This is a genomic window from Actinomadura parmotrematis, assembly GCF_019458805.1.
In the GTDB taxonomy this organism is placed as follows: Bacteria; Actinomycetota; Actinomycetes; order Streptosporangiales; family Streptosporangiaceae; genus Spirillospora; species Spirillospora parmotrematis.
On the sequence record NZ_JAIBOA010000003.1, the window covers coordinates 333,928 to 389,457 of the forward strand.

The following is a 55,530-nucleotide window of genomic DNA, read 5'->3' on the forward strand; positions in this document are numbered from 1 at the left end:
CTGATCGGCGGCGTCCTGTCGGCGTGGGTCCTGCGGCGCCGGCGCGAGCGCGAGCCGGCCGCGCCCGCCCCCGTCCTCTAGCTCGGCCGGACGGAGACGTCGGCGACGACCGCGTCGCGCGGCGTCTCCAGCGCCCCTACCAGCACCCGCGCGACGGTCGCCGGGTCGGCGAAGTCGGCCGGGTCGTAGGACGCGCCCTCCTGCGCGCGCACACGGCGCTGCATCTCGGTCGCGGTGCGGCCGGGGTAGACGGTCGTGACGCGCACGGACGGCTCCTCGGCGCGCAGCGAGTCGGCGAGCGCCCGCAGCCCGAACTTGCTCGCCGCGTACGCCGCCCAGTCGGGGTTGGCGCGGAGGCCCGCCGTCGAGTTGACGAACACCACGTGGCCCTCGGCGGCGCGCAGCGCGGGCAGCAGCAGGCGGGTCAGCTCGGCCGCCGACACCAGGTTCACCGACAGGTGCGCGATCCACTCGTCGGCCTCGGTCTCGGCGACCCGGCCGAGATGGACGACGCCGGCGGCGTGCACCACGCCGTCCAGCCGGTCCGGCAGGCCCGCCTCGGCGAGCATCGCCTCCAGCCGGCGCGGCTCGTTCAGGTCGAGCACGATGCCGCGGACGGGCCGCCGCGGCGGCGCGGCCGACGAGGGCGCCGCCGCCGGCGCCGCGCCGTTCTGCACCTGCTGGAACATCTGCGTGCGCGCGTGCGCCCCCGTCCGCAGGCTCTCCTGGACGTCCACCAGCCGGTCCGCGGAGCGGCCGGTGAGGATCAGGTCGTGGCCGCGGTCGCGGAGCAGCTCGGCGACGGCCCGGCCGATGCCGCCGGTCGCCCCGGTGATGAGATACGTGCCCATGGCGCCCCATTCTTCCCGATCGGCGGATCCCCCGATGCGTTAGATCGCGGTCGCGGCCCGGTCAGTTCGGCCGGAGCACCCGCGCCGTTCCGGCGATGAGCGCGGTGGCGAGGACCCAGCCCGTCGCGACGAGCGCGTAGGCGAGCCAGCGCGACCAGCCGGCCGGGTCGAACGCCTCCTGCTGCCCGAAGGTGTCGATCGGGATGAGCAGGTCGAGGGTGTAGACGAGGGCGTGGAAGTGCGGCCGCTCGTCGGGCTCCTTGATGACGTGCGGGTGGTGGGCGGAGAACACCGCCGTGCCGACGGCGAGCAGCACCCCGAACCAGGCGAACGCGAGCCAGGGCCGGTAGCCGTAGCCGACGGTCCAGTCCAGCAGGTGGTTCCAGGCGCGCGCGACCGGGTTCAGGCGGCGCCGCCGGGTCCGCAGCTTGGCGAGCTGGATCTTGCGGGCGAGGTCGTCGTGGCCGATGCCGTGGTACCAGGACGCGAGCTGCTCGTAGGGCTGGAGGTGGAACTGCTGGTCGCGCTCGACCCAGTGCCGCCGGTCGCGGAACTCCGCGCCCTCCAGCGTCTCGTAGGTGAGGCCGTTCAGGTACAGCTCGTCCGGCCACATCTGCGGCAGGTCGCGGATGAGCGCGATCCGCGAGTACGACAGCGACACCCGCCCCTTGATCTTCTCGCTGGGGATGAGGAGCAGCTCGTCGCAGGTCATGTGGCTGGCGTGCAGCGCCATCCGCCGCGGGTCGGCCGAGTCCAGGACGGCGCGCGAGAACGACAGCACGCCGTCGAAGCGGGCGCTGCGCAGCCGGACGGTGCCGATCGCGGTGAACCCGGCGCTCAGCTCGGCGCTGTCCTGCACCACCATGTTCTGGGCCTCCAGCGCGATCCGGCCGGGGTTGGCCAGCGTCGCGCCCTCCATGAACAGGCCGCCGTTCATCCGCGCGCCGGTGAACCGCACCCCGCCGGTGATCCGCGCCTTGCGGGCGAAGCAGCCGCCGTCCACGACCATGCCGCCGGTGAACACCGCCCAGTTCGCCGGGTCGTTCTCGGTGACGGTGGCGTTGTTCAGCCGCAGCCCGCCGGTGAGGTGGGCGCGCGGCATCCGCACCGACCCGTCGACGATCGACCCCGACAGGCTGAGGTAGCCGTCGACGTGCAGGCCGCCGCCGTCGAAGCCGGGCATCCAGCAGTCGTTCAGCCGGAGCTGCCGGGTGCGGGCGTTGGCGAACACCGGCCGCTCGGCGAGCCGGCACCGGTCGAGCTGCAGCTCGGGCTCGACGCGCCCGCCGGACACGTCGAGCGCCCCCGTCACGTAGGCGCCGCGCAGCCGGACCGCCGGGACGCACCCCGGCTCGGTCTCGCGCGCCCCGAGCAGCAGCCGCGCGATGATCTCGGCGCGCACGGTGCGCTCGGGTTCGGGCCCGAGCGGCACGCCCTCGTCCAGCTCGACCCACGCGCCGGTGGGGAAGGCGTGCCAGAGGCGCCGCTCGATCTCGCTCATCACGGGGGGTTCGGCCACGGTCCATTCCTAGGGGTCCGGGCGAACACGATCAAGTCGGGCGGCCGGGCCGGCGGTCCGGCGGGCGGTCTAGAAGAAGCCGCGGCGGCGGCCCGCCTGCTGCAGGAACCCGTCGAGCTGGTGCTCCCAGTCGGTGTGGTCGACCGAGCCGTAGTCGACGGTGAAGCGGCTGAACGCGTCGTGGCCCTCGGTGAACAGGCCGCCGCGCTTGTCCAGCTCCAGCACGACCTCCATCGAGTGCGGGCCGGCGACGAACGTCACCTCCAGCTGGTTGATGCCGCGCGCGTAGTGGGACGGCGGGTGGAACTCGATCTCCTGGTAGAACGGCAGCTCCTGGTGGACGCCCCAGATGCGGCCCTTCTCGCAGTCGGCGTTGCGGAAGTGGAAGCCGAGGTTGGAGAACGCGGCGAGGATGCGCTCCTGCGCGGGCAGCGGGTGCACCGCGATCGGGTCGAGGTCGGTGGCGTCGATCGCGCGCGCCACCTCCAGCTCGGTCGCGACGCCGACGGTGGTGCCGTGCAGCGGGTGCCCGTACATGTGGGTGAGCGGCGCCTCCCACGGGATGTGCAGCTGGAACGGGATGGCGTGGCGGGCGCCCTCGTGGAGCTGGAAGCGGCCCGCGACCGGCACCTTCGCGTACACCATGTCCGACTTGTACTCCTCGTCGCCGGACTCGATCTCCACCCGCGTCTTCAGCGCCAGGTTCACGCCGAGGATCTCCGACTCGTGCGAGCCGCCCCGCACGGTGATCTCGCCGGTGACGACGCCGCCCGGCGTCGCGTTGGGGTTGTGCAGGATCGTCTCGACCTCGGGGCCGCCGACGCCGACCGCCTGCATGAGCTTCCTGAAGACCACGTTCGCTCCCTGTCTCTGGACGGGTGCGCGCGCACCCCTGTCCCGTAGACGTCGATTGTGGGCCTGGTGTTCCGCTTGACCTGCCGGGTCACCGACTTGACCCCGCGCGGTGGCCGCGGGCGGCCGTCAGTGGCCGCCCGCGAGGTTCAGCCCGACGACGCCCGCGAGGATCAGCAGCAGCGCCCCGATCTTCAGCGGGGACACGCCGTCGTGCAGGGCGACCATGCCGAGGACGGCGGTCCCGACGGCGCCGATGCCGACCCACACGGCGTAGGCGACGCCGACGTCCAGGGTCTTCAGGGCGAGGCTCAGCAGGCCGAAGCCGGCCACCGCGAAGACGGCGAACGCGACGGTGGGCAGCGGCTTGGAGAAGCCCTCGCTGAGCTTCAGCGACGTGGCCATCGCGACCTCGAAGAGGCCCGCGACGATGACGAGGAACCAGGCCATGGTGTGCTCCCGGAAGGATCGGCGACGGATCGCATCGCGTCGTCTTCGCCCACCGGGTACGGCGCACCTCGTCCGGGACGGCGCGGGAACCGGCCGTCACCTCCTCCAACGGCGCCGCGCCGCCGGATGTTCCCGCCGGTCAGGAGCGGCCGAGCGCCCGGTACTCCCAGCCCGCGGCGCGCCAGTGGGCGGCGTCCAGGACGTGCCGGCCGTCCACGATCCGCCGGTGCGCGACGACGCCGGCGAGCGCGTCGGGGTCGATCTCGCGGAACTCGGCCCACTCGGTGAGCAGGACGACCACGTCGGCGTCGCGGGCCACGTCCAGGGCGCTGTCGCCGTAGCGGAGCTCGGGGAAGGCGCGCTTGGCGTTCTCCAGCGCCGCCGGGTCGTAGATCCGCACGTGCGCGCCGAGGCCGTGCATGGTGCGCGCCACGTCGAGCGCGGGCGCGTCGCGGATGTCGTCGGAGTTCGGCTTGAACGCCGCGCCCCAGGCGGCGACGCGGACGCCCGACAGGTCGCCGCCGAGCATCCCGCGCACCAGGTCGACGGTGCGGGCGCGGCGGCGGCGGTTGATCGCGTCCACCTCGCGCAGGAACGACACCGCCTGGCCCACGCCGATCTCCTCGGCGCGGTGCGCGAACGCGCGGATGTCCTTGGGCAGGCAGCCGCCGCCGAACCCGAGGCCGGGCTTGAGGAAGCGGCCGCCGATCCGGTCGTCCAGGGCGAGGGAGTCGGCGAGGTCCTTGACGTCGGCGCCGACGGCCTCGCAGACCTCGGCCATCGCGTTGATGTAGGAGATCTTGGTGGCGAGGAAGCTGTTCGCGGCGACCTTGACGAGCTCGGCGGTGGCGAGGTCGGTGCGGACGACCGGCGTCCCCTGCTCCAGGATCGGCGCGAACGCGGCGCGCAGCCGCTCGTCCGCCCAGTCCGAGGCGACGCCGAAGACGAGCCGGTCGGGGTAGAGCGTGTCGTTGACGGCGAAGCCCTCGCGCAGGAACTCGGGGTTCCAGGCCAGCTCCACGTCCGTCCCGGCGGGCGCGAGGTCCTGGACGAGGGCGGTGAGGCGCGCGGCCGTCCCGACCGGCACAGTCGACTTGCCGACGACCAGGCAGCGCCGGTCCAGGTGCGGGGCGAGGGCGGTGACGGCGGCGTCGACGTAGGTCAGGTCGCAGGCGTCCGAACCGGGCATCTGCGGGGTGCCGACGCAGACGAAGTGCACGTCGGCGGGCGCGGCCTCGGCGATATCGGTGGTGAAACGCAGCCGCCCGGATTCCAGCGCTTTGGCGAGCTGCTCGGGCAGCCCCGGCTCGAAGAACGGCACCTCGCCGGCGGCCAGTTTCTCGATTTTCGCCGGGTCCACGTCCACGGCCACGACCTCGTAGCCGAGCACGGCCATGCAGATGGCGTGGGTGGCGCCCAGATAACCGGTGCCGATGACGCTGAGTCGCGGAGCGCTCATATTCTGTTGTCCTTTTCTCGAAGCCGGCGATTCGTGCGGGGGGCCGCCCGCTGCGGCCGGACGCGCCGGTCCGGCGGCCCGGACGCCGGGCGGGACGGCGCACCGTGAGGCCGCTGGATTTATCGCATCCGGCCATGAATGCAACAGAAATCTCTGTGCTATCGGTCGGAGGGCGCACGCGTCAAGGGAACGCGGGTCGCGAAACGGTGAAGTTCGTGATCCGGCCGATCACTTCGCCGCCGGGTAGTTAAGTGGACTAACGGCCGTTTCCGGTATCACCCGGCGAGCCGGTCCGGCGACCTGCTGTGATGTGGGCCACCTTTTCCGCCGTGGTCCGCGCGGGCGTTCCCGGTGTTCCGGCGAATCGGAGGGCTCGTCGGGTTGTCATGGGTTACCAGCGGGTAGCATGATGTTGAGTTACTGACCAGTACGTAATCGCGGGGCCCATGAGCCGCCGCCGGATCAACGGAGTGTTCCATGGGGCACTACAAGAGCAACCTCCGGGACCTGGAGTTCAACCTCTTCGAGGTGTTCGACCGCCAGGCCCTCCTCGGCAGCGGCCCGTACGCGGAGCTGGACGAGGAGACCGTCCGCAGCATCCTGGACGAGGTCAACCGCCTCGCCGAGGGCGCGATCGCCGACTCCTTCGAGGACGCCGACCGCAACCCGCCGAAGTTCGACCCCGCCGCCGGCACCGTCACGATGCCGGAGAGCTTCAAGAAGTCGTTCAAGGCGTGGATGGACGCCGAGTGGTACCGCGTCGACCTCGCCCCCGAGTTCGGCGGCACCGGCGCGCCCCGCTCCCTCACCTGGGCGCTCGCCGAGCAGGTGCTCGGCGCCAACCCGGCCATCTACATGTTCTCCTCCGGCCCCGGCTTCGCCCAGATCCTGTGGCAGATCGGCACCCCCGAGCAGAAGCGGTTCGCCGAGCTGGCCCTGGAGCGCCAGTGGGGCGCCACGATGGTGCTGACCGAGCCCGACGCCGGCTCCGACGTCGGCGCGGGCCGCGCCAAGGCCGTCCAGCAGGCCGACGGCACCTGGCACATCGAGGGCGTGAAGCGCTTCATCACCTCGGCCGAGCACGACATGGCCGAGAACATCTTCCACCTGGTGCTGGCCCGCCCCGAGGGCGCCGGCCCCGGCACCAAGGGCCTGTCGATGTTCCTCGTGCCGAAGTTCCTGGTCGACACCGAGACCGGCGAGCTCGGCGAGCGCAACGGCGCCTACGTCACCAACGTCGAGAAGAAGATGGGCCTCAAGGTCTCCACGACCTGCGAGCTCACCTTCGGCGAGAAGCACCCGGCCGTCGGCTACCTCGTGGGCGACGTGCACGAGGGCATCAAGCAGATGTTCATGGTCATCGAGTACGCCCGCATGATGGTCGGCACCAAGGCCATCGCGACGCTGTCGACCGGCTACCTGAACGCGCTGGAGTACGCCAAGGAGCGCGTGCAGGGCGCCGACCTCGCGCAGATGACCGACAAGTCCGCGCCGCGCGTCACCATCACCCACCACCCGGACGTGCGCCGCAGCCTGCTCACGCAGAAGGCCTACGCCGAGGGCATGCGCGCCCTGGTGCTGCTCACCGCCTCCTACCAGGACGCGGTGCAGATCGCCGAGCACGAGGGCCGCAAGGACGTCCTCGCCGAGAAGCTCAACGACCTGCTGCTGCCGATCGTCAAGGGCTTCGGCTCCGAGCGCGCCTACGCGCTGCTCGGCGCGGAGTCGCTGCAGACCCTCGGCGGGTCGGGCTTCCTGCAGGACTACCCGATCGAGCAGTACATCCGCGACTCCAAGATCGACACCCTGTACGAGGGCACCACCGCCATCCAGGGCCAGGACCTGTTCTTCCGCAAGATCCTGCGGGACAACGGCGAGGCGCTGAAGGTGCTGGCCGGCGAGATCAAGGCGTTCGCCGAGAGCGAGGCCGGCAACGGCCGCCTCAAGAACGAGCGGGCGCTCCTCGGCCAGGCCCTCGACGACGTGCAGGGCATCCTCAACCCGATGATCGGGTGGGCGCTCGGCTCGATGGAGGACGCCAAGGAGATCTACAAGGTCGGCCTGAACACCAGCCGCTTCCTGCTCGCCCTCGGCGACCTGATCGTCGGCTGGCTGCTGCTCCGCCAGGCCGAGGTCGCCCTCGGCAAGCTGGGCGGCGGCGACGTCTCGGGCGCCGACCAGTCCTTCTACACCGGCAAGGTCGCGGCCGCGCAGTTCTTCGCGCAGACCGTCCTGCCGAAGATCGCCGCCGAGCGCGCCATCACCGAGGCCACCACCCTCGACGTGATGGAGCTGCCGGAGGAGGCGTTCTGAGCACTCCCCTGAAACCGCCTCCCGCGGTTCGGTAGGAGGGCGGCCCCCGCCGCGCACGCGCGGCGGGGGCCGTCGCACGTCCGGGGGCGCTCCGCCGGCGGGCAGGCTCAGGCGACCGGCAGGAACAGGCCGCTGACGGTCGCGACGACGCGGCCGTTCGCGAACGTCGCGCCGCCCGCGCGCAGCCGCCGCCCCGTCTTGGTGGGGGACACGACGATCTCCACCCAGTCGCCCTCGCGGGCCGAGCCGACCAGGTCGCAGGCCAGGTTGACGGTGACGAGCGGCACCGGCGGGTCGGTGAGGGTGGCGAGCACCCGGCCGATCACCACGTCGCCGAGCGTGGCGATGACGCCGCCGTGCAGCAGGCCGCGCCGGTTCAGCTTCGGGCCGGTGACGGCGAAGCCGAAGCGCAGCGGGTCGTCGCGGTGCCGCAGGAAGCCGCCGAGGGCGTCCAGGACGGGGCTGCCGCGCTCGGCGGGGACGAAGCCGCCGGGGACGGCGGGGGAGAGGTCGGTCACGAGGACCGATCATCCAGCGTCGCGATCAGGAGCGCCAGCGCCAGGCAGCAGGCGGTGCCGGCGGCGAGCGCGACCGGCACCGCCTGGTACCCCCAGCGGCCGACCGCGCCGCCGACGACGCTCGTCAGCAGGCCGCCCGCCAGCGCGACCGCGACGACCGGCGCGGTGCCGCCCGGCGCCTTGCGGGCCAGCCAGACGAGCCCGGTCGGGAACAGCGGCCCGACGCCGAGGCCGATGACGACGTACCCGAGCGGCGCGGCGTCCCCGGCGAAGGCCAGCAGCGACCCGCAGCCCATCAGCGCGAGCCCGCCGAACACGATCTGCGGGACGGTGAGGTGGCGGGCGAGCGGGCCGAGCGCGAACCGCGACGCCGTCATGGCGAGCCAGAACCCCGACGACAGCATCGCCGCCGTCCCCGGATCGCGGCCGAGGCCGGTGAGGTGCGTCGTCTCCCAGCCGCCCGCGCTGGACTCGACGCCGACGTGCAGGATGAAGAACGCCATGAACAGCGCGAGCGGCCACCACAGCAGGACGCGCGCGCCGCGTCCCCGGGCCGGGCGGCCGGCCGCCCCCGCCATCAGGGGGATCGCGGCGAGCGCCAGCAGCGCCCACACCGCGAACGCCCACCCGTACAGCCGGACCGGGAGGGCGCCGATGACGAGCGGGGCGACGACGGCGCCGACGCCGAAGGTCCCGTGGAGCAGGTTGAGCATGCCGGTCGCGGTCGTCCCGTAGTGCTCGATGAACACCTCGTTGCCGCCGACGTTCAGCAGGCCGAAGCCGAGGCCGCCGACGAAGGCGCCGGCGAGGGCGGGCGGCCAGGCGGGCGCGACCGCGAACCCGGCGGCGCCGGCGGCGAGGACGCCGAGCGAGGCCACCAGGAACGGCCGGTTGCCGAGGCGGCGGCGGAGCGGCGGGGCGAGCACGTCGCCGATGAGCGCGCCGACGAAGTGCACCGTGAGCGCCAGCCCGGCCGTCGCGGGGGAGAGCCCGAACCGGGCGGCGAGCGCGGGCACCGCCGGGCCGTAGGCGGCCTGGACGGCGCCGAGCGTGACGAAGGCCAGGCAGATGCCGAGGGCCGCGGTCCGGGTCAGCGAGGTCCCCGGTGTCCGCACATCTGTGATGTTCATTCGAACGATTATCGTGTGCGATACCCCCGGTTGAAAAGGGGCAAAAAGGATGGAGGGCGCCCCGGCGTGGGGCGCCCTCCGCTCGCGGGTCAGTTCCAGGCGAGCATCCTGATCGGATCCTCCAGCATCGCGCCGACGTCGCGCAGCACGGCCGAGCCCTCCGCGCCGTCCATGACGCGGTGGTCGAACGACAGCGCGAGCGTGGTCACCCTGCGGACCGCAAGCTCCCCTTCGTGCACCCACGGCATGTCCCTGACCTGGCCGAACGCCAGGATCGCGGCCTCGCCGGGGGTGAGGATCGGGGTGCCGGCGTCCACCCCGAACACGCCCACGTTCGTGATCGTGATCGTGCCGCCGGTGAGGTCGGCCGGCGACGCCCGCCCCGACCGCGCCGTCTCCGCCAGCCGGTGCAGCGCGGCGGCGAGCTCGGGCAGGGACAGCGCGTGCGCGTCCTTGACGTTCGGCACGACGAGCCCGCGCTCGGTCGCGGCGGCGATCCCGAGGTTCACCCGGTGCCGGACGACGATCGCGTCGCCGTCCCACGCCGCGTTCGCCGCCGGCGTCCGCGCCACCGCCGTCAGCAGCGCCTTCGCGACGAGCAGCAGGGGGGAGACCTTGACCTCCGCGAACTCCGGCAGCTCGCGGAGGCGCCGCACGGTCTCCATCGTGCGCGTCACGTCCACCTGGAGGAACTCGGTGACGTGCGGGGCGGTGAAGGCGGACGCGACCATCGCGGCCGCCGTCGCCTTCCGGACGCCCTTCACCGGGATCCGCTCCTCGTCCGCCTGCGCTGCGGGCGCCTGCGCCGGCGTTGCCGCCGGGCGCTGGGCGGCGCGGACGTCGTCGCGGGTGATGGAGCCCTCCGGCCCCGTCCCGGTGATCGCCGACAGGTCGACGCCGAGGTCCTTCGCCATCTTGCGGACGGGCGGCTTGGCGAGCGGCCGCCCCCCGTCCGCGGGCTGCGGACGGGGCGGCGGCGCCGCCTTGCGCGCGCGCCGCTTCGTCGCGCCCGGCTTCACGCCGTAACCGACGAGGACGGGCTGCCGCTTCGGCTCCTCGGGGGCCGTCATCCCGGGCTCCTCGGGCACCGGGACGAGGTCCTCCTTCAGCGCCTCGGCGTTCTCCGCCGCCGTGCCGCCCGGCTCGCCGCCCGCCTCGCCGCCGCCGACGTCCACCGCGATGATGGGGACGCCGACGTCGACGGTCGCGCCCTCCTCCACCAGCAGCTCGGCGACCGTCCCCTCGAACGGGCAGGGCAGCTCCACGACCGCCTTCGCCGTCTCGATCTCCACGATCGTCTGGTTGATCTCGACGGCGTCGCCCGCCGCCACGTGCCACTTGACGATCTCGGCCTCGGTGAGGCCCTCGCCCACGTCGGGCAGCTTGAACCGCTTCAGCTCGCTCATTCCGGCCTACCAGGCGAAGGTGCGGTCGACGGCGTCCAGGACGCGGTCGAGATCGGGCAGGTAGTGGTCCTCCAGCCGGGACGGCGGGTAGGGCGTCGCGAACCCGCCGACGCGCAGCACCGGCGCCTCCAGCCGGTAGAAGCACCGCTCGGTGATCCGCGCGGCCAGCTCGGCGCCGAACCCGGTGAACACCGGGGCCTCGTGCACGACGACGCAGCGGCCCGTCCGCTCCACCGACGCGGTGACCGCGCCGATGTCGAGCGGGTTCAGCGACCGCAGGTCGATCACCTCGATCGACCGGTCGTCGGCCTCGGCCGCCTCCAGGCACGTCTTCACGGCCGGCCCGTAGGCGAGCAGCGTCACGTCCTCGCCCGCGCGGACGACGCGCGCCTCGTGCAGCGGCGGGAACGCCTCCCGGGGCGCCTCGACGTCCACCGGCGCCTTGTCCCAGTACCGGCGCTTCGGCTCGAAGAAGATCACCGGGTCGGGCGAGGCGACCGCCTGCTGGATCATCGTGTAGGCGTCCGCCGGGTTGGAGCAGGCCACCACCCGCAGCCCGGCGGTGTGGGTGAAGTACGCCTCCGGCGACTCGCTGTGGTGCTCGACCGCGCCGATGCCGCCGCCGCACGGGATGCGGATCACCACCGGCAGCGTCACCGCCCCGAGCGAGCGCAGGTGCATCTTGGCGAGCTGGGTGATGATCTGGTCGGCGGCCGGGAACACGAACCCGTCGAACTGGATCTCCACGACGGGGCGGTAGCCGCGCAGCGCGAGCCCGATCGCGGTCCCGACGATGCCGGACTCGGCGAGCGGGGTGTCGATCACCCGCTCCTCCCCGAAGTCCTTCTGCAGCCCGTCGGTCACCCGGAACACCCCGCCGAGCCGCCCGACGTCCTCGCCCATGACGAGCACCTTCGGGTCGTCCTCCATGGCCCGCCGGAGGCCCGCGTTCAGGCCCTTGGCCAGCGTCAGCGTCTCACTCACCGGTCGCCCCCTCGAACGAGGCCAGGTAGGCCGCGAACCGCTCCCGCTCCTCGCCGACCAGCGGGTGCGGATCGGCGTAGACGTGCTGGAACAGCGCCTCGGGACCGGGGTCGGGCAGCTCCAGGCACGCCTTCCGCAGGTCCGCGGCGACGCGCTTGGCCTCGTCCTCCACCTCGTCCAGGAACGCCGTGTCGGCGATCTCACCGCGGACCAGGTAGGCCTTCAGCCGCTCGATCGGGTCCTTCAGCTTCCAGGACTCCTCCTCGGCCTTCAGCCGGTACCGCGTCGGGTCGTCGGTCGTGGTGTGCGCGCCCATCCGGTAGGTGAACGCCTCGATCAGCGTCGGGCCCTGCCCGTCGCGCGCCTCGCGGAGGGCCTTCCGCGTCACCGCGAGGCAGGCGAGGACGTCGTTGCCGTCCACCCGCACGCCCGGGAACCCGTAGCCCTGCGCCCGCTTGTACAGCGGGATGCGGGTCTGCTTCTCCAGCGGCTCGGAGATCGCCCACTGGTTGTTCTGGCAGAAGAACACCACCGGCGCGTTGAACACGCTCGCGAACACGAACGCCTCGTTCACGTCGCCCTGCGACGTGGCGCCGTCCCCGAAGTAGGCGATCGCGGCGCCCGCCCGGTCGGTGCCGAGGACGCCGTCGCGCTGGATCCCCATCGCGTACCCGGCGGCGTGCAGCGTCTGGCTGCCGATCACGATGGTGTACAGGTGGAAGCCGTGCTCGGCCGGGTCCCAGCCGCCGTGGTCGACGCCCCGGAACAGCCCCAGCAGCTTGATCGGCTCGACGTCGCGGCACCAGGCCACGCCGTGCTCGCGGTAGGTCGGGAACACCATGTCGTGCGGGCCGAGCGCCCGCCCGGACCCGATCTGCGCGGCCTCCTGGCCGAGCAGCGAGGCCCACAGCCCGAGCTCGCCCTGGCGCGTCAGCGCCACGGCCTCCCGGTCGACGCGCCGGACGATCACCAGGTCGCGGTACAGGCCGCGCAGCTCGTCACCGGTGAGGTCCAGCGGATAGTCGGGATGGGCGACGCGCTCCCCCTCGGGGGTGAGCAGCTGCACGAGCTCGGGTTCGAGCCCGCTGCCGGTCGCGCCGCGCACGGAGTCGATCGTCATCGATGACACTCCTCGTTCGGGGCCGGGCCACGGGATCGCCGCGCGCACCGGCCGTCCTCGGCGCCCCGCGCCCCCCGGTAAAGGGACGAAGGCCACCAAAGCCCATCGTGGCAGACATCACACCTGCCGGCGCAACCCCCCGCCCCCACCCCCTACCCAAGATCCCTCCCCACCTCACCGCCCCGGCCGGTCACCCGTGCCGCCCGGGGCGCCGCCACAGCGTGTACAGGCCCACCGCCACGCCCGTCACGGAGGTGAAGGTCTGCGGGCCGGTGAGGAGGAAGACGCCCGCGCAGATCGCGAGCAGGGAGAGCAGCGCCGCCAGCTCGATCAGGCGCTCGCCGGTCGTTGGAGGACGGTTCCGGTCCGTTCGTTTCGCCATGGAAGCAGTCCAACGCCGCCAGCGGGGGAACGGGGTGCGGCCCGGAGGAACCCGGACGAACTCGTCGAACGCCGCAAGGCGGCGGCAGCGCACGAAGCCTCGTGAATGTTCGACGGATTTCGCTGGGTTTCGCGGCGGCCGCCGTGATATCCCGGCGTCAGGGACCCGGCGGGAGGACTGATGGAGCAGGAGGAGCGGGGGGCGTCGCACCGGTACACCGCTGAGCTGGCCGCCTTCGCCCGGGATCTGGGCGCCCTGCGGATCGAGCAGGGCAAGCCGTCCCTCCAGGAGATCGAGCGGAGCGCGCCGCCGGGCCGCCCGCTGTCGAAATCGGGTGTCAGCGAGACGCTCGGGGGCAAGCGCCTGCCCGGCCTCGACTTCCTGATCGCTCTGGTCCGGGCCCTGCTGCAGCTCGGCGACCCGGAGCGGCGCCCGGTCTCCCGCACCGATCCGCGGCTGGACGAATGGCGTTCGCGCTGGCGGAGCCTGCAGATGCTCCAAGCCGACGAGCGCCGGTCGCAGGCCCCCGAGGCGCCGGTCGCGGCGGCCGCGCCCGAGGAACCGTCCGCCGAGGACCGGCGGACGGTGCGGATCTTCGTCGCGATGCCCGGAACGTCGATGGGCGACGGGGCCGCTTGGCCCGACGTCCCCTCGATCCGCCGCAGGCTGCTCGCGCCGGTCGCGGCCCGCCTGGAAGAACTGCTCGGACGTCCCGCCGAACTCGTGCTGGAGAAGGAGAAGACGGTGCCGGGGCTGGTCCACCGCTCGATGTTCCCCGAGGCGCTGAACGCCGATGTCTACATCGCCGACCTCACGGGCGCCAACCCCAACGTCTACCTCGAGCTGGGCGTCCGGTGGGCGATGCGGGACGGCGTGACGGTCCTGATCTGCCAGGACCTCGACGACGTGCGCTACAACGCGGTCATCAACCGGGTGATCGAGTACGGGCCGATGCCCGACATGCTGGACGAGGCGATCCAGCGGATCGCGGCCGCGGCTGCGGCGGGACTCCGCGAGCCGTCCCGCGTCGACAGCCCGGTCCGCGACGGCGCACAGCTTGTTCTCGTCCCGCGCAGGGCTTACGACGCGCTCGCCGCCGAGGTCGGCGAGCTTCGCCAGCGGCAGGCCGACGACCTTCTGAAGGCCGCGCGGCGATCGGCCGATCTCGACGCCCGCATCGGACTGTTACGCGAGGCCGTCAAACGGAATCCGGCCGGCTGGCGGGGCTTCCAGGAGCTCGGCTCCGCCCTACGGCGCCAGGGCCGCCTCGAAGAGGCCGAGACCGCACTGCGGCGCGCCGCGGAGCTGGACGACGGGCAGGCGCCCGTCTGGCGGGAACTCGGACTCGTCCTCGGCAGGATCGGTCGTGCGTACGGAGAGGCCATCGAGTCCTTCGACCGCGCTCTCGCCCTAGACGGCGAGGACGCCGAGACGTGGTCCATCCAGGGCGGGATGCTGCGCCGCCAAGCCCGGCAGGAGACGGCCGGCCTGAACGCCGCCCTGCTGGAACGCGCCCGGGAGTCCTACCGGCAGGCGGCCCGGCTGGAACCGAACACCCTCTACCCGCTGATGAACGCGGCGCGCATCGACCTGCTGCTGGCCGGCCTCCGAGGGACGGACACGTCCGCCGCGGCGGACGCCTTCCGCGACCTCGAGCACCTGGCCCGCTACACCGTCTCGGCGGAGCCCTCCGGCAACCCGTGGTCCCGGTTCGACCTGGCGGACGCGCTGCTCCTCAGCGGACGGACCGAGGAGGGGCTGGCGGAGATCCGCCGGGCGGCCACCGCCTGCCCTCCGCAGGAACGCGCCCAGATCCTCGCCACCGTCGCCGCCCCGATGCGCGACTACCTCATCCTCACCGAACACCTTCCGCCCGCCATCGCCACCTCAGTCCACGAGGCGGTGCATCTCTTGGAAGAACTGGCGGCCATCCACGAGACCTGAGCCGGCCGCTGCTGCGGCGCCGTCAAGGAGAGCCCGTCCCTTTCGGCGGGCTTGACCGGAGGACTGCCGACGATGACCGATCGATGTCATCATCGGCACCGTGACGCGCCCCCGCAGGATCACCGCCACCGCCCTAGCCGCCTGCGCCCTGCTATCCGCCGCCTGCACCCACACCGCACCCCGCGCCTCCTTCGACCCCACCCCGACCCCCACCCGCCCCGGCCAAGTCGTCACCATCGCCGGCGCGCCTGACATCAACACCACCCCGCGCGACGGTGAGTACGCCCTGCGGTCCAGCGCGTTCAGCGATGCGGGGGGCCTCGCCGTGACAGACGCGGGGATCCCGTACTTCGAGGTGATCTACCAGCAGAAGGGGGCGATCGCTTACATCGACCGAACCGGCAGGATCGGTCTCCTTCGCCTCGGCTCGCTCCCCGACCAGCTCTCCGCCCAGGGCAACGATCTGTGGTTGATGAGCTCTGGCTACGGCATCAACCTGGTCCGAGCCTCGCCGACGACCTTGAATCAGGTCACCTACTTCTCCTGGCGTACTCCGTTGCCGAACCGGTTGACGGTGAAGGACGCGGCCGGACGCGTCCTTTCCGGCGAGGACCGGCGCACGGCCGACGAGTATTGGCGGGGTTCCAGGTTCGCGGTGCGCGGTGATGGAGTCCCGATCGTGGTGTCCCGCAGAGGCGACCTCTACGAGGCTCGGGGTGGCGGCGAACTGGTCGAGTGGCGAGTACCGGGCTACGAAAAGGCGCGCACGGAGGCCAGCGCTCACGGCGGGTTCGTCCTCGGCCCCGTCGCAAGCGACGGCCGCGGGGGACTGGTCGTCGTGACGAAGAGCGGAGCCGTCAGGGTCCCGCAGCGGGGTTCGGCCAGTGCGTCACGTTTTCCGGCCACGGCCCGAGCGCTGCCGCTCTGGGATGCGGCCTTGGTGCTGAAGGACGGGTCCGTGCTGCTGTTGGGCGGAGCCAAGCCGACCGAACCGATCGCGATGTCGAGCCTGCTGAGAACGGATGGCACGCTCATCCGCCTCGACTGGGGACCGGTGAAGAACTGCCGTCAGTTCGACGGCTCGCTCGCCGATCTCGGTGGGATCAAAGCGGGCGGCGCGGCCATGCGGAAGGACGGCACCATCATCGTGTCCGATCGATACTGCGGCCGCATCCTGGCGTTCCGGCTTCCTGAAGAGATGACGGGCGAGGCTTACCGGTGACGGCCGCTCACTGTGTCGGGGCCTGGTTGTAACCGGCGGCGTCCTCGGCATCGCGCAAAAGGGAGGGTCCGGTCTCGTTGGGCGTGGCGCTTCCCTTGCCGGACAACTTGAGAAGGTGGATCCAGTTGATGATCCTTCCCTGTTCGTCCGCGCTGAGGGTGGTCCGCCGGGCCAGCAGCCGGTCGACCGCCGCGTCGCCCGTACGGCCATGGTGCGCCAGGAAGTAGCCGTAGGCGAGATCCAGGGCGAGCTGATCGCTGTAGGTGGAGTCCTTCGCCCGGATCGCCGCCATCCGCTTCTCGAAGTCGTCGTAGGAGATCTTGTCCAGCAGCTTGTCGGTGCCGGACGTCACGGCGGCGGAGACGCCGGGGACCTCGGCGGCCGGATGCCCACCGGCGATCTCCATGACGAGGTCGCGGAGATGGCTGAGTTCCGTCTTCGCGTCCTCGTACTCCTTCTGAGTGATCTTCTCGTGCTCGCTGCGCTCCTTGACGTAGGCGGTGATGAGGCTGCCTTCCAAGTATCCGGCCTTGCCCATCGCGTCCCTGATGGGGCCGGTGCGCAGGCCCCAGGCGAACAGTGACCGGCGGTACTGCTGGGCGGCCGCCGCCAGCTGGGCCCACGACTTGTCGTCCGAGGCCAGGACGCGCAGGAACGCCTGGACGTCCGCGCCGCCCATGCTGACGTACAGGCGTCCGGTCGCGGGATCGGTGCGCGGGAGGCCGGTTCCGGCGGAGGTCCGGCTGGCGTCGGCGAGGGCGGCGATGTTGCTGCAGGCCACGTGGAGCAGCGCGTTGCGCAGCTCGGGCGGGAGCTCGGCCTTGTAGCTCTTGCTCGTGGGGAACCAGGACGGCTGGCTGCCGCTGTGGCCCATGCCGGGGAGGATCCAGCGGATGAGGACGGGCGGGTCGCGGTCGAGGAGCTTGTCGACCTTCGGGCGGCCGTTCTCGACCCACCAGCCCGCGGCCTTCATGAGGGCGGCGGCGTTCGCGGCGGCCTCGGCCTCGTGGCCCTTCTCCGGCGCGGTGGCCAGCTTGATCACGGCCCCGGCGGCCTTGCCGCCGTCCCGCCAGTCCGGGGCGATCAGGAGGGCGGCGTAGGTCTCGCCCAGGCTACGGGTGAGCCACGTCTGCGCCTTGGCGTCGGGCGGGTTCTGGACCGTCAGGGACTTGTCCAGCGGCGTGGCGGCGAGGGCGCGGGCGGCGGCCGAGTCGCCCTGGGCGGCGATGCGGGCGAGGATCGTGACGGCGGGGTCGTAGTCGCGGACGGCCTTGTCGTCGGTGACGCCGAGGGCACTGGTGAGGCCCCAGTCGTGCCACCAGGGGCGGCCGGGCTGGTTGATCACCGAGCTGTGGGACTCGCCCGCCAGCGTCCCCGACGACTGGGTGATCTCGTAGGACGGGTGGCGCTGGCGCCAGCGGAGGGCGGCCTGGGCCAGGTCCAGCAGGACGGCCGAGCTCCACCTGACGTTCGGCGCGCTCAGCTTCACCAGCAGGGTGTGGCCGGGCAGGTCGGCGTCGGCGGGGCCGAGGGCGCGGGTGACGGCCGGGCCGGAGCCCTGGCGGCGGGACAGGCCGGCCAGTGCGGTGCCCACGTTGCCGATCAGCGTCTTGTCGGACTTCGTCAGGGGCGTGCCCTCGTGGCGCAGGTAGAGGTCGTGGGCGAGGCCGCCGATCGAGCCGGCCGGGACGCCGCCGAAGAACGCCTGCAGGTAGGCGGTGTCCTTGGCGTTCTCCTGCAGGGAGCGGGCGATGTCGTCGAGCATCGCGTACGCGGCCGGGGTGCGCTCGCGGAGCTGCTTGGCGTAGGCGGTGGCCTGGTAGCGGCCGAGGTCGGTCATCTCCTTGGCGCCGAAGAGGTTCTTGTCCGGCACCGGGATCAGCGCGGGGTCGCCGAGCCGGACGGCGGGACCGGCGGCGAGGCCGGGGGCGGCCTGGTCTTCGGCTCGGGCGTAGCGGATGCGGGTGCGCATCCGGCCGGCCTGCTCGCGGCACCAGGCGGCGGTGCGGCGGCATTCGGCGGTGGGGGCGGCCGGGAGCAGGGCGCGGATGCGGCTCGCGTGGTTCGGCAGGTCCCAGGAGGCGCGGTTCAGGGCGGTCTCCAGGCGTTCCAGCCCGGACGGGGAGACCGCCGCGACGAGGCCGCCCGCCGGGACGGACGCGACGCGCGGCATCGGCGCCGGGGACGGGAACACCAGCGGCATCGGGGTCGCGCGGTCGGCGGCGGCCATGACGTCGTGGGCCATGCGGTCCAGGGCGCGGCTGTGTCCTTGCAGGTCGGCGGCGAACGCGCCCGCCGAGCCGCCCTGCCACACCTGCGGGCCGAACTGGCGGGCGATCTCCGTCATCAGCGCGGCGACCGCGTCGAGTTCGGCGTGCAGGGCCGCGACCTCGGCCCCCGTGACGGTCGTCATGCGCGGCACCCTCTCTGTCCCCTCAGGGAACAGTAAAGGCGCCCGCCGCCCGAATCAACGGAACCTTTTCGGATGGGTGAGGAAAGCGGTCAGCTCATTCGCGGGACAAGGCGCGGGTGGCGCCCGCGGCGACGGTCAGGCCGAGGAGCAGACCGGCCACGACGAGCAGATTCGCGATCCATTGATAAACACCTTGTGGCGCATATTCGACTTCCTGCCCCAAAGTGCCGATGGGGAGGAGCAGGTCGAGCGTGTAGAGGAAGGCGTTGAAGTGGGGGTGGTGGCCGTCGTCCAGGACGGCGGGCTTGTGCAGGGAGAACACGATGGTGCCGAAGGCGAGCAGGCCGCCGAGCCAGGACGCGGCGCGGAAGGGCCGGTAGCCGTAGCCGACGAGGACGTCCTGCATCCAGCCGACGATCTTGCGGGGGAGGCCCTGGGACCGCCGCCGGTCGCGGGCCTTGGCGAGCAGGACGGAGCGTCCGTCGGCGTCCAGGCCGAGGGCGCGGTAGGTCTGGGCGAGGCGCTCGTAGGGCTGCGGCTGGTAGCCGTCGGTGTCGCGGCGCAGCCAGTCCAGGCGCTCGCGCGCCGTCAGGGCCGGTTCGAGGTTCTCGTACTGCAGGCCGTCGAGCTGGAGGCGGCGGGGCCAGGTGCCGGCGGAGTCGCGGAGCAGCCCGATGCGGGCGTAGGACAGGTCGACGGTGCCGTCGGGGATCTCCGCCGGGCGGAGCACGACCTCCTCGGCCTGGAGGTGCTGCAGGGACAGGGCGGTGCCGTTCTCGCAGCGCAGCCGGGACCTGTCGAGCTTGAGCTGGCCGGTGACGTTGGCGCCGGCGAAGCTGACGGTGCCCTCGGCGGTGAAGCCGTCCGAGCAGTACACGTCGGTCTCCACCGCGAGGTCGTCGGCCGACAGCGCGACCTTCCCCGGGTTGCTGATCTTCGCGCCGACGAACGAGAGGTAGCCGCCGACGCGGGCGCCGCGCAGCCGGACGGCGCCGGTGGCGACGAAGCCGCCGTCGCAGAACACGTTCGCGGCGACGTCGAGGCGGCTCGCGTACAGGGCCGAGCCGCCGGGGTTGTGCAGCCGGGCCTGCCGGATGATGAGCTGGCCGCCGACGCGGGCGCCGGGCAGCCGCACCTCGCCGTGCGCGCTGAAGCCCTGGTCGAGGTAGACGTTGGCGTCCACGGCGAGGCGGTCGGCGAGCAGCGCGTCGCCGCCGGGGCTGGACAGCTGGACGCCCGACATGTTGAGGATGCCGGAGATGTGCGCCCCGTCGAGGAAGAGGCCGCCGTCGAAGCGGCTGCCCTGCAACCAGAGGTGCCCGTCCACCCGGAGGCCGGACGCGACGAGGCCGGGCAGCCGGCAGTCCATCAGGTGGATGCTGCTCATCGTCGCCCAGTACAGGTAGGGGTTCGTGTCGAACACGCAGCCGCTGAGGGCGAGCGGCGCCGACACCTGGGCGTGCCCGAGGTTGAGCGAGCCGGTGATCCGCGCCCCGTTCAGCCGCAGCGCCGCGACCTGGCCGGGCTCGGACTCGACGGCGCCGGCGAGCAGCGCGACCAGCACCTCGGCGCGGATGAGGCGCTCGGGTCCCCAGGGACCGGACGGCCCGGCCGGGTCGTCGGCGCCCAGGTCGACCGTTTCGCCGCGGGGGAACGCCTCCCACAGGCGCCGCTCGGGGGCCGTCAGATCGTCCACGTTCATCGGGCGGCTCCGGGGGGACGGGGGGAGTGTGCCCTGTCATGGTGCCGTACCCTTCAAGCGTTATCGAAAAGCGCTGATCAACGAGGGGGCGGTCGTGGCGCGCGTCGTCGTCGACGTCATGCTGAAGCCGGAGATTCTCGATCCGCAGGGCCGGGCGATCGCCCAGAAGCTGCCCCAGCTCGGGTTCGACGGGGTCACCGCGGTCCGGCAGGGCAAGCGGTTCGAGGTGGAGATCGACGGGGAGGCGGACGAGGCCGCGCTGGACCGCGTCCGCAAGATCGCCGAGACCATGCTGGCCAATCCGGTGATCGAGACCTTCGACGTCCGGGTGCTCTGAACCGCGGCAAGATCCATTGTCGGCGGTGCGGGAATGGCGCCGGGAGCCGTCACCGTCCGTTCATGAAAAGAGCGGACGGTGTAGCGATTACGGCAGATTCGGCCGGGGAAGTGTTAGCTGCGTCGAATTCCTCGGGCGCCCGTCCTCCGGCGGCCCCCGAGCCCCCGAGCGACCGGGGTTCCGGCAGGGGCCCCGGAACGGACGCGAGGTGTCCCGGTGGATATGAAGTTCTCGCTGGCTCTGCCGCGCGAGGCGCTGAGCATCCCGGTGGTCCGCCGCGTGGTCGGTGATTCGCTGCGCGGGCTGGGGGTGGCCGACGACGTCGTGGACGACATCCTGCTGGCGCTCTCCGAGGCGTGCACCAACGTCGTCCAGCACGCCCGCACGTCCGGGGACTACGAGGTGACCGCGCGGATCGACGACGAGAGCTGCCGGATCGCGGTGATGGACTGGGGCCGGGGGCTCCGCCACGCCCGCCCCGAACCGGATGAATTGGCGGAATCCGGGCGCGGCATTAGGATCATGCGGGCACTCATGGACGAGCTGGACATCTCGGCCGGTACGGACAGCGGCACCGTCGTCCACCTGCGGAAGCGGCTGACCTGGCGGGACGAGGCCCTCATCCGGCGCCTCGAGCACCGCCTCATGCACAGCGCCGGGTAGATTAGGACGCGCGCGGGGGGATTGCGACGCGCGCGAGAGGGGTAGGGCGGGCCCGTTGATCGCCCGTCTTCCGGACGCCCTCACCATGCAGTGGCGCTCGCCTGCCCCGGCGGGCGAGGATCGCAGCGAAGGAACGGACGCGATGAATGCTGCCCGGATCGGGGTCATCACCTTCCCTGGTTCCCTGGACGACCGCGACGCCGCACGGGCCATCACCATGGCCGGCGCCGAGGCCGTCCCGCTCTGGCACGCCGACCACGACCTGCGGGACGTGGACGCGGTGGTGCTGCCGGGCGGGTTCTCCTACGGCGACTACCTGAGGGCGGGCGCCCTCGCGCGGTTCGCCCCGCTGATGACCGAGGTGATCGCCGCGGCCGGGAACGGCCTGCCCGTCCTCGGCATCTGCAACGGCTTCCAGGTGCTCTGCGAGTCGCACCTGCTGCCCGGCGCGCTGCTGCCCAACGCGGGCCTGCACTTCGTCTGCCGCGACCAGCGGCTCCGCATCGACGACGCCGGCACCGCCTGGACCGCCGACTACAGCACCGGCCAGGAGGTGGTGATCCCGGTCAAGAACGCCGACGGCCGCTACGCCGCCGACCGCGAGACGCTCGCCGAGCTGGAGGGCGAGGGCCGCGTCGTCGCCCGCTACCTGGACCTGAACCCGAACGGCTCCCTGAACGACATCGCCGGGATCCGCAACGAGGCCGGCAACGTCGTCGGCCTCATGCCGCACCCCGAGCACGCCGTGGAGTCCCTGACCGGCCCGTCCACCGACGGGCTCGGCTTCTTCACCTCGATCGTCAAGGGCCTGGTCGGCGCATGAGCGGCCGGTCCCGCAATGAGTGCACGGGGAGCACGCAATGAGTGAGCAGCGCCCGAAGGGCTCGGGGGCTCCCGAGGACGAGACCTCCATGGAGTGGATCCTCGACCTCAAGGACGACGCCGACGACCCCGAGCTGCACGCCGTCGACCCGTCGGTGACGCACGCCTTCGAGGCCATCCTCGACGAGGAGGGCGAGGCGCGCCCGGCCGAGGGCGGCCCGCAGCCCGCCGGCGGTCCGGGCAGCGGCCCGCAGCCGGCGGTCGGCGAGGACGGCCTCCCGCTCGGCGGCGCGACCGCCGCCCCTGGCCCGCAGCCGGCCGAGGGCTCCGGCCCGCAGCCCGCCGTGCCCGAGGACGACCAGCCCCTCGGCGGCGGCTTCGGCACCGGTCCGCAGCCCGCGGTGTCAGGCGAGCACGCCAGGGGCTTCGGCACGGGTCCGCAGCAGGTGCAGGGCTCGGGTCCGCAGCCCGTCGTGCCGCAGGACGACCACCCGCTGGGCGGCGGTTTCGGCACCGGCCCGCAGCCCGCCGTGTCGGGGGAGCACCCCGGGACCGGCGGCTTCGGCACGGGGCCGCAGCCCGCGGTCGCCTTCGGGACGGGTCCGCAGCCCGTCGTGCCCGAGGACGACCACCCGCTGGGCGGCGGTTTCGGCACCGGCCCGCAGCCGGCCGTCGGCCAGGGCACGGGCCCGCAGCCAGCCGTGTCGGGCGAGTACCCCGGAGCCGGTGGCTTCGGCACCGGCCCGCAGCCCGCCGTCGGCCAGGGCACCGGCCCGCAGCCCGCCGTGTACCCCGGCACCGGCCCGCAGCCGGTCGTCGACGCCGGCCCGCAGGTCGCCTCCGACGAGCACGCCCGCGACTTCATCAAGGCGCTCGCCGCCGAGGCCGGTCCCGGCGTCACCACGCCGGGCGAGGTCGCGCCGCCCGCCGACGGCCGCCACCACCGCGCCGTCGCCGAGCCGGGCACCGACACCGTCGAGGTCGCCGCGCGCACGCCCGACCGCCCGCAGCCCTACGCCGAGCTCGGCATGAAGGACGACGAGTACCGGCGGGTCCGCGACATCCTCGGCCGCCGCCCGACCGCCGCCGAGCTGGCGATCTACTCGGTCATGTGGAGCGAGCACTGCTCCTACAAGTCCTCCAAGGTGCACCTCCGCCAGTTCGGCGACAAGGCGCCCCGCACGGACGCGCTGCTCGTCGGCATGGGCGAGAACGCGGGCGTCGTCGACGTCGGGCAGGGCTGGGCGGTCACCTTCAAGGTCGAGTCGCACAACCACCCGTCCTACGTCGAGCCCTACCAGGGCGCGGCGACCGGCGTCGGCGGCATCGTCCGCGACATCATGTCGATGGGCGCCCGCCCGATCGCCGTCATGGACTCGCTGCGGTTCGGCCCCGCCGACGCGCCCGACACCCAGCGGGTGCTGCCGGGCGTCGTCGCGGGCGTCGGCGGCTACGGCAACTCCCTCGGCCTGCCCAACATCGGCGGCGAGACCGTCTTCGACGCCTGCTACGCGCAGAACCCGCTGGTCAACGCGCTCTGCGTGGGCGTGATGAAGCACGACGACATCCAGCGGGCGGTGGCGCCCGGTCCCGGCAACAAGGTGATCCTGTTCGGCGCCGGCACCGGCCCCGACGGCATCGGCGGCGCGTCGGTGCTGGCGAGCGCGACCTTCGACGACGAGTCGCAGGCCAAGCGGCCGAGCGTGCAGGTCGGCGACCCGTTCATGGAGAAGCTCCTCATCGAGTGCTGCCTGGAGCTGTTCCGCGCGGGCCTCGTCGTCGGCATCCAGGACCTCGGCGCCGCCGGCGTCTCCTGCGCGACGACGGAGCTGGCCGCGGCCGGCACCGGCGGCATGGACGTCGACCTCGACGCCGTCCCGCTGCGCGACGCGACGCTCCGCCCCGAGGAGATCCTCATGAGCGAGTCGCAGGAGCGCATGATGGCGGTCGTCGAGCCCGCCAAGGTCGACGACTTCCTGGCGATCTGCGCGAAGTGGGAGATCCCCGCGACCGTCATCGGCGAGGTCACCGACACCGGCCGTCTCGTCATGACCTGGCGCGGCGAGGTCATCGTCGACATCCCGCCGGTGACCGCCGCCGACGAGGGCCCGGTCTACGAGCGGCCGCTCGCGCCGCCCGCCGACCTCGGCGGCCTGCAGTCCGACACGCCCGGCCGGCTCACCCGCCCGTCCAACGGCGACGAGCTGCGCCGCACCGTCCTCTGGCTCGCGGGCTCGCCGAACCTGGCGTCCAAGACGTGGGTGACGTCCCAGTACGACCGGTACGTGCTCGGCAACACCGTGCAGGCCATGCCGGACGACGCGGGCATCGTCCGCATCGACGACGAGACGGGCCTCGGCATCGCGCTGTCGCTGGACGGCAACGGCCGCTACGCCCGCCTCGACCCGTACGCGGGCGCGCAGCTCGCGCTGTCGGAGGCGTACCGCAACGTCGCCGCGACGGGCGCCCGGCCGCTCGCCGTCACCAACTGCCTGAACTTCGGCTCGCCGGAGGACCCGGGCGTCATGTGGCAGTTCTCGCAGGCCGTCACCGGCCTCGCCGACGCCTGCCAGTACCTCGGCGTCCCGGTGACCGGCGGCAACGTGTCCTTCTACAACCAGACGGGCACCGCGCCGATCAACCCGACGCCGGTCATCGGCGTGCTCGGCGTCCACGACGACGTGCGCCGCCGCGTCGGCATGGCGTTCGTCACCGAGGGCGCGACGCTGGCGCTGCTCGGCGAGACCCGCGAGGAGTTCGGCGGCTCGGAGTGGGCGCACGTCGTCTACGACCACCTCGGCGGGCTGCCGCCGAAGGTGGACCTGGCGGCCGAGCGCGCCCTCGCCGGCGTGCTGATCACCGCGTCCCGCGAGGGCCTGCTGGTGGCCGCGCACGACCTGTCGGACGGCGGCCTGTCGCAGGCGCTCGTCGAGTCCTGCCTGCGCGGCAGCCTCGGCGCGAAGGTGACGGTGCCGGGCGACGGGTTCGTGGCGCTGTTCAGCGAGTCGGTGGCGCGCTGCCTCGTCGCGATCCGGCCCGGCAGCGAGGGCCGCGTCGCGGCGCTCTGCGAGCAGGCGGGCGTCCCGGTCAGCCAGCTCGGCGTCACCGGCGGCGACGCCCTGGAGATCTCCGGCCGGACCGCCGAGGGCGACCAGGAGCTGTTCTCGATCCCGCTGGCCGAGCTCCGCGAGGCCCACGAGCGGACGCTCCCGAGCTACGCCGGCTGAGCACCGCGCGAAGGGGCCGGGCCGTTCTCCGGCCCGGCCCCTTCGCGTCCCGCCCGAACGGACCGGCGGCGCCGCGCGTCCAACCCTGCATGGACACGGCAGCGGTGGAAGCGGTCGCGACGATCGTCGCGACGGGGGCGATCTCGGGGCTGGGCGAGCAGGCGGCCCTCGGCGTGGTGGCGCGCCTCCGCGACCGCGTCAAGGCGGCGTTCGGCTCCGACCGGCGCTCGGCCCAGGACCTGGAGCTGGCGATCGCCGAGCCGTCCGACGACCGCATCCGCGCGCTCGTCAGCGCGCTCGTCTGGCACGCCCGCGAGAACCGGGACTTCGCCCGCGAGCTCGCGGGCTGGGCGGCCGAGTACCGGCCCCCGCAGGCCCCGCTGACGCAGCACATCCACGCCGCCCGCGACGCCTACACGTCCGGCCGCGACATGACCGTCCACCAGCGCCCCGAGGAATGACCGGCACGGCGCTGGCACGGCTGTGCGCCCGCCGGGGACTGGACGCCCCGGCGTGCCTCTCCCCGGAGCGGCTCGCCGGCCCGCTCGGCCTGCACGTCCAGGACGTCCACGTGCTGGCGGGCCTGGCGGTCCCCGACGGGCTCGACCGCGTGGACGCCAAGCGGAGCGGCACGGTGGTCGGGCTCCTCCGCCACGCCCTGCGGCTGCCGCAGGAGCAGCGGCGGCAACTGCTGGAGGCCGCCCGCTCGCTGCCGGACCGCCCTCCCGTACGCCCCTCCCCGCACCGCTCTCTTACGAGCGCTACCCTCCGGGACGCGGCGCCCTGCTCATGGGCCTGCTCCGCAACCGCGACCTGGGCTGGAGCGGCACCGCCAAGGCGATGGCCGTCATGACCGACGGCCGGATCTACCTGTCGGCCGCCACCATCGGCGGAGCGGGCCGGGGAACGGTCACGCCGACGCCCGCCCTGCTGGCCGGTTTCGCGACCGTGCTGGGGTTCTCCGTAGGCGACCTGGCGGCCGTCCTGGACATGGACGCCCCGGACGGCGAGCCGTCCGCGCCCGAGGTCGCGGCCCTCCTCTGGGAGGCGCGCCGCCTCACCGCCGCCCAGGTCGAACGGCTGACATCCGCTCCGCGAGGGGAGATACGGACGTCCCCAAACAGTCGCTCCGGGTAGCCGGGGAACAGCGGACGCCGAAGATCCGTCGTACTGGTCGACCGAACGGGCTCCCCTGACCACGGAACGGAGCGGCCTGCCGGTGAAGAAGACGGTTCGACTCCTGCTGGGCCTCGCCTGCCTGCTCGTCCCCCTCTTCTACGGCAGCGTCAAGCCGCACTCGGAACGGATCGCCGACGCGGCGCTCGGCTGGACCGGCCAGCACCTGGACAGCCCCTACCCGCAGATCCTCCTCGGCGTCCTGGTGGCCGTCTGCGCCGTGGTGAACGAGCTGTTCCCCTGGCACGGCGGCGGTGGCCGCGGCCCGGGGCCGGCGATCCCCTGGGAGCTCGTCCTCAAGCGCGCCGGCGCGCTGGTGGTCGTCCTCGCCCTCCTCGCGGGCGGCGGCTGGGGCCTCGTGAGCCTGCGGGAGTAGCAGCGCCGCGCGGCGGCCGCCGACGCCCGCGCGAAGGCGGACGAGGAGCACCGCGCCGCCCTCCGCTCGGCCGCCGACCAGATGATCGTGGCGCGCCTCGCGGCGCCGGCCTCCACCACCGTCCGGGACGGCGTCACCGCCGAGGTCGAGAGCGCCGACCTGACGCGCGTCCAGACGGTCGTCCGGGTCGTGGTGGCCAACCGGTCGGCGGCCGTCGCCAACTTCCACATCAGCGCCGCGCTCGTCTTGCAGGACGCCCGCGGCGTCGAGATCTGGACCGCCATGGCCGCCACGTCGGGCAAGTGGACGCGCACGTTCGACGCCGTCGCCCCGGGCGCTGCGAAGCGGTTCACCTACGTCTTCCGCAAGCGCGCCTCAGCGCGCGCCGCCACCAGCGGGAAGATCACCCTGCAGCACTTCCAGGGCTGGACCCGCGACACCGCGAAGGTGGCGATCCCGTTCCGCCTGGCCCCCGTCCAGTACCAGAGGTAGCGGTACCGCTCCGGCCCGGCCGCGACACGCCGCGTCCGACATCCGCGTCACCGGGCCGTCCGTAATTCGGCGTGCGGACGGTGGCCCGTCCCGGGCAAGATGGTCCGGTGAACGAACTTGAGGAAGGCACCCGCCTCGCCCTGGACTTCGACAAGCTCACGGCCGTCGCCGAGACCGGCTCCCGGGTCGTGCCCGTCGTCCTCCAGGACGCCGACGACCGCGCGGTGCTGTTCATCGGCTACGCCAACGACGAGGCGTTGAAGGCGACGCTGGACGAGGGGATCGCCGTCCTCTGGTCCACCTCGCGCAACGAGCTGTGGCGCAAGGGCGCGACGTCGGGCGACGTGCTGAGGCTGGTGGAGGTCCGCGTCAACTGCGAGCAGAACTCCCTGCTCTACCTGGTCCGCCGCTCGACCGGCGGCGCCTGCCACACCCACCTGCCCTCCGGGGAGAGCCGCCCGACCTGCTACTACCGCACCCTCGCCGACGGCACCACCCTGCGCCCGGCCACCGACTGACGCTGCGCTTCCGTCGTACACATCCTCGACGATCCTTCCTCGTCCCCTCGCGTTCGAGCGCTTCTGGAGCGAGCGCGGCCGTCCCGGCGATGCCAGCGCCGCTGATCCACGAGCTGGCGCGTGCGCAGGACGCCGGCGGAGGCGAGGTGCCCAATTGGCGCAGGTGCGGAACCGGCCGCACACCGCCCTGCACCTTGCGGTCCCTTGCGGGCACGAGCCGGTCGTGGACGAGGCGACCCCGCCTCCACCCGACGCCGAAGCGTCCGGCCCGGCCGACAGATGGTGGCTCGACGGTGAGACTGCGGTGCACATGCGGCTACACGCATGGTGGGGCCGCGAGGACATCTGGACCGTCCGCTGCTTCGCCTCCCGGGCGTCGCGCCTGGCGGCCGTGTCCGAAGAGGTGCGGCACGCGATGACCGGCGACATCCGGCAAGGAGAGGAGTGGTGCACGCTGTGCGGCCACTTCGAGCGGCCGGGGCGCCCCTGCCTCCCCGGCCGGAGAAGCCCGCGCGCCTGATCACACGAGACCGGCCTCGCCCGCTCAGCTGGGGGTCGAAGCAGAGGAGTCCCAGTCGCGCCGCGACGTCGGCGAGGCGGGTTGGACCGGCACTCGGGCAGGGGGCATCGTCATCACGTCTGCCGCCTGCGGCGTAACACCCGGGATCGCTCTGTCGTACCCATTGGCAAGTCTGTCCGCTGCGAATCGAACGAAAGGGGGGGTACGTGGGAGCTGATAGCTGGGTCCACATCGTTCCGTATCAGGAGGACGCCACCGCTGCCCTCGCGGCACTTGTGCGCAAGGAAATGCAGGAGGTCGTCAACGTATGGCCCGCGGACGGGCCGTGCCCGACGACATCGCAGGAGTTCTGGCGATCCTGCGAGGAACTGGACTTCTGGCTCGACGGAATCCTCGGCCTCGGCGCCGAGTCGGTCGAGAAGGACGACCACGACGCCCGCTTCAAGGTCCGCTTGATCACGGATCACGAGGTGCTGTCCTTCTTCGGCACCGCCCACCCCGGCCGGGCCGATTTCGACCGGGCCGAAAAAGCGGCCTCCACGGCGGCTCATCTCAACGGCTCCTACGGATCGCCCGGCCCCTGCCCGCCCGGCTGCCCCCACGCCTTCGATCCGCCGGAACGCGACTCGGGCCGCGCCACGGTCCTCTACGACGACGAGCGGCGACCCCTGCACATCGCCTTCTGGGGCTCCACCACCTGCTGACCCGTTCTGGCGCGAAAGAAGATCGGCTCGCTGCCCCGCTCCCCGGCCCGCGGGCGTTCGGGGGCGGGGAGCGCGCTGGGCGCGGGGACTGGAGGACGGAGTTCTGGGCCGGCATGAGTCCCTCGGCGACGCTCAACGCCTCGTACATGATCGCGGCCCACGTGCCTGGGGTGCCTCCTTCCGCCTCGTCCGAAGCGCGGGGAAGATGGTTCGTCGTGATGAGGTCGGTGAGCCGTCCGGTCTTGGCGGTCAAGGCCGGCGGGCCGTGGCTGGTCTTGGTGGGCGGCACGTGGGCCGTGGACACCGAGAACGAGTCCGGCGTTCGACTCGGCCGGGGGCGCATGTGGTTGCTGCCGCTGCTGGAGCGTTCACGGGAGGAGGTCGAGTCCGAAGCGCGGGCCCGCCTCGGGGCTGGTGATCCCGACGTGGGGGAAGCGCTGAGGGCGGTGATCGGCATGGGCCTGGACGCCTGGTCGGACCACTGGCTGTCCAAAGCCGTGGCCTGGATGACGGACGAAGAGGTCGTGGTCTTCTCCGAACGTCTCCACGAGATCGCGCTGGAAAGCGTCGGACCCCGGTCCCAAGACACCAGGCACGCCGCGAAGCGACGGCTCGAGCGACTTGGGCTGTGGTCGCCTGATCGCGAGTGAGCTCCGCGGACGTCGGGCCGGCCGGGACGGGGCCGGCGGACGTGTCGCGCGGCCTGAGCGTCTGCCGCGGGCGCTAGAAGACCGAGTTCTGAATCCCGCAGAACCATGACCAGCGCCAAAGCCTTCGATCAAGCCTCTGACCTGCGCCCCCACCTCTTACGGACTCTCATCATCTCGTAGCGAATCCAGTCCCCATGTGCCCTCGATGTGCCCTGCGTGCGTCGAGGGCCTTGCCTGCCCAGAACCATCTACCGCACCAGCCGCACACCCGTCCGGAGTGCTCGTTCGCGCGAACGGTGAAACGCTGTGACAGACAGTGGCGCGCGAACGAGTGCTCCGGGGCGCGGGGGTCCAGGGGGCGGGGTAGCCCCCTGGTTCGATCTCGCCTAGCCGGCTTCCCCGATGACATTGCGAACTTGCTCGGCAGCCTCCGCGTGGAGCCGTGGCAAGCACTCGCTGAGGGCCGGAACGATGCTGTTGGGAACGGTGCCGTACTCGACCAGGTAGCCAAGAGAGTGTGCGATCTCTTCCTGCACCGTGGCATCGGTCTCTCGCGTGAGGCTGTCCACGAGCGGCAGCACCATGTCAACCGTCTCAAGGTCCGTTCTGCAGGCGTGGATGAGTCGGTCACCGAGGTAGGCGGCTGCCAGCTCGCGTGCCTGCGGTTCATCGTGGGCTAGCCAGGACACCAACTCAGCGGTCGAGGCGTCGATCATTCGGGAACCGAGTTCCTGGCGGATGGGTCGTGTCGCGTCTTCTTGAGCAGGGCGTCGGGTCATCTCCGCATTCTGACGGTGGCGGCGCGACCTGACGATGGCCGACAGACGGGCAGCGGCCTGCTGCTGCACGATGCGCGGTCCGGCGCCCGCCGGCCGGTGACCGGCGCCCACGCCGCACGCGCCGGGCGGCGCCGGCGCCGGGCCGCGCAGCGGCGCGAGCGCCGCCGCCCCTCGAACCGTGGACGGTCGAACGGGTCGCTGCGGTAGCTGAGACGATCACTGAGCGGTACGCGGCCATGGTGGCGGTCGGGGCTCGGCTCGGACTTCGGCAAGGTGAGGCGTTCGGCCTGGCCGTCGATGACGTGGACTTCCTGCGGGGCGTCGTGCACGTCCGGCGGCAGGTCAAGCTCTTCCGGGATCGGCGGATGGTGTTCGCGCTGCCCAAGGGCGGCAAGGAGCGGGACATCCCGCTACCGGAGTCGCTGCGGCTCCTGCTCGCCGAGCACATGCGGCCGGAGAAGTACCCGCCGGTCCAGGTGACGTTGCCATGGCGGGTGCCGGAAGGGGAACCGGTGCCGGCGCGGCTCGTGTTCACGACTCGGCAGAACACGCCGATCAACCGGACGGAGTGGAACCGCTTCGTCTGGAAGCCGGCGCTCGTGCGGGCCGATGTTCCGGCAACGCGGGAAAACGGGTTCCATGCCTTGCGGCATCACTTCGCGAGCGTGCTACTTGAGCGCGGGGTCGACGTCCGGGCGCTCGCCGAGTTCCTCGGGCACGCGGACCCCGGGTTCACGTTGCGGACGTACACGCACCTGATGCCGTCCAGCCGGGATCGGATGCGGCTGGCGATCGATGGGGCCTGGGGGCACGATGCCGGGGCGTGTGCCCTGGATGTGCCCTCAGAGCGGGTGTCGTGAGCTGCGGCGCAGGTCAGCGGCGCGGGGCGCTAGAAGACCGAGATGTGGACGTGGTCGTAGTGGTTGGCGGTGATGCCGCCGCGGTCCTCCATGGCGCGCCAGCCGGGGCTGCGGAGGTCGTAGATGCGCTGGCGCCAGATGATGTACTTGATGCCGAGGGCGCCGGCGTGGGCGATGGCGTAGGCGGCGACCTGGTTGCCGTTCTCGACGCGGGCGGCGGTCGGCATGGTGCCGCCGCTGCTCTCCATGAAGTCGCAGGCGTGGCCGGTGCCGTGGTCCTGGGGGTCGCCGGTCGAGCGGACGCAGCCGATGATCGGGAACGGTCCGAACTCGGTGTCGATGACGTTCTTGACCTTCAGCATGCGGGCGGTGACGCCGCCCATGCCCGACGTCGGGGACTGCGGCTTGTACTTCTTGACGAGCGACTTGATGCGGGTCCGCTGGGCGTCGAGGTCGGCGATCTCCTTCTGCAGGTCGGAGATCTTCGCCTGGGCCTGCGCCTTGGCCTTCTGCTGCTCGTCGATGAGCTTCTGGAGCTGCTGGACGCGGGTGGCCTGGTTCTGCGAGAGGTGCGTCGCGAGGCTCGCCGAGTTCAGCACCGCCGACGGGTCGCCGTCGGCCAGGACCTGGACGGAGGGGTCCGCGCCGCCCGTCATGTACTGGGTGGCGGCCATCTGGGCGACGCGGAGGCGCGCCTGCTCCAGGTCCCGGGTGAGCTTGCCGGAGTTCGACAGGGCCTTCCGGACGCCGTACTGGGCGTCCTTCAGCTTGGCGAGGTCGCCGCCGTACTCCTTGTCGAGCCGGGCGATCTGGGCGTTCAGCTTCTTCAGCTTGGACGTGTCGCCCGGGTCGGCGGCGGCGGGGGCGGGCGCGAGGGTGCCCGCGGTGAGCGGCAGCGCCGTCGCGGCCAGCGCCGTCAGGGCCAGCGCGGCGCGGCGCAGGCGCGCGGCGGCGCGCGGCCGGCCGGTGGAGCCGGGACTCTCCACGGTCGTCTCCTCTTCCTCGGGGCGCCTACCGGGTTAGCTGACGGGTTCGGACGCGAAGGCCGCCCTATCACGCGGGTGCGTGAACTCACCCCGGCCGGCCGCCCGGGACGGGCGGTGCGGCTGCGTGGTTCCCCGGTTCCCGGGCCGGCGGGGCCGCGGGATTCGGCTCGATCGACCCTACGGCCGCCCGGGGCGGGCGGTTCGCCGGTCGAAGGCTCATGAACTGTAAGGAACCGTCCGGTGCCTCGCCAAGATTAGACCCTGGCGGAGAGAGTGGTGGCCCGGCCCCCGGTGCGGGGGCCGGGCCATCCTAGCGGGACGATCTAGAGGTTGCTCTTGTAGAGCAGCTTGTTGGCGGTCCCCTTCGGCAGGCCGCCGATGCGGTTCTTGGTGGAGTTGTCGCTCAGCCACTTCTGCACCTGCGGGAAGGTGGCCTTGGGGTGGGTGGCGAGGTAGAGGGCCGCGGTGCCGCTGACGTACGGGGTGGCCATCGACGTGCCGCTCAGCGACTTGCGGTAGTGGCCGCTGGAGTCGGCCTTCGGCCAGGTCGAGGTGATGGCGTAGCCGGGGGCGTGGATGTCCACGCACTTGCCGTAGTTCGACCAGCTCGGGCGGTTGTCGTGCGAGGTGGTGGCGCCGACGGTCTCGACCCAGCCCGCGCTGGAGGGCGAGTAGTGGCAGGCGTTCTTGTCCGAGGTGGGCTTCTCGGCGTTGCCGGCCGCGACCGACACGAAGACGCCGGACTTGGAGAGGTTCATCACGGCGGTGTTCAGCGCCGCGGACTTCGGCCCGCCGACGGAGATGTTCGCGACGGCCGGCTTGGCGGCGTGGGTGCGGAGCCACTGCGCGGCGGAGACGATGCTGGACATGTAGCCCTCGCCCTTGCAGTCCAGCACGCGCAGGGCGCGGATCTTGACGCCCTTGGCGACGCCGTAGGTCTTGGACCCGAGGATGCCCGCGACGTGCGTGCCGTGCCCGTTGCAGTCGGCGCCGTTGCCGTTGAACTCCGAGGCGACCCAGGCGACGTCCGCGCGGCCGCCGAACTCGCCGAGGCCCTTGGCGATGCCGGTGTCGATGACGTAGGCGGTGACGTTGGCCGCCTTGGTCTTGTAGCCGTAGGACTTGCTGAGCGGCAGCCTGCGCTGGTCGACGCGGTCCAGGCCCCAGGGCAGCGGCGACTTCTGGGTGTCGGAGATCTTGACGATCTGGTCCTGCTCGATGGCGGCGACCTGGGGGTCCCTGCGCAGCCGCGCGAGCTGGTCGGCGTTCGCCTTGGCGACGAAGCCGTTCAGCACCGTGTCGAACTTCTGGACGGCCGTGGCGCGCGCCTGGTTCGCGGCGTTCTGCGCGGACGCGTCGCCCTTCATGGTGACGATGTAGCGGCCGGGGACCGGCGTGCCGGCCGTGGCGGCGACGGGGACGAGGTCGGCGCCGCGGTGCTGGGCGGCCAGCACGGGGACGGCGGCGGCGGTGCCGACCGCCGCGGTGACGGCGCCGACCAGCAGCGCCCGTCGGGAGGCAACCCGCAAGGCAGGACTCCTTCGTCAGCGCGCGGCGCCGGGGCGGCGCCCCGCGTCGGGGGTTCGGAGGATCGTCCGAGGCACCTTAGTGGATCTAAGCGGCCTATGCCCCCAACTTGGACATAGACCTATGAACCGGATTCAGCTGCGGCTCAGCCTGCCCTGGTAGCCGGGCTCGCCGGGCAGCGCCTTGGCCCACACGTACTGGAGCGAGCCGTCGGGCTGCCGGGTGATCTGCACCGCGCCGGCCGTGCAGGGCTTGGCGATCGCCAGCGCCATCTGGACGCTGGCGCCGGTGCCCTTGGTGAAGGTCAGCGTCCCGGTGCAGCCCTCCTTGGGGTAGACGGCCGTCGCCGTCCTCGCGCCCGCCTGGAGGGTCAGCTCGATCGGGAAGGAGATCCCGTTGCGGCTGTTGGTCGCGGTGCCCTTCCAGGTGCCGGCGAAGGTCTGCGGGATCGCGCTCACCGGCCCGGTGGCCGCGCCGCCCGACGAGGCGGGGGGCGCGTCGTCGTCGCTGTTCAGCTGCGGCAGCAGCACCAGCGCGATGATCGCGATGCCGACGAGCACGCCGATGGTCAGCGACAGCGCGACGCCGAGCACGTGGTTGCCGCGCTTCAGCCGCGGCAGCGACAGCACGGCCGTGCCGTCGCCCGCGCCGCCGGTCCGGGCGTCGCCCCGCGCGTCCTCGCCGGGCAGCCCGGGGATCAGCGCGGTCGCCTCGCCCGGGGCGGCCCCGGGGACCGGCTCCAGCAGCGACGTCGGGTGGTCGTCGGTGTCGCGGGCCGCGCGCCGCAGCGCGGCGGCGAGCGCGGGGGACGGGACGGCGGCCGGCATCGCCGCCATCGCCTGCGTCGGATGGTCCACGCCGGACGGCTCCGGCGCCGGCGCGGGACCGGTGCCGGGGACGGCGGCGAGGTCGGCGCTCGTCTCGTCGGCCGGGACGGCGGCGAGGTCGGCGCTCGTCTCCGCGGCGTCCGCGCGGGCCGGCGACCCGGACACCGGGACGACCTCCGGCTCCGGCTCGGCCTCGGCCTCCGGCGCGGCGGGCGCGGGGACGGCGTGCGGCGTCGCCGCGAGCGCCCGCCCCTCGGCCGCCAGCGAGGCGGGCATCCGCCCGGCGAGCGGGCCGTCCTCGGCCAGCAGCCGGCCGAGCAGCGCGCGCGCCTCGGGACGCTCGTCCGGCGCCTTGGCGAGCGCGTCCGCGACGATCTCCTGGAGCGACTCGGGCAGCGCCGACACGTCGGGGTCGTCGTAGACGATCCGCTGGGTGACCTCCGACGTCGAGTCGTCGCCGAACGGCGCCTTGCCCGTCGCGGCGTACAGCAGCGTGCCCGCCCAGGCGAACACGTCGGCGGCCGGGCCCGCGCCCGAGCCGCTGAGCTGCTCGGGGGCCAGATAGAACGGCTCGCCCGCGACGCCGCCGGGCGCGGCGCCGATCGCCTCCAGGCCCGCCGCCACGCCGAAGTCGGTGACCTGCGGGCCGTCCGGGCCGAGCAGCACGTTGGCGGGCTTCAGGTCGTGGTGGACGGCGCCGGCGCGGTGCAGGGCGGCGAGCGCGACGGCCGTGCCGACTGCGACGCGCTCCAGGACGCCCGAGCCGCGCGGGCCCTCCTCGACGACGAGCTGCTGGAGCGAGGGCCCGTGCACGTACTCGGCCACGATGTAGGCGCGGCCGTCCTCGACATCGGCGGCGACGATCGCCGCCGTGCAGAAGCCCGACACCGCGCGGGCGCGGCGGAACGCGCCGGTGAAGCGGGCGCGGGCCGCGGCATCGCCGCCGGGCCGGGCGTGCAGCAGCTTGACCGCGACCGACCGGCCGGCGGGACCGCCGCCCGACCGGCCGAGGAAGACCGCGCCCTGCTCGCCGACACCGAGCCGGCCCACGATCTCGTACCCGCCGAGCCGGCGCGGATCATCGGGCTGCAGGGGCAGCGCCTCGGCCATCGCAAGAACCTCCGTGTCCAGCCGCGGCCGCGTCCTGCGGCCTGCGGTCTTCCCCCCGAACCTGCCCGTCCCCGGAGCCGCGCGCCCCCGGCTGCCACGGCCTCGTCACTTCTGTCACATTTGTACCGGCAACCGGGGCGCCCCCGCGGCCGACCCACCGCGAATCCACCCGCTAGCGTGGGTTCCGATGCCGCGCTCACCCCTCACCCGCACCGTGCTGGACGAGCAGCGCGCCGCGCTCGGCCTGCCGCCCCACCGGGGCGGCGACGAGCCCGCCGAGCTGCGCCGTGCCGCGCTGGACACCGTGCTCGCCGCGCCCGGCCGGGAGGCCGGGGTGGCCCGCCCGGTGCTGAAGGGGGCGGTGCAGCACCTGCTCGGCCGGCTGGCCGAGCGCGCGCCCGGACGCTCGGTCGAGGTCCGGGTGCCCCCGCACGCGGCGGTGCAGTGCATCGACGGCCCGCACCATACCCGTGGAACCCCGCCGAATGTGGTGGAGATGGACGCCGTGACCTGGATCGATCTCGCCACCGGCCGCCTGGCCTGGGACGACGCGCTCGCGGCCGGGCGTGTCCGGGCGAGCGGCTCCCGCGCCGACCTTTCGGCCTATCTCCCGGTCGACCCCGCTTAGCAGCCATATTTCCCGTTCCGTCCCGGCCTGTCGGTCGTTGGGGCTTGTGCCGGCCCGGCCGGGCTGCCAGCGTGGTGGCCACGACCGGATCGGGGGACCGCGGAGGTGACCCTGATGCTCGTCGCGCACTGGACCTTCGACGTGCGGGACGTGGCCGGCCGCTCGGTCCGCGACGCCGCCGGCGGCCTGGTCGCGGCGCTGGACGAGCACGCCGGGATCGTCCCGGCGAGCGACGGCGCCGGCACCGGCGGCGAGCTGGTCCTGGACGGCCGCGGGCGCGCCGTCGTGCCGGCCGCGCCGCGGCTCGCGCTCAGCCAGGTCTTCGGCTTCACCGTGGCGCTCGCCGCCGCGCCGGACCCCGCCGCCGCGCCCACCGGCGAGTGGCGCGGGCTGTTCTACCAGCCGGTCGGCGAGGACGACGCGCGCGCCCTCGGCATCTGGCTCTACCCCGACTCGTTCCGGCTGCGCGTCCAGCTGTTCACCGTGCGCGGGCCCGAGTTCGTCGACAGCCGCCGCGCCCTCGCGCCCGGCGCCTGGACCCGGCTCGCCCTGGTCGTCGACCGGGACGGGATGTTCCTGTACGTGGACGGCAAGCTGGATGTGGCCGCGCCGCTAGAGCACCCGGTGGTCACCCCGGCGGGCCCGGTCCACCTCGGCGCCGAACCGGGCCGGGCGGGCTTCGGCGGCCGCCTGGCCGACGTGCGGATCTACGCCGCCGCCCTCGACGAGGACGCCGTGCGGGCCCTCGCGGAGGGCGGTTGAGCGGCCCGGCACCGGCCCAGTGATCTTCGTCTCAGCTACGGCGCCGACGTCTCGCGGGCGAAGGGGAACTCGCGCTCGATGCATCGCGCCCGCGCGTCCTGGTCGGGGTAGCGGGCCTGGTCGCCGCACTCGGCGGCCTTGCTGAGCAGCCAGAACAGCACCAGCGACCCGACCAGCAGGGCGAGCGCCGAGCAGCCGACGCCGATCAGCGCCTGGCGCCGCCCGGCCGGGCCGCGGGCGATCGCGACCAGCCCGAGCACCAGCCCCGCCGCCGCCGGGAGCATCCCGGCGAGGCAGAGCACCAGGCCCGCGAGCCCGGCGACGCCGAGCACCAGCGACGCCTTCGCGAGGCCCGACCGCGCGGGCGCCGACGGCGGCGCGTAGGTCTGGTAGCCCGGCATCGTCATGCGTCCCCCTCGCGTCGAACCCGCCCGTCCGCCGGTTGTCAAGACCCCAGCGTCGCGCGCCCCGGCCCCGCGGCGCGGAACCGCCGGGTAAAGGTCCCGTAAGGCACCGCGCCGATCGGAGCAGGTGAGGGCGGCAACTAGACTGGCGGGCGTGCCTCTCCGTGACGGACGTCTGAGCCACGACCTCGATCCCTCCGACCGCGCTCCGCAGGACGCCTGCGGGGTCTTCGGCGTGTGGGTGCCCCCGGCCGAAGCGGCCCGGGCCGAGGTCAGCAAGCTGACCTACTACGGGCTGTACGCGCTCCAGCACCGCGGCCAGGAATCGGCCGGCATCGCGGTGTCCGATGGATCGCGCATCGTCGTCTTCAAGGACATGGGCCTCGTCGCCCAGGTCTTCGACGAGTCGGTGCTGAACACGCTGCGCGGCCACCTGGCCGTCGGCCACTGCCGCTACTCCACGACCGGCTCGCCGACCTGGGAGAACGCCCAGCCGACGTTCCGGTCCAACGACCACGGCGGGCTCGCCCTCACGCACAACGGCAACCTGATCAACACCCCCGAGCTCGCCGCCCGGCTGAACGCCCGCGACCTCACCGCGACGAGCGACACCGAGGTGCTCACCGCGCTGCTGTCCTCGCACGGCGGCGGCCCGCTCGCGGCCGCCCGGGAGATCCTGCCGATCACCCGCGGCGCCTACTCGCTGGTCTTCATGGACGAGGGCGTGCTCTACGCCGCCCGCGACCCCGAGGGCATCCGCCCGCTGGTGCTCGGCCGGTGGGAGGACAGCGGCTGGGCGGTGGCCTCCGAGACCGCCGCCCTGGACATCGTCGGCGCCCGGTTCGTCCGCGAGATCGAGCCCGGCGAGCTCGTCGCGATCGACGGCGACGGGGTGCGCTCGGAGCGGTTCGCCGAGGCCCGCCCGAAGGGCTGCCTATTCGAGTACGTCTACCTCGCCCGCCCCGACACCACGATCGCCGGCACCGTCGTGCAGGCGTCCCGGGTGGAGGTCGGCCGCCGGCTCGCGCGCGAGCACCCGGTCGAGGCCGACATGGTCATCCCGACGCCCGAGTCGGGCACGCCCGCCGCGATCGGCTACGCCGAGGCGTCCGGGATCCCCTACGGGCAGGGCCTGGTCAAGAACTCCTACGTCGGCCGGACGTTCATCCAGCCGTCCCAGACGATCCGCCAGCTCGGCATCCGGCTGAAGCTGAACCCGCTGCGCGAGGCCATCGCCGGCAAGCGCCTGGTGGTGGTGGACGACTCGATCGTGCGCGGCAACACCCAGCGGCAGGTCGTCGCGCTGCTCCGCGACGCGGGCGCCGCCGAGGTGCACGTGCGGATCTCCAGCCCGCCGGTGTCCTGGCCGTGCTTCTACGGCATCGACTTCGCCACCCGCGCCGAGCTGATCGCCGGCCGGCTGGACGTCGAGGGCATCCGCGCCTCGATCGGCGCCGACTCGCTCGGCTTCGTCTCGCTGGACGAGCTGATCGACGCGACCCGCATCCCCAAGGAGCGGCTCTGCCGCGCCTGCTTCGACGGCGTCTACCCGATCCCGGTCGGCGAGGCGGCCCGCGGCAAGTACCTGCTGGAGCCCGTACGGTGAGCACCTCCCCCACCACCTCCTACGCGGCCGCCGGCGTCGACATCGCCGCGGGCGAGCGCGCCGTCGAGCTGATGAAGTCCCGCGTCGCGCGCTCCCGGCGCCCCGAGGTCGTCGACGACGCCTCGGGGTTCGCCGGGCTGTTCGACGCCTCGGCGCTCCTGCGCTACCGGCGGCCGCTGCTCGCGACGTCCACCGACGGCGTCGGCACGAAGGTCGACCTGGCCCGCCGCCTCGGCGTCTACGACACCGTCGGCCACGACCTGGTCGGCATGGTCCTGGACGACCTGGCGGTGTGCGGCGCCGAGCCGCTGTTCATGACCGACTACATCGCCTGCGGCAAGGTCGTGCCCGAGCGGATCGCCGACATCGTCGGCGGCATCGCCGACGCCTGCGCGCTCGCCGGCGCCGCCCTGGTCGGCGGCGAGACCGCCGAGCACCCCGGGCTGCTCGGGCCCGACGAGTTCGACCTCGCGGGCGCCGGCACCGGCGTCGTCGAGGCGGACGCCCTGCTCGGCCCCGAGCGGGTCCGGGCGGGCGACGCGGTGATCGCGATGGCGTCGTCGGGCATCCACTCCAACGGCTACTCCCTGGTCCGCCACATCCTGGCGAACAGCGACCTGGCGCTGGAGTCGTCCCCCGCCGAGCTCGGCGGCCGCACCCTCGGCGAGGAGCTGCTCACCCCGACCCGCATCTACGCCAAGGACTGCCTGGCGCTCGCCGCGACCGGCACCGTCCGGGCGTTCGCGCACATCACCGGCGGCGGCCTGGCGGCCAACCTGGCCCGCTCGCTGCCCGCCACCGCGGACGCGGTCCTGGAGCGCGGCTCCTGGACGGTCCCGCCGCTGTTCACCCTCCTCGGCGAGCACGGCGGCGTGCCGCGGGCCGAGCTGGACAAGACGTTCAACCTCGGCGTCGGCATGGCCGCGATCGTGGCGCCGGACGCCGCCGACGCGGCGCTGCGGCTGCTGGCGGAGCGCGGCGTCCCGTCCTGGGTCCTCGGCGAGATCGTCCCGGGCGCGGGGAACGCGAACCTGGCCTAGCGGTCCGGCGTCCAACCAGCATGATCCACATCCGGCCGCCCGCCCGGCTGCGCCGCTGGGCGGCGCCGCTCGGCGTGGCGGCCGCGCTGGCCCTGTACGCCGTCCTCGTCCCGCTCGGCTGGGCGTACGCCGACACCGGGCCCTACTGGCGCTCGGCGGCGGACGTCCCCGCGGCGCCCGTCGCGCTGGTGCTCGGCGCCGGCATCGTCAAGGGCGAGCCGTCCGGGCTCCTCGCCCGCCGCCTGGACCTGGCCGCCGACCTGTACCGGCGCGGCAAGGTGCGGGTGCTGCTCGTGTCGGGCGACAACCGCACGAAGGACTACGACGAGCCGACCGTCATGCGCGACTACCTGGTGGCGCACGGCATCCCCGCCGCGAAGATCGTCCGAGACTTCGCCGGGCTCGACACCTGGGACTCCTGCGCCCGCGCCCGCCGGATCTTCGGCGTGCGGGAGCTGACCGTCGTCACCCAGGACTTCCACCTGCCGCGCGCCGTCGCCCTCTGCCGCGCCGCCGGGATCACCGCCTGGGGCGTCGGCGACGACAGCCTGGACGGCCGCACCCAGCCGACCCTCGCCGGCTACGCCCGCGAGCCCCTGGCCATGCTGAAGGCGACGGGGAGCCTGGTGCTGCGCCCCGACCCGCGCGTCCTCGGCGCGCCCGAGACGTCCGTCCGGCGCGCCCTGGCCGCCCCCTGAGCGACGGAGGGGCCGGGAACACGACGACACCGCCCGGATCCTGCGAGACCGGGCGGTGTCGTCGTGTCCTGCTGCGAGCTAGCGGCCCGACGTGCCTTCCTTGCGGTCGTCGGTGCCGTAGTCGTCGGCGTAGTCGGCGTACTTCTCCGCGAGCTCGTCGTAGTCCTCGCCGGCGGGGGAGTCGCCGGCTCCCAGTTCGTTCCTCAGGCGGTCGAGATCTGTGCCGCCGCTGTTGTACTTGAGCTGGCGGGCAACCTTCACCTGCTTGGCCTTGGCTCGGCCGCGACCCATTGGCTCGACCCCCTCGATGGTCAGGGCTTTCGTGGGCCCATCAACGCGCGCGTGTACCACACGAACCGGTGCCTGATGAGCCATGCGTCAGTCACGGATACAACCGTACCCGTTTTGCGCCCGGCTCGGTACATCGTCAGTACGTGGCGGCACGCTCGTTGCGGAGATGCCCAGTGTATCCACTGATCGCGACTTCACCGACCGGCGCGACACGGAGCGGGGTGCGGGCCGCTCCGGCCCGCGCCCCGGCCCCGTGCCGGATGTGACGCACGTTACAGCAGGATGCCGCGCAGCCGTCCGATGTCGGTCATGCGGCGCTCGGCCAGGCGGTCGGCCGCCACGGCGGGCGGCACGCCCTCCTCGGCGGCCAGCGCGAAGATCCTCAGGGTGGTGTCGTAGATCCCGGCGGCGCGGGCGCGGGCCCGCTCGAAGTCGAAGCCGCCGATCTCGTCGGCGACCTGGATGACGCCGCCGGCGTTCACCACGTAGTCGGGGGCGTAGAGGACGCCGCGGTCGGCGAGGGCCTTCTCGATGCCGGGGTGGGCGAGCTGGTTGTTGGCGGCGCCGCAGACGATCGCCGCCGACAGGGCCGGGACGGTCGCGTCGTCGAGGGAGCCGCCGAGCGCGCAGGGTGCGTACACGTCCAGGCCGGACGCGATCAGCGCGGCGTTGTCGGCGACGACCTCGACGTCCGGGTGCCGGGACCGGACCCGCTCGATCGCGGCCTCGCTGACGTCGCAGAGCACGACCTCGGCGCCGTCCTCGACCAGGTGCTCGACCAGCCGGTGGCCGACCTTGCCGGCGCCCTCGACGCCGACGCGGCGCCCGCGCAGGGTGGGCGAGCCCCAGACGGTCTCGGCCGCCGCGCGCATGCCCTGGAACACGCCGAACGCGGTGAGGACCGACGAGTCGCCGGCGCCGCCGTGCGCGACGGTGCGGCCCGTCACGTACCGCGACTCGCGGGCGATGACGTCCATGTCCTCGCTGAAGGTGCCGACGTCGCAGGCGGTGTAGTAGCGGCCGCCGAGCGACTGCACGAACCGGCCGTAGGCGCGCAGCAGCGCCTCGGACTTGCCGGTCGCGGGATCGCCGATGATGACGGCCTTGCCGCCGCCGAGGTCCAGCCCGGCGATGGCGTTCTTGTAGGCCATCCCCTGGGACAGGTTCAGCACGTCGGCGAGCGCCTCGTCCTCCGACCCGTAGGGGTAGAAGCGGGTGCCGCCGAGGGCGGGGCCGAGGGCCGTGGAGTAGATCGCGATGATCGCGCGCAGGCCGCTGGCCTCGTCCTGGCAGAAGACGACCTGCTCGTGTCGGGTGCCGTTGCCCTTGTGGGGCGACCCGAAGACATTGGGCACGGTAGAGGTACCTTTCTCATCCTGACCTGCGGGTATGCAGGTCCTCCCGCCCCTGCGGGTATGCAGGTGCCCCCGCCCCTGGGGGTGTGGGGGCGGGAGCGGGTGTCCTGGTCATGCTACGACCAGGAGTGACGGCCATCACTACCGTGTGTACCAGGCGGTACTTCCATCGCTTGATCGCTCCTGTCGCGACCTGCCCGTCGATCCGAGCGAACTCCGCTCGGGCACGTGACCCATGCGTCGCCACCTTGCACCCGGTAGCTCACCCGCGAGGCGTCGAACCTCCGGGTCCCGGCGGGAGCGCGGGCAACACGCACTTCGGCGAGAACTGAACCGAGGATCGCTCGACGTCGGGGGCCGGGTTCCGATGCCCAGGCCTCAACGAGTTCCGGTGCTGCAAGGTCCGCTCCGGCCCAAGGAAGAGCGAGGGCGATCTCGTCTTCGACCTCCCCGAGCCGTTCTTGAGCCACCCTCAGGGCGAGCCGGGTCTCCTGTAGATCTCGTGCAAGTCCTTTGTCGTCGTTGTCGTACACCCCCAGCCGGGCGTTGCGCGTGACGCGGTCAAGGGTCTTTTGGGCCGCGTTCACGGCGTTGCGTGCGGCGGCGGACTCTTCTGCCTTGCCGGGACGCTCTCTTGCGCTCCATGCTTCCGCGATAGCCGCCAAAGTGGGCCGGTCATCGGGATTCCGGGGGTCCAGGCGAGTGACGATCTGAGCGGCGATTTCCCAAGCGAGCGACTCGATTCGGTGGCGGACGATGTTGGACGGCTGCGGGCAGGTTCCGCCTCGTGCGGTCTTGGCGCAGCGGTAGCGAAGACCGCCGCTCACCATCGGTCCAGCGCAACCAGGGCATTTCAGCAGGCCGCACAGGTCGGTGTTGGCGACCCCCTGCTTGGCCGCCCGCCTGCTTCCGTGGTGCGCGCGTCCGGTCAGCGCCGCTCGTGCCTCCCTGACGAGGGCGGGCGGCATCGGCGAGGCACCTGGCGCAAGGATGTTCACAGGGTTTCCCTCGCCGTCCAGGTAGCGATGGACGCCTCCGGCCACGTCGGTGGTGCTCAAGAAGCCCTCGTAGACCGGATTGTTGATCATTCCGTGGAGGGTTCGGGAGGACCACTCCGCATCCCGCCGGGTACGCGCCCCCTCTGCGTTCAGCGCTCGCGCGACCGCCATCAGCCCCTTCTGCCCTGCGGCGACCTCTGTGAAGATGCGTTCCACGATCGGCCACTCGTCGGGGTCGCGTTCGATCTTCCGGTTCTCCGGATCGGCGATGCGCCATCCGTAGGCGGGCTTGCCGACATGTCCGCCTCCGAGCCGGTGCCGGGTCTTGCTCGCTCGGATGCGCTTCGACAGTTTGTCCGAATACCGTCGCGCGGCGATGAGATGCTTGTCCAGCTCGTGGGCGGCCGTCTCCGGGTCGCGGTAGAGGGCGGAGTCATAGTCGTCCAGCAGCCCGATGACGCGAAGTTCGCCGCGTGCGACCCGCCGCTTGATGTCCTCGGCGAAGCGCGAGTAGCCGCCCAAGCGGCTCATGCGGTCGATGGCGTGCAGGATCAGAACGTGGTATTCGCCGCTGTCGATCGCTGCGAGTGTCGCGTCCCAACCTGCGTGGGCCTTGTCGGTCCAAGCGCTCTCGCTGTCCGAATGCGTCTCCGCGATCTCTATCCCGAGAGCGCAGGCCCCCTCGCGCATCTCGCGATGCTGATCGTGAGTGCTGATCTCGCCGCGCCCCCGCGGGGCCTGACCCTTGTGGGACTTGCGCGCGTAGGCGACGGCAAGTGCGAGGTCCGGCATGCGCAACTCCTGGAAAAGAGGGGAGGCGCTACCTTAACACTAAGTGAAGTGATGCTCACTTATTGCTTATCGACCAGTCCAAGGCGGCGCAGGTCGCCTTGGCGCGGTGCGGCGGGGCGGGCGCGGACGCGGCGAAGGTCTCGGCGCGCCGCCCGGTCTCGTGTCACCATGCGGGGGTGTTTCCGTACGCCGCCTACCTACGGGTATACGAGCCGGTGACCGCGTTCCCCGAGCCGGCCCGGACCCTGTGGACGGCCTACGCCGACTCCCGGCGCCGGCCCCGGCGGGCCCACGCCCTCGGTGCCGAGCACGCCGAGGCCGCGCGCCGCCTCGTCGCCGCGCCGCCGGAGGTGGCGCCCGACCGGGAGAGCCGGCACGCCTACGTGCGCCGCGACGGCGACATGATCTACATCAGCCCGTGGCAGACCCGGCTGCGCTGCTGGCTCGCCTTCGAGCGGTTCCGGGCCGAGCAGTCGCGGGCGATGGCGGCGGCGTTCGTGCCGCCGGTCGCGGCCGAGGCGGCGGCGGCCGAGTTCGAGCGCTGGAAGCGCTCGGGCCGCTCCCTCCGGCCGTTCATCGCGTCGAGCAACTGGCACGTGCCGCTCGCCTGGTTCGTGCCGTTCACCGCCGGCGAGCGCTGCCTGGTGCTCGGCGGGGCGGCCGCGCCGGGCGCCCCGGGCCCCGCCGCCGCCCCGCAGGTTCCGGAAGCGGCCGCCGACCTGGCACGTCGCGGCCCCGCGACGACCGCTCCGGCGCGTACCCTCGTCTATGTCACCGCCATGTCCGAGGCGCGGCGCCGGCTGTCGGCCGCGCTGCCGGTCGTCCGGGCCAACGTGGGGGAGGGCGACGCCGGGCTCGGCGGCTCCCCGCCGCTCGCGGCCGGCCGCCTGGAGGAGCTGGGGCGGTGGCTGGCGGAGTTCCATCCCGGCGGCCTGGTCGAGCTCGACTACGGCGGCCTGGTCCACCTGATGGACGACCGCGCCCTGCGGTCCGACGAGTCCGTCGCCGAGACGGCGGTCGCGCTCGCCGCGATGGCGCGCGGCGAGGTGGAGCTGGCGGTCGCGATGTACAAGCGGCTGCTCGCCCGCTGGCGCCCCGTGCGCGCGCTGGAGAGCGCCAACTGAGCGGCGTCCGGGCGGTGCCGGGGCGGCGTCCGGGCCCGTCCGGTCGCGCGAACTGAACAAAATTCCCGAAACTCTGCGCGATACGACTATACGTGTAGCTAGAATCACGCAGCGTGACCCAGTGGCCACGGAGCAGATCGGGTGGGGCTGACGCCCGCGGGGGTGTTCCGTACCGTCAGGTACTTGCTTGTTGCGTTCAGTGGTGGCAAGGTTACACGTTGTGATGTCATTATGGCTCTTTCGGGCCATATAGCGACATCGGACGACCACGCGTAAGAAATCGCAGGATCGCTGTCATCGGTCCACGGAGGAGAGGCCGCACATCATGTCAGCACGTACGCCCGAGGCCGAGCCCCTGTTGACGCCGGCGGAGGTGGCGACGATGTTCCGCGTCGACCCCAAGACCGTCACGCGGTGGGCGAAGGCCGGCAAGCTCACGTCCATCCGCACCCTGGGCGGCCACCGCCGCTACCGCGAGGCCGAGGTGCGGGCGCTGCTGGCGGGAATTCCGCAGCAGCGTTCGGAGTAACGCACCCCGGCCGGCGGATACCGCGCAGATCCCGCCGGTCCTCGGGGATGCGCACACGGGGGGCGGTCAGGAGGCCGCTGAACCCCCGGGCACGCCGGTGTCGCATTGATCCGGCGCCCGCCGGGGCGGTTCAGGGGTCTCCTGAACGAGGGGCCGGGACCACGATCATCCGAGAATCGCGGTCCCGGGCCGTTCACCGTCTGTTCGGATGTCCCGTTCGCAGCCACGCGCCCTAGTCCTGGGCGGGTGGACGCGAGCGGGACATTCGCGCGCCTGGAGGTAAGGCACTTCCATCCCCGGAGTGCGGGCGCGCGCCGGGGCGTCACGGACCGTGACGGTCCCGGGCGGCCGGCGGTCAGGCCCGGGGGCCGGCGGTCATCTCCTCCTGGGCCAGCCGGTTGAACAGCTTGGCGATGCGCGGCTCGTGGTTGCCGGCGACGTGCAGCAGCACGATGAGCTGGTCGACCAGCAACCGCTCCAGCTGCGGGCGGGTGACGTCGGCGTTCTCCAGCCAGTCCAGGCCCGCCGTCTCGACCGACGCCATCCAGGAGCGCAGCGTGATGCGCAGCACCGGCGGCGGCACCTCGATCTCCAGCGCCTGCAGGATGCGGCCGAGCAGCAGCTCGCGGATGCCCTCCACGATCTCGCCGACCTCGCCGGACCGGTCGGCCGGCCCGCCGCGCAGCAGCGCGGTGTACCCGGCGGCGTGGCTCTCCACGAAGTCGAAGTAGCGCTCCAGCGAGACCTTCAGCCGCTCCAGGGGGCTGCCCTCGGTAGGCGGTTCCAGCAGGACCGAAAGCTGTTTGGCGGCGCTGCCGAGTGCGGCGATGTACAGCTCGTACTTGCCGCCGAAGTAGTGGTAGACGAGGGCGCGCGACGCCCCGGCGGCGGCGGCGACGTCGTCGATGGAGATGTCCTCGGGCGGGCGGGTGCTGAACAGCTCCAGCGCGGCCTCGATCAGTTCGTCGCGGCGTTCGTCCACGCTGAGGCGCCGCCGCGCACGGCCCGCGCCGGCCGGGCGGCCGCGCCCGGACGCGCCCTGTCTGCTGCCGGCCTGCTCGCCGGCCACCGCACGATCTGCCACCTGGGCAGGGTATCCGAGGTGGCGGCGCGCGGTGGTGCGCCTGGCCGCGAACGGGGCGGTTCCTCCTATCGGTGACGAAACGGGCGGCGTGGGCGGCGCGCTGTGACCCGGGACACCACAGGCCCCAACCCCTATTGGCGACAGCCCGTTACCGCCCGTCGCGACCATTTGCGAGGAAGACGGGGCATCATGGCATCTCCTCCCGAGTGAGGCAGGTGCAGCGATCCCCGCGGGCGGGTTCGAGGCGCCGCGGCGGCAGGTCCTGCAGGCCCCTGGACGGAGTGCCATGTCAGCTAGTGAAGGTAGCCCCACCCGCAAGGCGACCCCGCCGCGGAGCGAGGTCGCGGTGCCGCCGCCCCGCACGCCCGGGGAGCGTCCCGGCCCGGGTCCGAAGCCGACGATCCGCAACGTCGCCGAGCGCGCCGGGGTGTCCAAGTCCCTGGTGTCGCTGGTGATGCGCGGCTCCCCGCACGTGAGCGAGCGGCGGCGCGAGGCGGTGCTGCAGGCCGCCCGCGAGCTCGGCTACCGGCCGAACGCGGTGGCGCGCAGCCTGGTGGAGGGCCGCACCCGGCTGATCGGCGCGATCGTCGCCGACCTGCACAACCCGTTCTTCGCCGAGTTCCTCGACGGCCTCCAGGAGAGCCTGCACGGGGAGGGGCTGCGGATGCTGGTCGGCAGCGGCCGCTGGGATCCGCTGTTCGAGGCCGAGGCCGTCGAGGCGTTCCTGGAGATGCGGGTGGACGGCCTGGTGCTGCTGTCGGTCGTCCCCGACTCGCTGAAGGACGCCGCCGCGAGCGTTCCCGTCGTGGTGGTCGGGGAGCGCGACGTCGTCGGGGTGGACATCGTGGTCGACGACGACGAGCTCGGCGCGAGCCTCGCCGTGGACCACCTGGTGGAGCACGGGCACCGGCGGATCGCGCACATCGAGGGCGCCCGCTCGACCACCGCCCGGTACCGGCGGGCCGGCTACGAGAAGGCGATGCGGCGGCACGGCCTGGCGGACGAGATCGTCGTCGAGCCGGGCGACTTCACCGAGGAGGGCGGGTACCGGGCGGCGCGCGCCCTGCTGGCGCGGCCGGAGCGGCCGACCGCCATCTTCGCGCCGAACGACCTCGTCGCGACCGGCGTGCTGTCGGCGGCCGACGAGCTGGAGCTGTCGGTCCCCGGCCACGTGTCGATCGTCGGCTACGACAACACCCATCTCGCCGCGATCCGGCACATCTCGCTGACCAGCGTGGACCAGCCGCGCCGGCACATGGGGCGGGTCGCCGCCGAGCTGCTCACCGCGCGGATCGCCGAGCCGGGGCGGACCGCGCAGCAGAGCCTCGTCGTGCCGCACCTGGTGGTGCGGGCGACGACGGGCCCGGCCCCCGCGTCCTGACGCGCCGAGGTGCTCGCGTCCTGACGCGCCCGTGACCCGGCGGGCGGGCGGGGCGCCGCCGCGCCCGGGGATCGCGCGGTCCCGGTGTGCGGCGGGTCGATCTTCCCTGGTGGGGGTAGCCGGGCGGTAAGGGCCCGGCCAAGCATCCTGCAATCAGCGCGCCGCCCGGCGGCGGCCGGGGGTTAATGGATCCACCGCTCGGCGGGCCGGGGAGCCGCAGGGGCCGGGCCGGCTTCGGGGGAGGCCGCGCCCGGCGGCGAGGCCGCCGAGGGGACACGCGAAGCGCCATGTTCAGCCAGGGGGTTGGTATCCGTGCGTGATCCTGAGTTGGTGTCGTGCGCGCAGCGCGCGGCGAGCGAGTTGGAGCGCGCCTGGGCCGACTGGCGGCACGCGCGCGGGCTGGCGGGGCGGGTCCCCGAGTCGGTCGCCAGCTACGTGGCCCACTCGATCGACCACCCGTGGGGCCGGCCGCGCGTCGTGCTGGGGCTGGACGCCGAGGAGGCCCGCGCGCTCGCCGCGCTGCTCGGCCGGGAGGACCCGCTCCGCTGAAGAACCAGTGAGCGCCGGACGGCCGCGGCCGCCGCGCCCCCACCGGGGCGGGCGGGCGCGGCCGTCCTCGTTCTCCCGGTTCGCGAGCGTGACCGAATGGTTGCGTTTTGACGAACCCGGTGCGGTGTGCAGACTGACATGGTTGGTTTGGTAACGAACTCATCTCGGGAGACGGCCTGTGCGATTCCACCGGGGCGGTACCGCGACCGCCGGCCTTGCGCTCTGCGCGTCCGTGCTCACCGCGTGCGGCGGTTCCGGCGGCACGGGCGGGTCCGGCGATCCGGCGAGCCCGCCGGTGGCGGGCGGGTCCGCCTCGTCCGCGCCGCCCGCGCCCGCGGGGTCGTCGCCCGCCTCGCCCGAGGGGGGCGGGCTGCGCGGCAAGGTCATCGCGATCGACCCCGGGCACAACGGCGGCAACGCCTCGCACACCTCGGAGATCGCCAAGCAGGTGGACGTCGGCAACGGGCACAAGGAGTGCGACACGACCGGCACCGAGACGAGCGGCGGGTACACCGAGTCGGCGTTCACCTTCGACGTCTCGACCCGGCTGGCGAAGCTGCTGCGCGCCGAGGGCGCCACCATCGTGCTGACCCGCAAGAACGACACCGGCGTCGGCCCGTGCGTGACCGAGCGGGCCGCGATCGGCAACCGGGCCCGCGCGGACGCGGCGCTGTCGATCCACGGCGACGGCGCGCCCGCGTCGGGCCACGGGTTCCACATCATCGAGCCGGCCCCGGTCGCCGGGCACAACACCAAGATCGTGCAGCCGTCGGCCAAGCTGGGCGTCGCGCTGCGCGACGCCTACCACTCGGGCACCGGCATCGCCTACTCCAGCTACATCGGCACGAAGGCCCTCGACCGGCGCGACGACCTCGGCGGGCTGAACCTGTCCACGGTGCCGAAGGTGTTCATCGAGTGCGGCAACATGCGCAACGCGGGCGACGCGGCGAAGATGACCAGCGCCGCAGGCCGCCAGTCGATGGCCGAGGCGCTGGCCAAGGGCTTCGCCGCCTACTTCGGCCAGGGCGCCGGCTAAGACTTCACCTCGCGCACGCGGCCGGTGCGCAGGCGGCCGTCGCCGGGCCGCGGCGCGCCTCCGCGGTGACTCGCGGGCCGGGGCGCCGACCGGCAGGATTGGCGGATGCCCGAGAGCCTCGCCCCCGTCCGTGACCTGTTCGACCGCGCCGGCTACACCGTGGACGGCGTCCGCGCCCTGCTCGGCCCCGTCGCCGGCGGCGCGCTCGCCCGCGACGAGATCGTCCCGGCGCTCCGCGCGACCGGCGGCGGCTCCGAGCTGGAGGCGCTGACCCGGCTCCTCTGGCTCCAGGTGCCGGTGCCGGCGGCGCCCGCGCTCGGCTGCCTCGCCGCCGCCGGCCTCGCCGCGGCGGACGGCGGCGAGCTGCGGCCGCTGCTGCACGTCGAGCCGCTGGAGTCGGTGACCGGCCGGGGCCACGCCGGCTGGACCGTCTCCGACCTCAAGGTGCGGCCCGGCTCGGGCGGCGTCCTGCGGCCCGGCCACGTCGTCGGCGCGGGCGGCGCGTCGGCGAACCTGGGCCGCCTCGTCGTCCACAGCCCTGTGGACAACGTGCTCGACCTCGGCACCGGGTGCGGGGTGCAGGCCCTCCAGCTCGCCGACCCGCTGGTGCGCCCGCGGCCCGCCCGGATCGCCGCCACCGACGTCAACGCGCGCGCCCTCGAACTGGCCGCGATGAGCTTCGCGCTGTCGGGCCTGGAGGACGTGGAGCTGCTCCGCGGGTCGCTGCTGGAACCGGTCCGCGGGTGGCGCTTCGACCTGATCGTGTCGAACCCGCCGTTCGTCGTCGCGCCGCCCGCCGAGACCCGCCACGGCTACCGCGAGTCGGGCCTGCCCGGCGACGAGTTCTGCCGCCGCCTGGTGACGGAGGGCCCGGCGCACCTGACCGACGGCGGTCACCTGCAGATGCTCGCGAACTGGCTGCACGTCGAGGGCGAGCCGTGGGAGGAGCGGGTCGGCGCGTGGGCCGAGGCGTCCGGCTGCGAGGCGTGGATCGTGCAGCGCGACGTGCAGGACCCGGCCGAGTACGCCGAGCTGTGGCTGCGCGACTCGGCGGAGGCCGGGACGCCCGATCACCGGCGCCGCTACGACGCGTGGATGGCCGAGTTCGAGCGGACCCGCACCGCCGGGATCGGCTTCGGCTGGATCACCCTGCGGCGCACCGGCGAGGACGCCCCCGCCGTCCGCGTCGAGGAGCTGCGGCACGCCGTCGAGCAGCCCGCCGGCGCCTACGTCCCGGCGGTCCTGGACGGCCTCGCCGGGGCCGGAAGGTTTTCCACAGGCTGTGGACGGACGCTGCGGACGGCGCCCGGCGTCGTCCAGGAGCAGACCGGCCCGCCCGGCGCCGAGGACCCCGAGCGGATCGTGCTCCGGCAGCCGGGCGGGCTGCGCCGCGCGGCCGGCGTGGACACCGTCGCCGCCGCCCTCGCCGGCGTCTGCGACGGCGCCCTGCCGCTGCCGCCGCTGCTCGACGCGATCGCGCAGCTCCTCGGTCTCGCCCCGGAGCGGGTCCGCGAGCACGCCGACGCCGTGCTGCCCGAGCTGATCGCCGACGGCTTCTTCGAGGTCGTCGCCGATTAGGGCAGGGCGGCGCGCATCGCGCGGGCCAGGTCGGCGCGCTTGACGATGAGGACGGAGAACCCGACGGCCAGGTAGACGCCCGACAGGACGAGCCGCGCGCTCTCACCGGGCAGCACGAACTGCACGGCGAACAGCGCGAACAGCGCCGCCGCCTCCCACCGCTCGAAGTACAGGTCGACGAGGAAGGCGAGGCCGAGGACGGTCTGCGCGGCGGTCAGCAGCACCTCCTCCATCTGCCGGTCGTCCAGCGGCAGCGACCAGCCGCCGCCACCGATCCGGTAGGCGAGCGGCAGCGTGCCGATGAGCAGCGTCCACTGGTTGACCTTGCTGGACAGCAGCGCGCCGATCGCGTCGGAGTCGCGCAGCCGCCAGGCGAACAGCACCGCGACGATCAGTTCGGGCGCCTCGGAGGCGAGCGGCGCGAGCCACTGCACGAGCAGGAACTCGTCGATGCCGGACGCCTCGCCCGCCTCGACGAGCGACTCGGCGAACGGCTCGGCGGCGGCGAACACCACGACGGCGCCCGCGGCGAACAGCGCCCACGTCGCGATGCGGCGGCCCGGCGTGCCCAGCGCCGTCAGCCACGCCGCGACGCCGATGAGCGCCTCGTCGTTGCGCGTGCCGTGCCGGGCGATGCGCAGGATGTAGGCGGCGTACAGGGCGATCAGCAGGATCGGCAGGTACCAGCCGAGCTCGCCGGTGAGGGCGGGCAGGAACCCGAGGACGGCGGCGAGGGCGAGGAAGCCGAGCTCGATCCGGTGCTCGCGGTCCAGGCGGACGTCCCGGGCGCCCGCCCGCAGCCGCCGCGCGCCGAGCGCGAACGCCAGCACGACGAGCGTCCAGCCGACGCCGACGAGCAGCCGGTTCGCGCCGGTCATGTTGGCCGCCGCGTAGGCGGCGTACTCCGGTTTGGAGCCCGCCGCGTAGGCGTAGTAGAGGTCCACGGCGTACTCGGGCAGCACCGCGATGAGCGCGAGGAGCGCCAGCGCGAGCGCGCCCGACATGTCGGCGCGGGCGGTCTCGGCGGCCCACATGAGCAGCACCGCCGCCGCCATGACGCCGACGCCGTAGACCGGGATGCCGACGGCGGGGGCGGCGTGCGCGCCCGCCAGCCGCAGGACCACGGCGGGCAGCGCGACCGCGACGGCCAGCCCGACCCGGACCTGCACGGCCGTGCGGGTGATCTCCATGATCATGGGGTGCCGCCGATGGGGTCGGCGGCACCCCCCGGAACGGCAAAGGTCAGGCCCCGCGGGCCTCCTCCAGCGTCGCGAAGGCGCTGCCGCGCAGCCGCCGCGCGAGGTCGCGGTGCACCGCCGCCGCCCAGAGCGGGCCGCCGTAGATCATGCCGGTGTAGCCCTGGACGAGGGTGGCGCCCGCGCGGATCCGCTCCCAGACGTCGGCGGCGTCCTCGACGCCGCCGACGGAGATCAGCACGAGCCGGCCGCCGGTGCGGGCGCGCAGCCGCCGCAGCACCTCCAGCGAGCGGTCCTTCAGCGGCGCCCCGGACAGGCCGCCGGTCTCCTTGGCGAGCTCGGCGGGCGACCGCAGCCCGTCGCGGGCGACGGTGGTGTTGGTCGCGATGACGCCGTCGAGGCCGAGCTCCAGCGCCAGGTCGGCGATGGCGTCCACGTCGGCGTCCGCCAGGTCGGGGGCGATCTTCACCAGCAGGGGGACGCCGCCCGCCGCCCCCTTGACGGCGGTGAGCAGCGGCCGCAGCGGCTCGATCGCCTGGAGGTTCCGCAGGCCCGGGGTGTTCGGCGAGCTGACGTTCACGACCAGGTAGTCGGCGTGCGGGGCGAGCCGCTCGGCGCTGGTGACGTAGTCGGCGGCCGCCTCGGCCTCCGGCGTTACCTTGCTCTTGCCGATGTTGACGCCGAGGACGGTGCCGGGGCGGCGGTGCCGCAGCCGGGCGGCGGCGTCGGCCGAGCCGTGGTTGTTGAACCCCATCCGGTTGATGACCGCGCGGTCGGCGACGAGGCGGAACAGGCGCGGCCTCGGGTTGCCGGGCTGCGCGAGCGCGGTCAGCGTGCCGATCTCCACGTGCCCGAACCCGAACGCGCCGAGCGCGTCGTAGGCGACGGCGTCCTTGTCGAACCCGGCGGCGAGGCCGAGCGGGCCGGGGAACTCCAGGCCGAGCGCGCGCACCCGCAGCGCCGGGTCGCGGGGCGCGAGGGCGCGGCGGAGCACGGCGGTGAGGCCGGGCACGGCCTGGACGAGGCGCAGCGCGCGGATCGTCCAGTGGTGCGCCGTCTCGGCGGGCAGCCGCGTGATGAGCAGCCTGAACAGCAGTCGGTACATCGTTCCCCTCGGTGCCTGGCCAGTACGTCTACGGTACGGCCCGGCCGGGACCGCTCCGTCGACCGTCCCGAACAGGCAAAAAGTCCCGCTTCGATGATCGGGGAGCGCGCGTCCGGGTAGGCGGCCCGCATGAGCACCAGCAGCCGCCCCGAGCCCGATTTCCCGGAACAGCGCCAGGACCCGCCCGGACACACCGGCGACATGCGCCCGACCCCCGACCACGGCGAGCAGAGCTACCAGGGCCACGGCCGGCTGGCCGGCAAGCGCACCGTGATCACCGGCGCCGACTCCGGCATCGGCCGCGCGGTGGCGCTCGCGTTCGCCCGCGAGGGCGCCGACGTCCTCGTCTCCTACCTGGACGAGCACGACGACGCCCGCGAGACCGAGCGCCTGGTCGCCGAGGCGGGCCGCACCGCCGTGCTCGTGCCCGGCGACGTCCGCGATCCCGCGCACTGCCGGAAGATCGTCGACATCGCCGTGGAGCGGTTCGGCGGCCTGGACGTGCTGGTCAACAACGCCGCCTTCCAGATGAGCCGGCCATCGCTGGAGGAGGTCCCCGACGAGGAGTGGGACCGCACCTTCGCCACCAACGTCGACGCGATGTTCCACCTCACCAAGGCGGCCCTGCCGCACCTCGGCGCGGGCGCGTCCATCATCAACACCACCTCGATCAACTACGACCAGCCGACGCCGACGCTGCTGGCCTACGCCGCCACCAAGGGCGCCATCGCCAACTTCACCGCCGGCCTCGCGCAGTCGGTCGGGGAGCGCGGCATCCGCGTCAACGCCGTCGCGCCCGGCCCGATCTGGACGCCGCTGATCCCGTCCACGATGCCGCCCGACCAGGTGACGTCGTTCGGCGCCGACGTGCCGCTCGGCCGGGCCGGGCAGCCCGCCGAGCTGGCGCCCGCCTACGTGCTGCTCGCCTCGGACGAGGCGAGCTACATCTCCGGCGCGGTCCTCCCGGTGACCGGTGGCACGCCGATCCTCTGACCGTCCCGCGTGAGCGGGCGAGGCCGCCGGCGGCCGGTGCGCCGCGCCGACGCCGACGTGTACCTGCGGCTGATGCTGGCGGGGTTCGCGGTGTCGGTGCTCGGCACCCGCGCCTACCTGGCCGCGACCGGCTACCCGCAGGTCGGCGGCGGCGGGCTGCACATCTCGCACGCCCTGTGGGGCGGGCTGCTGCTGTTCGCCGCCGCGCTGCTGCCGCTCGTCCTCGCCGGGCGGCGGGCGTCGGCGCTCGCCGCGGTGCTCACCGGCGTCGGCGCGGGCCTGTTCATCGACGAGGTCGGCAAGCTCATCACCAGCGACTACGACTACTTCTTCCCGGCCGCCGCCCCGATCGTCTACGCCGTGTTCCTGCTCGCCGTCCTCGCCTACGCGCAGGTGCGGTCGCACCGCAGGCGCACGGCGCGCGCCGAGCTGCACCGCGCGTTCGGCGACCTCGGCGCGATGCTGGACGGCGCCCTCGACGCGCACGGCCGCGCCGACCTGGAGCGCCGCCTCGCCAACGCCGCCGCCGACGAGGACGCCCC

General features: G+C 73.3%; 53 protein-coding genes, 1 pseudogene and 2 riboswitches (2 of these 56 cut by a window edge). Of the genes and pseudogenes, 30 read left to right on the forward strand and 24 right to left on the reverse strand.

Going from position 1 to position 55,530, the window contains the following annotated elements; translation table 11 throughout:
• Positions 1–81, forward strand: the end of a protein-coding gene (locus K1Y72_RS06670; protein WP_220164247.1) for a rhomboid family intramembrane serine protease. Its footprint begins 549 nt before the window's first position; 81 of the gene's 630 nt are visible here — the last part of the coding sequence; its start codon lies off the left edge, out of view; its stop codon occupies positions 79–81.
• Here the strand turns inward: K1Y72_RS06670 and K1Y72_RS06675 are convergent.
• The 5 genes from K1Y72_RS06675 to K1Y72_RS06695 all read right to left on the reverse strand — a co-directional run bounded on the left by K1Y72_RS06675 (position 78) and on the right by K1Y72_RS06695 (position 5,131).
• Complete coding sequence (locus tag K1Y72_RS06675) at positions 78–851, reverse strand: SDR family oxidoreductase (protein WP_220164249.1); 774 nt, start codon at positions 849–851, stop codon at positions 78–80. The genes K1Y72_RS06670 and K1Y72_RS06675 overlap by 4 nt on opposite strands.
• A 61-nt stretch (positions 852–912) precedes the next feature.
• Positions 913–2,370 (reverse strand): translocation/assembly module TamB domain-containing protein, encoded by a 1,458-nt coding sequence (locus K1Y72_RS06680; protein WP_308286934.1) that lies wholly within the window; start codon positions 2,368–2,370, stop codon positions 913–915.
• A gap of 69 nt (positions 2,371–2,439) precedes the next feature.
• Positions 2,440–3,225 carry a sporulation protein gene (locus K1Y72_RS06685; RefSeq protein ID WP_220164251.1) on the reverse strand — a complete coding sequence of 262 codons (786 nt, stop codon included), beginning with the start codon at positions 3,223–3,225 and terminating at the stop codon, positions 2,440–2,442.
• 126 nt (positions 3,226–3,351) lie between these two features.
• Positions 3,352–3,672, reverse strand: a complete 321-nt coding sequence (locus K1Y72_RS06690) for a DMT family transporter (RefSeq protein WP_220164253.1) — start codon at positions 3,670–3,672, stop codon at positions 3,352–3,354.
• Positions 3,673–3,705: 33 nt separating this feature from the next.
• Positions 3,706–3,773, reverse strand: a riboswitch (guanidine-III (ykkC-III) riboswitch).
• A gap of 38 nt (positions 3,774–3,811) precedes the next feature.
• A complete protein-coding gene (locus K1Y72_RS06695) occupies positions 3,812–5,131 on the reverse strand; it encodes a UDP-glucose dehydrogenase family protein (RefSeq protein ID WP_220164255.1) in 1,320 nt (439 codons plus the stop codon).
• A gap of 477 nt (positions 5,132–5,608) precedes the next feature.
• Between K1Y72_RS06695 and K1Y72_RS06700 the strand changes: the two genes are divergently transcribed.
• The gene (locus tag K1Y72_RS06700) at positions 5,609–7,444 is read left to right on the forward strand and encodes an acyl-CoA dehydrogenase (RefSeq protein ID WP_220164258.1); all 1,836 of its coding nucleotides are present in this window, start codon (positions 5,609–5,611) and stop codon (positions 7,442–7,444) included.
• Between the two features lie 107 nt (positions 7,445–7,551).
• Here K1Y72_RS06700 and K1Y72_RS37010 read toward each other — a convergent pair whose 3' ends face one another.
• The 6 genes from K1Y72_RS37010 to K1Y72_RS06730 all read right to left on the reverse strand — a co-directional run bounded on the left by K1Y72_RS37010 (position 7,552) and on the right by K1Y72_RS06730 (position 12,984).
• A complete protein-coding gene (locus K1Y72_RS37010) occupies positions 7,552–7,962 on the reverse strand; it encodes a PaaI family thioesterase (protein ID WP_220164260.1) in 411 nt (136 codons plus the stop codon).
• Positions 7,959–9,092: an MFS transporter gene (locus K1Y72_RS06710; RefSeq protein WP_220164262.1), complete on the reverse strand. Its 1,134-nt coding sequence runs from the start codon at positions 9,090–9,092 to the stop codon at positions 7,959–7,961. Before K1Y72_RS06710 ends, K1Y72_RS37010 begins: the two co-directional genes overlap by 4 nt.
• 89 nt (positions 9,093–9,181) lie before the next feature.
• Positions 9,182–10,498 carry a dihydrolipoamide acetyltransferase family protein gene (locus tag K1Y72_RS06715; RefSeq protein WP_220164264.1) on the reverse strand — a complete coding sequence of 439 codons (1,317 nt, stop codon included), beginning with the start codon at positions 10,496–10,498 and terminating at the stop codon, positions 9,182–9,184.
• Positions 10,499–10,504: 6 nt separating this feature from the next.
• On the reverse strand, positions 10,505–11,482 hold the full coding sequence (locus tag K1Y72_RS06720; protein ID WP_220164266.1) for an alpha-ketoacid dehydrogenase subunit beta: 978 nt from the start codon (positions 11,480–11,482) through the stop codon (positions 10,505–10,507).
• The gene (gene pdhA, locus K1Y72_RS06725; protein WP_220164268.1) at positions 11,475–12,602 is read right to left on the reverse strand and encodes a pyruvate dehydrogenase (acetyl-transferring) E1 component subunit alpha; all 1,128 of its coding nucleotides are present in this window, start codon (positions 12,600–12,602) and stop codon (positions 11,475–11,477) included. The genes K1Y72_RS06720 and pdhA overlap by 8 nt, the downstream gene beginning before the upstream one ends.
• A 190-nt stretch (positions 12,603–12,792) precedes the next feature.
• On the reverse strand, positions 12,793–12,984 hold the full coding sequence (locus K1Y72_RS06730) for a hypothetical protein (protein ID WP_220164271.1): 192 nt from the start codon (positions 12,982–12,984) through the stop codon (positions 12,793–12,795).
• Positions 12,985–13,164: 180 nt separating this feature from the next.
• On the opposite strand from K1Y72_RS06730, the gene K1Y72_RS06735 reads away from it, so the two are divergent.
• Together K1Y72_RS06735 and K1Y72_RS06740 are read left to right on the forward strand one after the other, a co-directional pair.
• On the forward strand, positions 13,165–14,928 hold the full coding sequence (locus tag K1Y72_RS06735; RefSeq protein WP_220164273.1) for a tetratricopeptide repeat protein: 1,764 nt from the start codon (positions 13,165–13,167) through the stop codon (positions 14,926–14,928).
• Between the two features lie 100 nt (positions 14,929–15,028).
• Complete coding sequence (locus tag K1Y72_RS06740; protein ID WP_220164275.1) at positions 15,029–16,150, forward strand: hypothetical protein; 1,122 nt, start codon at positions 15,029–15,031, stop codon at positions 16,148–16,150.
• Positions 16,151–16,157: 7 nt separating this feature from the next.
• On the opposite strand, the gene K1Y72_RS06745 is transcribed toward K1Y72_RS06740, so the two are convergent.
• Positions 16,158–18,563 carry a hypothetical protein gene (locus tag K1Y72_RS06745; RefSeq protein ID WP_220164277.1) on the reverse strand — a complete coding sequence of 802 codons (2,406 nt, stop codon included), beginning with the start codon at positions 18,561–18,563 and terminating at the stop codon, positions 16,158–16,160.
• A 94-nt stretch (positions 18,564–18,657) separates the two neighbouring features.
• Positions 18,658–20,265: a hypothetical protein gene (locus K1Y72_RS06750; protein WP_220164279.1), complete on the reverse strand. Its 1,608-nt coding sequence runs from the start codon at positions 20,263–20,265 to the stop codon at positions 18,658–18,660.
• A 94-nt stretch (positions 20,266–20,359) separates the two neighbouring features.
• On the opposite strand from K1Y72_RS06750, the gene purS reads away from it, so the two are divergent.
• The 12 genes from purS to K1Y72_RS06810 all read left to right on the forward strand — a co-directional run bounded on the left by purS (position 20,360) and on the right by K1Y72_RS06810 (position 29,750).
• A complete protein-coding gene (gene purS / locus K1Y72_RS06755; protein ID WP_220164281.1) occupies positions 20,360–20,602 on the forward strand; it encodes a phosphoribosylformylglycinamidine synthase subunit PurS in 243 nt (80 codons plus the stop codon).
• Between the two features lie 222 nt (positions 20,603–20,824).
• A complete protein-coding gene (locus K1Y72_RS06760; protein WP_258571998.1) occupies positions 20,825–21,265 on the forward strand; it encodes an ATP-binding protein in 441 nt (146 codons plus the stop codon).
• A gap of 142 nt (positions 21,266–21,407) precedes the next feature.
• Positions 21,408–22,088 carry a phosphoribosylformylglycinamidine synthase subunit PurQ gene (purQ, locus tag K1Y72_RS06765; RefSeq protein WP_220164285.1) on the forward strand — a complete coding sequence of 227 codons (681 nt, stop codon included), beginning with the start codon at positions 21,408–21,410 and terminating at the stop codon, positions 22,086–22,088.
• Between the two features lie 37 nt (positions 22,089–22,125).
• Positions 22,126–25,314 (forward strand): phosphoribosylformylglycinamidine synthase subunit PurL, encoded by a 3,189-nt coding sequence (gene purL / locus K1Y72_RS06770; protein WP_372452840.1) that lies wholly within the window; start codon positions 22,126–22,128, stop codon positions 25,312–25,314.
• Between the two features lie 89 nt (positions 25,315–25,403).
• Positions 25,404–25,775, forward strand: coding sequence for a hypothetical protein (locus K1Y72_RS06775; protein ID WP_220164287.1), 372 nt, complete (start codon positions 25,404–25,406; stop codon positions 25,773–25,775).
• A gap of 328 nt (positions 25,776–26,103) precedes the next feature.
• Positions 26,104–26,451, forward strand: coding sequence for a hypothetical protein (locus K1Y72_RS06780; protein ID WP_220164289.1), 348 nt, complete (start codon positions 26,104–26,106; stop codon positions 26,449–26,451).
• An 82-nt stretch (positions 26,452–26,533) separates the two neighbouring features.
• On the forward strand, positions 26,534–26,866 hold the full coding sequence (locus K1Y72_RS06785) for a hypothetical protein (protein WP_220164291.1): 333 nt from the start codon (positions 26,534–26,536) through the stop codon (positions 26,864–26,866).
• 87 nt (positions 26,867–26,953) lie between these two features.
• The gene (locus tag K1Y72_RS06790; RefSeq protein WP_220164293.1) at positions 26,954–27,358 is read left to right on the forward strand and encodes a hypothetical protein; all 405 of its coding nucleotides are present in this window, start codon (positions 26,954–26,956) and stop codon (positions 27,356–27,358) included.
• Positions 27,359–27,465: 107 nt separating this feature from the next.
• Positions 27,466–27,876, forward strand: a complete 411-nt coding sequence (locus K1Y72_RS06795; protein WP_220164295.1) for a phosphoribosyl-AMP cyclohydrolase — start codon at positions 27,466–27,468, stop codon at positions 27,874–27,876.
• Between the two features lie 310 nt (positions 27,877–28,186).
• Complete coding sequence (locus tag K1Y72_RS06800; RefSeq protein WP_220164297.1) at positions 28,187–28,396, forward strand: hypothetical protein; 210 nt, start codon at positions 28,187–28,189, stop codon at positions 28,394–28,396.
• A 206-nt stretch (positions 28,397–28,602) separates the two neighbouring features.
• Complete coding sequence (locus tag K1Y72_RS06805) at positions 28,603–29,100, forward strand: hypothetical protein (RefSeq protein WP_220164299.1); 498 nt, start codon at positions 28,603–28,605, stop codon at positions 29,098–29,100.
• Positions 29,101–29,327: 227 nt separating this feature from the next.
• Positions 29,328–29,750, forward strand: a complete 423-nt coding sequence (locus tag K1Y72_RS06810; protein WP_220164301.1) for a hypothetical protein — start codon at positions 29,328–29,330, stop codon at positions 29,748–29,750.
• Between the two features lie 386 nt (positions 29,751–30,136).
• Here the strand turns inward: K1Y72_RS06810 and K1Y72_RS06815 are convergent, their stop codons facing one another.
• Complete coding sequence (locus K1Y72_RS06815; RefSeq protein WP_220164303.1) at positions 30,137–30,598, reverse strand: hypothetical protein; 462 nt, start codon at positions 30,596–30,598, stop codon at positions 30,137–30,139.
• A 128-nt stretch (positions 30,599–30,726) separates the two neighbouring features.
• Here K1Y72_RS06815 and K1Y72_RS06820 point away from each other — a divergent pair.
• Positions 30,727–31,389 (forward strand): annotated as a pseudogene (locus K1Y72_RS06820) (tyrosine-type recombinase/integrase); the annotation flags it as partial.
• A 29-nt stretch (positions 31,390–31,418) separates the two neighbouring features.
• Here K1Y72_RS06820 and K1Y72_RS06825 read toward each other — a convergent pair.
• The 3 genes from K1Y72_RS06825 to K1Y72_RS06835 form a co-directional block, all read right to left on the reverse strand.
• Positions 31,419–32,375: a coiled-coil domain-containing protein gene (locus tag K1Y72_RS06825; protein ID WP_220164305.1), complete on the reverse strand. Its 957-nt coding sequence runs from the start codon at positions 32,373–32,375 to the stop codon at positions 31,419–31,421.
• A gap of 7 nt (positions 32,376–32,382) precedes the next feature.
• A riboswitch (cyclic di-AMP (ydaO/yuaA leader) is annotated at positions 32,383–32,553 on the reverse strand.
• Positions 32,554–32,698: 145 nt separating this feature from the next.
• A complete protein-coding gene (locus K1Y72_RS06830; RefSeq protein WP_220164307.1) occupies positions 32,699–33,904 on the reverse strand; it encodes a S8 family peptidase in 1,206 nt (401 codons plus the stop codon).
• A gap of 132 nt (positions 33,905–34,036) precedes the next feature.
• On the reverse strand, positions 34,037–35,839 hold the full coding sequence (locus K1Y72_RS06835; protein WP_220164309.1) for a serine/threonine-protein kinase: 1,803 nt from the start codon (positions 35,837–35,839) through the stop codon (positions 34,037–34,039).
• A gap of 187 nt (positions 35,840–36,026) precedes the next feature.
• On the opposite strand from K1Y72_RS06835, the gene K1Y72_RS06840 reads away from it, so the two are divergent.
• Positions 36,027–36,467: a sterol carrier family protein gene (locus K1Y72_RS06840; protein ID WP_220164311.1), complete on the forward strand. Its 441-nt coding sequence runs from the start codon at positions 36,027–36,029 to the stop codon at positions 36,465–36,467.
• Positions 36,468–36,581: 114 nt separating this feature from the next.
• The gene (locus K1Y72_RS06845; protein ID WP_220164313.1) at positions 36,582–37,229 is read left to right on the forward strand and encodes a LamG-like jellyroll fold domain-containing protein; all 648 of its coding nucleotides are present in this window, start codon (positions 36,582–36,584) and stop codon (positions 37,227–37,229) included.
• A gap of 35 nt (positions 37,230–37,264) precedes the next feature.
• Here the strand turns inward: K1Y72_RS06845 and K1Y72_RS06850 are convergent, their stop codons facing one another.
• A complete protein-coding gene (locus K1Y72_RS06850; protein ID WP_220164315.1) occupies positions 37,265–37,636 on the reverse strand; it encodes a DUF4190 domain-containing protein in 372 nt (123 codons plus the stop codon).
• Between the two features lie 151 nt (positions 37,637–37,787).
• Between K1Y72_RS06850 and purF the strand changes: the two genes are divergently transcribed.
• The 3 genes from purF (at position 37,788) to K1Y72_RS06865 (ending at position 40,977) form a co-directional block, all read left to right on the forward strand.
• Positions 37,788–39,239, forward strand: coding sequence for an amidophosphoribosyltransferase (purF, locus tag K1Y72_RS06855; RefSeq protein WP_220164317.1), 1,452 nt, complete (start codon positions 37,788–37,790; stop codon positions 39,237–39,239).
• A 71-nt stretch (positions 39,240–39,310) separates the two neighbouring features.
• Entirely contained in the window at positions 39,311–40,279 is a 969-nt protein-coding gene (purM, locus tag K1Y72_RS06860) for a phosphoribosylformylglycinamidine cyclo-ligase (protein WP_372452843.1), read from the forward strand.
• A gap of 20 nt (positions 40,280–40,299) precedes the next feature.
• Positions 40,300–40,977, forward strand: coding sequence for a SanA/YdcF family protein (locus K1Y72_RS06865; RefSeq protein WP_220164321.1), 678 nt, complete (start codon positions 40,300–40,302; stop codon positions 40,975–40,977).
• Positions 40,978–41,055: 78 nt separating this feature from the next.
• On the opposite strand, the gene K1Y72_RS06870 is transcribed toward K1Y72_RS06865, so the two are convergent.
• From K1Y72_RS06870 to K1Y72_RS06880, 3 genes are all read right to left on the reverse strand, one after another.
• The gene (locus K1Y72_RS06870; RefSeq protein WP_220164507.1) at positions 41,056–41,268 is read right to left on the reverse strand and encodes a DUF3073 domain-containing protein; all 213 of its coding nucleotides are present in this window, start codon (positions 41,266–41,268) and stop codon (positions 41,056–41,058) included.
• A gap of 272 nt (positions 41,269–41,540) precedes the next feature.
• Positions 41,541–42,623, reverse strand: a complete 1,083-nt coding sequence (locus tag K1Y72_RS06875; RefSeq protein WP_220164323.1) for a Glu/Leu/Phe/Val family dehydrogenase — start codon at positions 42,621–42,623, stop codon at positions 41,541–41,543.
• 116 nt (positions 42,624–42,739) lie between these two features.
• A complete protein-coding gene (locus K1Y72_RS06880; protein ID WP_220164325.1) occupies positions 42,740–44,413 on the reverse strand; it encodes a recombinase family protein in 1,674 nt (557 codons plus the stop codon).
• 176 nt (positions 44,414–44,589) lie between these two features.
• Here K1Y72_RS06880 and K1Y72_RS06885 point away from each other — a divergent pair, with 176 nt between their 5' ends.
• Both K1Y72_RS06885 and bldC read left to right on the forward strand, forming a co-directional pair.
• Positions 44,590–45,537, forward strand: coding sequence for a DUF8083 family protein (locus tag K1Y72_RS06885; RefSeq protein ID WP_220164327.1), 948 nt, complete (start codon positions 44,590–44,592; stop codon positions 45,535–45,537).
• A gap of 325 nt (positions 45,538–45,862) precedes the next feature.
• Positions 45,863–46,066 carry a developmental transcriptional regulator BldC gene (gene bldC / locus K1Y72_RS06890; protein WP_012850682.1) on the forward strand — a complete coding sequence of 68 codons (204 nt, stop codon included), beginning with the start codon at positions 45,863–45,865 and terminating at the stop codon, positions 46,064–46,066.
• A 355-nt stretch (positions 46,067–46,421) separates the two neighbouring features.
• Here the strand turns inward: bldC and K1Y72_RS06895 are convergent, their stop codons facing one another.
• A complete protein-coding gene (locus tag K1Y72_RS06895) occupies positions 46,422–47,150 on the reverse strand; it encodes a TetR/AcrR family transcriptional regulator (protein WP_308286936.1) in 729 nt (242 codons plus the stop codon).
• A 286-nt stretch (positions 47,151–47,436) separates the two neighbouring features.
• Here K1Y72_RS06895 and K1Y72_RS06900 point away from each other — a divergent pair, with 286 nt between their 5' ends.
• From K1Y72_RS06900 to K1Y72_RS06915, 4 genes are all read left to right on the forward strand, one after another.
• Positions 47,437–48,531 (forward strand): LacI family DNA-binding transcriptional regulator, encoded by a 1,095-nt coding sequence (locus K1Y72_RS06900; protein ID WP_258571999.1) that lies wholly within the window; start codon positions 47,437–47,439, stop codon positions 48,529–48,531.
• 312 nt (positions 48,532–48,843) lie between these two features.
• Positions 48,844–49,080: a hypothetical protein gene (locus K1Y72_RS06905; RefSeq protein ID WP_220164329.1), complete on the forward strand. Its 237-nt coding sequence runs from the start codon at positions 48,844–48,846 to the stop codon at positions 49,078–49,080.
• A gap of 178 nt (positions 49,081–49,258) precedes the next feature.
• Positions 49,259–50,116 (forward strand): N-acetylmuramoyl-L-alanine amidase, encoded by an 858-nt coding sequence (locus tag K1Y72_RS06910; RefSeq protein WP_220164330.1) that lies wholly within the window; start codon positions 49,259–49,261, stop codon positions 50,114–50,116.
• A gap of 105 nt (positions 50,117–50,221) precedes the next feature.
• Complete coding sequence (locus K1Y72_RS06915; protein WP_220164333.1) at positions 50,222–51,694, forward strand: DUF7059 domain-containing protein; 1,473 nt, start codon at positions 50,222–50,224, stop codon at positions 51,692–51,694.
• On the opposite strand, the gene K1Y72_RS06920 is transcribed toward K1Y72_RS06915, so the two are convergent.
• Together K1Y72_RS06920 and K1Y72_RS06925 are read right to left on the reverse strand one after the other, a co-directional pair.
• On the reverse strand, positions 51,691–52,884 hold the full coding sequence (locus K1Y72_RS06920) for a calcium:cation antiporter family protein (RefSeq protein ID WP_220164335.1): 1,194 nt from the start codon (positions 52,882–52,884) through the stop codon (positions 51,691–51,693). The genes K1Y72_RS06915 and K1Y72_RS06920 overlap by 4 nt on opposite strands.
• Positions 52,885–52,936: 52 nt before the next feature.
• Positions 52,937–53,995 carry a quinone-dependent dihydroorotate dehydrogenase gene (locus K1Y72_RS06925; protein ID WP_220164337.1) on the reverse strand — a complete coding sequence of 353 codons (1,059 nt, stop codon included), beginning with the start codon at positions 53,993–53,995 and terminating at the stop codon, positions 52,937–52,939.
• A 201-nt stretch (positions 53,996–54,196) separates the two neighbouring features.
• Here K1Y72_RS06925 and K1Y72_RS06930 point away from each other — a divergent pair, with 201 nt between their 5' ends.
• Entirely contained in the window at positions 54,197–54,988 is a 792-nt protein-coding gene (locus K1Y72_RS06930; RefSeq protein WP_220164513.1) for a glucose 1-dehydrogenase, read from the forward strand.
• Between the two features lie 9 nt (positions 54,989–54,997).
• Positions 54,998–55,530 carry the beginning of a hypothetical protein gene (locus tag K1Y72_RS06935; protein ID WP_220164339.1) on the forward strand. 556 nt of this gene lie beyond the right edge of the window, so only the first 533 of its 1,089 coding nucleotides appear in the window; the start codon lies at positions 54,998–55,000; the stop codon falls past the right edge of the window.

Bases quoted from the DNA above. Each gene is read 5' to 3' on its own strand.
- K1Y72_RS06675 (WP_220164249.1), bottom strand. From the start codon at position 851: ATGGGCACGTATCTCATCACCGGGGCGACCGGCGGCATCGGCCGGGCC.
- K1Y72_RS06690 (WP_220164253.1), bottom strand. From the start codon at position 3,672: ATGGCCTGGTTCCTCGTCATCGTCGCGGGCCTCTTCGAGGTCGCGATG.
- K1Y72_RS06695 (WP_220164255.1), bottom strand. From the start codon at position 5,131: ATGAGCGCTCCGCGACTCAGCGTCATCGGCACCGGTTATCTGGGCGCC.
- K1Y72_RS06700 (WP_220164258.1), top strand. From the start codon at position 5,609: ATGGGGCACTACAAGAGCAACCTCCGGGACCTGGAGTTCAACCTCTTC.
- K1Y72_RS06710 (WP_220164262.1), bottom strand. From the start codon at position 9,092: ATGAACATCACAGATGTGCGGACACCGGGGACCTCGCTGACCCGGACC.
- K1Y72_RS06715 (WP_220164264.1), bottom strand. From the start codon at position 10,498: ATGAGCGAGCTGAAGCGGTTCAAGCTGCCCGACGTGGGCGAGGGCCTC.
- pdhA (WP_220164268.1), bottom strand. From the start codon at position 12,602: ATGACGATCGACTCCGTGCGCGGCGCGACCGGCAGCGGGCTCGAACCC.
- K1Y72_RS06730 (WP_220164271.1), bottom strand. From the start codon at position 12,984: ATGGCGAAACGAACGGACCGGAACCGTCCTCCAACGACCGGCGAGCGC.
- K1Y72_RS06735 (WP_220164273.1), top strand. From the start codon at position 13,165: ATGGAGCAGGAGGAGCGGGGGGCGTCGCACCGGTACACCGCTGAGCTG.
- K1Y72_RS06745 (WP_220164277.1), bottom strand. From the start codon at position 18,563: ATGACGACCGTCACGGGGGCCGAGGTCGCGGCCCTGCACGCCGAACTC.
- K1Y72_RS06750 (WP_220164279.1), bottom strand. From the start codon at position 20,265: ATGAACGTGGACGATCTGACGGCCCCCGAGCGGCGCCTGTGGGAGGCG.
- K1Y72_RS06760 (WP_258571998.1), top strand. From the start codon at position 20,825: ATGAAGTTCTCGCTGGCTCTGCCGCGCGAGGCGCTGAGCATCCCGGTG.
- purQ (WP_220164285.1), top strand. From the start codon at position 21,408: ATGAATGCTGCCCGGATCGGGGTCATCACCTTCCCTGGTTCCCTGGAC.
- purL (WP_372452840.1), top strand. From the start codon at position 22,126: ATGAGTGAGCAGCGCCCGAAGGGCTCGGGGGCTCCCGAGGACGAGACC.
- K1Y72_RS06775 (WP_220164287.1), top strand. From the start codon at position 25,404: ATGGACACGGCAGCGGTGGAAGCGGTCGCGACGATCGTCGCGACGGGG.
- K1Y72_RS06780 (WP_220164289.1), top strand. From the start codon at position 26,104: ATGGGCCTGCTCCGCAACCGCGACCTGGGCTGGAGCGGCACCGCCAAG.
- K1Y72_RS06800 (WP_220164297.1), top strand. From the start codon at position 28,187: ATGCGGCTACACGCATGGTGGGGCCGCGAGGACATCTGGACCGTCCGC.
- K1Y72_RS06835 (WP_220164309.1), bottom strand. From the start codon at position 35,839: ATGGCCGAGGCGCTGCCCCTGCAGCCCGATGATCCGCGCCGGCTCGGC.
- K1Y72_RS06840 (WP_220164311.1), top strand. From the start codon at position 36,027: ATGCCGCGCTCACCCCTCACCCGCACCGTGCTGGACGAGCAGCGCGCC.
- K1Y72_RS06845 (WP_220164313.1), top strand. From the start codon at position 36,582: ATGCTCGTCGCGCACTGGACCTTCGACGTGCGGGACGTGGCCGGCCGC.
- K1Y72_RS06850 (WP_220164315.1), bottom strand. From the start codon at position 37,636: ATGACGATGCCGGGCTACCAGACCTACGCGCCGCCGTCGGCGCCCGCG.
- purM (WP_372452843.1), top strand. From the start codon at position 39,311: ATGAAGTCCCGCGTCGCGCGCTCCCGGCGCCCCGAGGTCGTCGACGAC.
- K1Y72_RS06865 (WP_220164321.1), top strand. From the start codon at position 40,300: ATGATCCACATCCGGCCGCCCGCCCGGCTGCGCCGCTGGGCGGCGCCG.
- K1Y72_RS06870 (WP_220164507.1), bottom strand. From the start codon at position 41,268: ATGGGTCGCGGCCGAGCCAAGGCCAAGCAGGTGAAGGTTGCCCGCCAG.
- K1Y72_RS06880 (WP_220164325.1), bottom strand. From the start codon at position 44,413: ATGCCGGACCTCGCACTTGCCGTCGCCTACGCGCGCAAGTCCCACAAG.
- bldC (WP_012850682.1), top strand. From the start codon at position 45,863: ATGTCAGCACGTACGCCCGAGGCCGAGCCCCTGTTGACGCCGGCGGAG.
- K1Y72_RS06900 (WP_258571999.1), top strand. From the start codon at position 47,437: ATGTCAGCTAGTGAAGGTAGCCCCACCCGCAAGGCGACCCCGCCGCGG.
- K1Y72_RS06915 (WP_220164333.1), top strand. From the start codon at position 50,222: ATGCCCGAGAGCCTCGCCCCCGTCCGTGACCTGTTCGACCGCGCCGGC.
- K1Y72_RS06920 (WP_220164335.1), bottom strand. From the start codon at position 52,884: ATGGAGATCACCCGCACGGCCGTGCAGGTCCGGGTCGGGCTGGCCGTC.
- K1Y72_RS06925 (WP_220164337.1), bottom strand. From the start codon at position 53,995: ATGTACCGACTGCTGTTCAGGCTGCTCATCACGCGGCTGCCCGCCGAG.
- K1Y72_RS06930 (WP_220164513.1), top strand. From the start codon at position 54,197: ATGCGCCCGACCCCCGACCACGGCGAGCAGAGCTACCAGGGCCACGGC.